The organism is Methanomassiliicoccales archaeon (assembly GCA_036504055.1).
Taxonomy (GTDB): domain Archaea; phylum Thermoplasmatota; class Thermoplasmata; order Methanomassiliicoccales; family UBA472; genus DASXVU01.
This window is the reverse complement of the sequence record DASXVU010000012.1, coordinates 1-57,671: the sequence shown is the minus strand read 5'-3', so window position 1 is coordinate 57,671 and position 57,671 is coordinate 1. Positions and strand designations below refer to the sequence as shown.

The window sequence follows — 57,671 nt, the reverse complement described above, 5'->3', positions numbered from 1 at the left end:
GTGGAGGAAAAGGCCATCAATTATGCCACCTCACGGTTCATCAGGGCGCCGGGAGATAAGACCACTGACGATATCCAGAACGATTACCCAAAGTTGGCCAAGGGCAAGATGGTGGTCATGTACTTCTATGTGGTCGACGAAAACGATAAGTTACTCGGCGTGCTGGACATCAAAGAGCTGCTGGAAGCGCCGGATGAAGCTTTGCTCCAGGATGTGATGATAACGAACGTGATCGCCCTTGGCCCCAACAGCACATTGAAGGAAGCAGCGGAACTGTTCTCCAGGTATGATTTCCGGGCGATACCGGTGGTGGACGAGAACGAGAAGATACTCGGAGTGGTCCCTTACCGCGATGTGATGAGGTTAACTCACCATTTCGTTGAATGAGATCGAGATGGGCTAACCGTAGCTACGTTGGTTGACTGAAAACAGAACTCGCAAACCCCAAAAAATAACACAATATTCAGAAGCTTGTTACGCCAATTCATATATAGGATGGTGGCATGAGGAGAGAACACGAATGGCACAATCGTGCTACGGAGATCAGAGCATGCATATCCCCGATGGCCTCATGTCCCCCGAAGTCCTCATCCTCGGATGGATCGTTGCGGTCCCTGTCATCGCCATCGCGATCTGGAAGCTCAACAAGAACATCGATGAGAGGGCCATTCCGTTCATGGCCATGCTTGCCGCGGGCATATTCGTCGCCCAGATGCTCAACTTCCCGGTGGGCGGCGGGACCACCGGTCATCTGATCGGCGCCACGCTGGCGGTTATATTGCTCGGGCCCTATGCCGCGATCGTTGTGATCACGGCCATTTTGGTGATCCAGTGCTTTGTGTTCGGAGATGGCGGAATAACCGCGCTGGGCCTCAACCTGGCAAACATGGCGGTCATAGCCCCGTTCATCGGCTGGACCACGACCAGGTTCCTATCCGGCAGGATGGACAAGGTCGGCATGCTTTTGGCGGCATGGCTATCGGTGGTCATGGCGGCGCTGGCCTGCGCCCTCGAACTGTCCCTCAGCTACGAACTGTCCAATGGGGCCTATGGTATCTCGGCTGGATTTGCGATACCGGCGATGTTCGGATATCACGTCCTCATCGGGATCGGAGAGGCGGCGATAACCGGCGGCGTAGTGTTGTATCTGGCCAAGGTCTCACCGGGCATTCTGAGGATAAAAGACGGGATCGCGGGAGCGAAGAGCATCCCGGCCAAGGGCTATGTCAAAGCAGCGTTCGGCATCATCCTGGCCTTCGCGGTCGGGCTCATCGGCTTCTTCTCATTCTCGGCTGCCTACGGCGATGGTCTCGAGGTCACCATGGAACGTGCTGGTGTCCACGAGATCGAACCGCTCTTCACATCGATCCTCGGTTACGGTAACGGTTATGGCGGAGTATTGCTCGCCGGCATCATCGGATTTGGGATCATATTGATCTCGATCATGGCATACTGGGCGGTCAAGAGGTCCAGGACCGCAAGATCGATGAAACCCGACCGGGAAAGTGAAGCGTAGGTCGAAAGACCGATCAGCAAGGAAAATATGAGAGGATGACAGAGTGTCCGAACACGATGAACTTGACCGGTTCGCCACCCGTTCCACTCTTTACAGGTTCGATCCAAGGGTAAAACTGGCATCAACCATCTTCCTCGTGGTGGTGACCGCCCTTCTGCAGAACATAACCGCCCTGCTGTTCATCTTGGCATTCGTGCTGATCCTTAGTATCGTCTCTAGGGTCCCGATGCACCACATCGGCGAGAACTTCATTTTGGCGGTTCCCTTCATCATCTTTGCGGCGATCACGGTCTTCTTGACGTCGAATCCCTGGAACGCGTTGGCCATGGCGGTAAGGATATCCGCCTCGGTCCTCGCATTGATCCTGCTGGTATCCACCACACCTTTCTTCGAAATGATGTCGGCATTCCGGTGGTTCAGGATGCCGAAGCTACTGGCGATCCTGATATTGTTCACCTATCGGTTCATCTTCATATTGCGCGATGAATCTGACCGGATGAAGATGGCGAGGAAGGCCCGGGGATTTAGCGGTGGCAAGCACCTGTTCGAGAAGAGAGCATTCCAGACCATCTCCAATACCGTCGGAATGGTGTTCGTTCGCTCCAGCCAAAGAGCCACCGACATCTATGATGCGCTTCTAACACGGGGATATTCCGGGAACGTGAGAACGTTGAGGAAGAGCAAGGTTGGAGCAAAAGACGCGGTATTCGCATCGATGTTCGTACTGGTATGCCTATCGTCGATAATGCTTCAGCATGGGGGATCATTATGGAATCCATAAGGCTGGAAGGTGTTTCCTACAGATATCCAGAATCGGATAACGCGATCGAGAGATTAGATATCGCCATCGGTAAGGGCGAAAGGGTGGCGTTGGTGGGACCTAACGGCGCCGGAAAGAGCACGCTCCTTCACATAATGGCGGGACTGTTCATTCCCACCGAGGGAAAGGCATCCATAGGGGGTGTGGAGCTCACCAAGAGGTCGGCACCGGAGGCAAGGAAGAACGTCGGCCTCCTGTTCCAGGACCCCGATGATCAGATTTTCATGCCCACGGTGTTCGAGGACGTCACCTTCGGCCCGCTGAACATGGGATTGCCAGAGAACGAGGTGGTGGAGAGGACGAGGAATGCCATGCGCCAGGCAGGGGTGGAGGAATACGGAAACCGGGTGCCTCACCGCCTATCGACCGGTGAGAAGAAGAGGGTGGCCATTGCTGGTTTGCTGGCGATGTCTCCCCCGACCCTGTTGCTCGATGAGCCGACGGCCAATCTGGACCCGCAGGGCAAGAGGGACCTGGTGAACGTGCTCGACTCTCTCGACCAGACGATCGTCCTGGCTACTCATGATCTTTCGGTCGCGTTCGAGCTCACCGACCGGGTCATCGTTCTGAAGAGGACGATATTGTTCGATGGCGATTTCCGCAAGCTGATCAAGGACAAGAAGATGCTGGCAGAGGCCAGGCTTGAACTGCCTTCCTTCTCCAGGCTGATGGAGTCGTGGGCAGAAAGGACCGGTAGGTCGTTCGTACCCCCTCTCAACGTTGACGAGGCGTTGGAGGAATTGTTACGCTAGAAGCAATGGGATAGTGAAAGAAGCAGCTCATTGCTTCACCTCGGTCATGCAAAGATGGTATCAGATGGGCAAGGCCGGGTTCGAGATGAAAGTTATTTTATCAGGTAACCTCTTTTTGCCTTCATGGATTACGTAACCAGAATCGGCGTCTCTGTCGAACCTGACCTTTTGACGAGCTTCGATGAGCTCATCGAAAGAAAAGGATATGCCACCCGTTCTGAGGCCATCCGTGATCTGATAAAAGGGATGCTAATAGAAGAGACCCTGAAAGATGACAAGGCCCATACCGTGGGCTCCATCACGCTGGTGTACGATCATACCAAAGGCGGCGTCAACGAAGGGTTGATGGCCGTCCAGCATAAACATCACCATATAATATCATCGTCCATCCACATCCATCTGGATACGGAAAAATGTCTTGAGGTGCTCGTCGTTCATGGTTCCATGAAGGAAGTGACCAAGCTCTCCGAGGCGATCAACAGCATAAAGGGAATAACCCAGGGCAAACCGGTGCTGATGTCGGGTGAACCGGTGGACCACAAGCACGAGCATGAGTGATCCTGGTATTCCGGGAATGCTTCGAAGTGAAGTAAATATGGATGCTGAAAGGACCGGTTCCGTTCCCTTCGTGACATATCCGATCCATTCGCTCAATGACTGGATCGGACCTTGGACCGTTCTCCCTTGACAGAGCTGGCGACGGCCTTTAGAAGATCCTCGAAGGTCGCCTTCTCTGGCATCACGTCCACCCTTACCCCCATGTCCTCCAGGGTCTGCTTCGTCGGTTCGCCGATGGCCGCCACGATCGCGCAATCCAGCATGTCGTCCACCTCTTCATCGGTGTAGTGCTTCCTGGCCTCGTCAATGAACGACTTGGCGGACATGGAGCTTGTGAATGCGAACACGTCGATGTCCCCCCGGACCCCTTTGTAGAAGGCGTCCAGCAGCGGCCGTCCCGCCTTCACCCTGGACAGCTTGTAGACCACTATCTCCTGAACGCTCGCCCCCAGACCGACCAGCCCCTTCTTCAGGACCTCGGAGCCCTGATCGGACCGCAAGATAACGATCTGCCTGCCTTCGATGTGCTCTTTGGCCAGCAGGGTCACCAACCCTTCCGAGGTGAACTTCTCGGGAAGTGTGTCGACCTTGATCCACTCGTTCTCCGCAGCCCTGGCGGTCACCGGACCGATGGCGATCGCCTTTATTTGGCGCAGCCCTCGGCTGAGCTCCTCCACCTGGCCATGTTTTCTTGCCAGTTCGAACGTCGATTTGACGGCGGTGGACGAGGTTAGAACGACGATATCCACATCACCGTTCGCCAGGCCCTGGAGGAAGGCGGCGAACTCCGGCGTGTCGTTCGTCTTGAGGTCGATGGGCGAGGCGAACACGGTGTCGAACCCCATACTTCTGGCCAGATCGACCGACTCTTCCATTCGGTCGGAAGGCCTCAGGATGGCGATGGTGGTCAACGAAGATCCCCCAGGGTCTTGCCGAGGGCGGCCACCTTTCCCACCACGATCACCGCGGGCGAGGATATCCCTCGGGTACGGCATTCCGCCGCGATGTGGGAGATGTCCGAACATGCCGTTCTCTGCTCGGGCGTGCTTCCCTTCTCGATGACGGTGACAGGCATCTCGGGATCCATCCCACCTGAGACCAGCCGCTCCATGTTCTTGGCGAGGTTGGACATGCCCATCATGATCACGATGGTACCCCCGAGCTTAGCCAGGTTGCACCAGTCCAGGACCTCCGAGTCCTTCAGGGCGGATTCATGACCGGTCACTATGGTGACCATCGAGGCCATATCGCGGTGGGTCACCGGGATCCCGGACAGGGCCGGAACGGACAACGATGCGGAAACACCAGGCACCACGTGCACGGCTATTCCGGCCGCCCGAAGTGCCTCCGCCTCTTCCCCGCCCCTGCCGAACAGGAAGGAGTCCCCGCCCTTCAGCCGGACCACCATTTTCCCTTCGGCTGCTTTGTCCACAAGTATCTGGTTGATCTCCTCCTGTTCCGCCTTGTGGAATGAACCCCGCTTGCCCACGTCGATCAGTTCCGCATCCGGACGGGCAGAATCCAGCAGCTTCATGCCGATCAGCGAGTCATAAACCAACACGTCCGCCTCCCCGATGAGTCGCATTCCTTTGACGGTGATCAGTTCCATATCGCCGGGACCGGCACCCACCAGGTAAACCTCACCTTTGATCCTCATTTGACCAACTCCCAGGCATACAAGAGCTCTTTGGACACCGAATCAAGGCCCTCATCCAGTGATCCAATGTCGATCGAGCGGTCCAGACGGAAGGATGTCATTCCATCCGAGTCCATGACGATGGCGCGCAGACGGAGCGAGATGTCGCTCTTTGTCGCCCAGATCCCGATAGGGATCGAGCACCCCCCTCCCAGCGACCTCATCACGTACCGTTCCGCCTCCACGCATGTCCTGGTGTCCGCATCGTCGAAGGCCGCCAGCATCCGTGAGTACGGAGAACCCTCCTTGCACACTATGGCTATCGCCCCCTGCCCGACGGCGGGGATGAACTGCTCCGGGTCCAGGACGTACATCTTGCAGTCGAGGTTCAGCCTCTCTATTCCAGCCCTTGCCAGGACTATGCCATCGAAGGTCCCGTCCCTCATCTTTCCCACTCTGGTCGGCACATTGCCCCGGAGGTCCTTGACCACCAGGTCTGGCCGCAGGTTAAGGAGCAGACAGCGGCGTCTTACGCTGGACGTGCCTATGACAGAACCTGGCGGCATGCGCTCGAGAGGGACGGTCGAGACCAGCACATCCTCCACATTCCCGCGGGGCAGGATGGCGGCTATCTCGGTGCCTTCCGTCGGCACCACGGGCATATCCTTCAGGCTGTTCACCGCGATGTCGATCTCTCCCGAGAGGATCTTATTGTCCAGCTCCTTGACGAAAGCACCGAAGCCGCCCAGGGATGCCAAGGGCTGGTCTCTGACGCGATCGCCGACGGTGGAGACGATCTTCAGTTCCATCATCTCCTCCGGATATCTTTCCCTCATCAGCTTCAGGACCATATCGGACTGGGCCATTGCCAGCCTGCTGCCCCTAGTTCCCAGGATCATCTGGTCACCTCCCCCAGTGCCATGGCGAAAGCGCTTACGGTGTCATCTACATCCGATTCAGTGTGCGCCGTGGAAAGGAAATTCGTCTCATATTGCGAGGGAGGAAGGTATATCCCGTTCTCCAACAGCTTATGGAACACCTTCATGAACAGGACGGAGTCGCTCCTCTTCGCATCCTGATAGTTATTGACCTCGCCGGTCGTGAAGAACACCTGGAACATTGACCCGATGCCCGAGACCCGATACCGGACATGGAACTCGTTCAGTATCGCCTCCAACCCTTGCCTCAACCGCTCGCCGTTGGCATTCAGTGATTCGTGCCCGATCGTGGCGAGCTCTCTGACCGTCTCGATGCCGGCGGTCAAGGACATGGGGTTGCCGCTGAAAGTTCCTGCCTGGTAGACATTGCCCGATGGCGATATCCTGCCCATGATCTCCTTTGAGGCCCCGAAGACCCCTATGGGCATACCGCCCCCGGCGATCTTGCCCAGAGTGGTGATGTCCGGTCGGACGTGATAATGCTCCTGGGCCCCGCCCAAGGCCAATCTGAAGCCGGTTATGACCTCGTCGAAGATCAGCAGCACATCCTCGTCGGTGGCTATCTCCCGCAGATGCCTGAGGTACCCTTCCTTGGGCAGAATCGGCCCGGCGTTACCTATTACCGGCTCCAGGATCATGGCCGCCACCTCGTTCCTGTTCTCCCTGATCGAACGGATCACTGAATCAGGATCATTGTAGGGAACGATCAGGGTGTTCCTGGTCACCTCCTCGGGCACTCCTGCGGAATCTGGTATCGAATGGGTCGTTGCGCCTGAACCGGCCTTCACCAGAACGGCATCGTGCGAACCGTGGAACGCCCCCTCCACCTTGATGATCTTCTTGCGCCCGGAGTAACCGCGCGCCAATCGGATGGCATGCATGGTCGCCTCGGTCCCCGAGTTCACGAACCTCATCATCTCCATGGATGGATAGCAGCGGTTGATCAGGCGGGCAAATTCGATCTCCTTCTCTATCGGCGCACCGTATAGGGTGCCCAGGTCTGCCTGGGACCTGATGGCCTCGACGACCTTCGGGTAGGCATGACCTAGGATCAAAGGACCGTAGGCCATGCAATAATCGAGGTACTCGTTGTCATCCACATCGGTTATCCTGCTCCCTTTGCCAGCTTTGATGTAACAAGGATACGGCTGGAAGGCCCGGACCGGACTGGACACACCACCGGGGATCAGTTCCTTGGCCTGTTCGAACAATGCTTTGGAGTTGCTCCTTTCGTTCATCAGTTACCGCCCCTGATCAGCTTCGCAGCATCCTTGGCAAAATACGTGATCATCATGTCGGCTCCAGCACGTTTTATCGATGTCAGAGATTCAATCATCGCCCGGTCATGGTCTATCCAGCCGTTGCGGGCGGCCGCCTTGATCATCGAATACTCACCTGAGACATTGTAGGCGGCGATAGGGGCATCGAACCTCGCCCTCGCCTCCTTTATTACGTCCAGATATGCCAGGGCAGGCTTTACCATCAGTATGTCCGCGCCCTCCACCAGATCCTCTTCCATCTCCCTCAACGCTTCCCGCGCGTTCCCTGGGTCCATCTGATGCGTCCGTCGGTCCCCGAACTGAGGGGTCGATTGGGCGGCATCCCGGAACGGTCCGTAGAACGCCGAGGCGTATTTTGCGGAATATGACATGATCGGCACGTCCTCGAAACCGGCCTCGTCCAGCGCCCTGCGGATGGCGAACACCTGACCGTCCATCATTCCGCTTGGAGCGACCATGTCGGCTCCGGCCCTGGCCTGGGCGACCGCGGTGCGGCCATACAGTTCGATCGTCTCATCGTTCATCACCTGACCGTCCTTCACAGCCCCGCAGTGACCATGCGATGTATACTCGCAAAGGCAGAGATCGGCTATCACTGCCACATCGGACCCGTTCTTGATCTCCCTGATGGCCCTTTGGACCACGCCGGCGGCGCTCCAGGCCTCACTGCCCCCCTCATCCTTTTTCTTCGGAATGCCGAACAGCAACACCGCCGGTATCCCAAGCTGAGAGACCTGGTTGGCTTCATTGACGACCTGGTCCATCGGAAGGTTGAATACCCCCGGCATGGACTGGATCTCCTTCGGTTTGGTACTGTTCTCGTCCACGAAGATGGGGCTTATCAGGTCCTTCGTCGACAGCCTGGTCTCACGGACCATCTCCCGAACCGTGGCATTCATCCGCAATCTTCTCGGTCTGCACTCCGGAAACACCTACATCACCCTCTATCTTGAACAATTCCATCGTCGTGTCCAGCAGGCGGTCGTCCCCATTCCTGGTGGCGCATTTGATCACTTCTGTCGGATCGGCCAGGAAGCGGTTCATCAGCGACCTGGCGAAATCATCGATGACCTCATGAGCATCCTCCCCCGAAGCCAATCTGTTCGATGCCTTGATCACTTCTCTCTCGCGTATCTCGTTGAACTTACGGTATAGTCGGCTCAGCATCAGCCCGGCCCTCATCTCCTCCAGCGATCTGTCCAGTAGGTCCAGTTCCTCGGAGATTATCCTTTCGGCGCTGCGCATTTCGCTTTTCCTGCGCATGACGTTCTCCTGTGCCACGTCCCTTAGGCCATCGATATCGTACAGTTGGACATCCGGAACCTCTTGAATGTCCAGAGAGACGTTGCGCGGGAACGAAACGTCGATCACCAGCATTGGACCTTTTTGTTCCCTCAACGACATGGCCGATTCGAGATGGCGCTTCTCCAGGACCATGTGAGAGGCCGAGGTGGCCACCAGAACCACGTCCGATTGGGCCAGGAAATGATTGAGAGCGTCGAAACGTATCGCTTTTCCATTCAGCGCCCAGGCCAGCTCGACCGCCCTCGAATAGGTGCGATTGGAAACGAAGACCGTCTCCGGACCCTTCCCTATCAGATGTTTGGCGATCAGCGTGGCCATCTCTCCCGCCCCGATCACCAGGACGTTCTTGTTCTTCAGGCTGCCCAGCTTTGACTCGGCCATCTCGACCGCGGCGGACCCGATGGAGACGCATCCTTTGTTGACGCCGGTCTCCGTCCTCACCTTCTTCCCGACACTTATGCTCTTTCGGAACACCAGTGAGAGCACCGGGCCGAGGCATTTTTCATGAAGTGCCCGGTCAAAGGACTCCTTCACCTGCATCTGGATCTGGTCCTCGCCGATTATCATAGACTCCAGACCGCTCGATACTCGCAGGAGATGCCGGACGGAGTCCATATTTGTCAGGAACTGGACCAGGTTCTCATGGTTGTTGAACGGTATGAATCCGTTGATGTACTCCTCCACCTTCTTTCTGGTGGTCCCATACTCCTCGGTGACGGTATAGATCTCCACCCGGTTGCAAGTCTTGAGCAGGGCGCACTCCTTGACCCCTTCCAAGGCCATTATGTCGTGCAGCATCTCGACCGGTTCCTGGCCGCCGATGGCCTCCATCTGATCAAGACCGGCGCTCTTGTGGGTGATATGGGCACTAAATATGGTCTGCACGTTCCGCCTCCAGCTTTCTGAACGCTATGATCTTAGCCTGGTCCGGGTCATGACCTAGCGCTTCCCATATGGATTCATCTCCCAGGACGTTCCAGAGGAATCTTTCCCTTTCCAGCTGGCCTGGAATGAGGCACCTGGCCTTCTTTCTCAGTTCCTCCTGAAGATCGATCATCAGGGACATCTCCGCGCCGAGGTTCGCCTCGACCTCTCTCCTGAGGTAGCGGGACATCGCGGGGCTCCTGCCCATGGTGGATATCGCTACCAGGAAGTTGCGCCGCTCTACAACGGAAGGGATGAGGAACGACGATATCCCGTCCGCTCGATTGCAGAACTTGCCAGACCCAATTGCTCTGGCCTCTAGCCTGTCATTCAGCTCGCGGTCACCTGTGGCAATGATGACAAAATCGGAAACGTCGATCAATGCTTCCTGCTCGGTACCGATCTCTGATTCTATCCTCTTGACTTCCTTTTCGACCGATCCGAACCCTGGAACGAAGGTCCTACTTACTACGGTGACATCGGCCTCACGGGCAAAGAACAGAGCCTTGCGTAACCCGACCTCCCCGCCCCCGAACACGATGACACGCTTCCCGCGTGCGTCTAACATTAACGGTAACACCGGCGTTCGTCTCCCTAATTCCTGACGTTTCCGATAATCGGACCTATCCAGAAAAGGACATACAGAAGAGGCTTATTTGAAGCATTCTATAATCTTATTCCCTAACATCTGGACAGGGCTAAACCCTTGCAGTCAATGACCCAGAGTGGAACTAATTGGATGATACATCCAATAATGTTTTATAGGAGTTGGATGTATTATCCAACTCAGGGTCAAATGACGCTTCCGGGAGGACCTACGCAGGACGAAGTTCTCGCAGTCTCGCTATTCAAGTCGGGATTGCGCAGAGAGGATATTTTCGCAGATCTAGGCTGCGGGACGGGAAAAGTGAGCATCGAGGCGGCCAAGATATGCGCAAAGGTCGATGCGGTCGATATCCGGGCCGAGGCGATTGCGTATGCCAGACTTGAGTCTGAAAAGGCCGGTTCAAAGAACATCGATTTCCACCATTGCACTGCCGCGGAGTACCTGAGGAACGACCCGCAGATCGATGTGGCATTCCTTGGAGGTTCCAAAGGGCTGAAGGAGACCTTGGAGGAGCTTGACCGACTGAAGGTCAGGACCGTGGTGGTCAATGCGGTCCTAACCAGAACGCTGGAGGACGCGGTGTCGACAATGAATAGACTTGGAACCTTCAAAGAGGCCCTCCAGGTCAATGTTGCCAGATCATATCAACTGGCGGGATCGATGATGTTCAAACCGATCGATCCGGTCTTTATCATAGTAGGGTGCAGGGAAAGGTAGGGGATTCAAATGCTGATCGGACTAGGGTTAGGGCCAGGGGACAAAGAGCTGCTCACTCTGAAAGCAGTGAGGCTTCTCAAATCAGCGGACAAAGTGTTCGTTCCGGGAAAAATAGCCTATGAACTGGTAAGGGACCACGTGGAACCGGAAGTCCTCGACTTTCCGATGACCGGGGATGAGGACCTCATAAGGAAGAGGCTAGAGGCCCAGGGCGAACGGATAGCACCATTCGCCAAGAAAGGGATGGTTATCTTCGGAATGATCGGAGATCCGAGTTTCTATTCCACGTTCTCAAGGCTGTGCCACATCATGTATGCCAAATATCCAGAGATACAGTTCGAGGTGGAGCCAGGGATCAGCTCCATCACCGCGTTCGCCTCTCGTGTGGCGGGGCTGTCGATCAACGGTGGATTCGTGGTCTCTGACGGATCAGAGCCTGAGAGTATGGTGTTGCTAAAAGTAAGGCATCCTCGGGATAAGATGCTCGAGCTGAAGGAACAAGGCTACCGAGAGTTCCACTTGGCGGAAAGGATCTACATGTCAGGAGAGAAGATCTACACAGAAGAGGAAATGCCCGAGCACAGCGACTATTTCTCGATAATGTTCGCGAGGCGATGAATATGGCGATCGTTCAATTCGTGGGCGCAGGGCCAGGGGATCCGGATTTGATCACCGTAAAGGGGATGGACCTGGTCATGCGGGCAGACGTACTGATCTATGCAGGTTCCCTTGTCAATCCGGTCATTGTCGACCGATCACCGGCCGAGATAAAATTGGACAGCTGGGGCATGAGCCTGGAGGAGACGACCAGAGCGATAGTAGATGGCCTGTCCAAGGGCAAACGCGTGGTCAGGCTGCATAGCGGCGACCCCTCGATCTTCGGATCGATAGTGGAGCAGATCTTCGACCTCAAGGCCATGGGCATCGATGTTGAGATCGTTCCCGGGGTTTCTTCGATGTTCGCTGCTGCCGCCGCTCTAAAGACCCAGTTGACGCTAAAAGGAGTGTCTGACACCCTCATCGTGACCAGGCCGGCCGGAGCCACACTGGAGTCCGACAAGATCGCGGAACTGTCTGGTCGAGGGGAATCGCTGGTCATCTTCCTTGGCACCGATAAGATGGAGGACATCATGGATAAGGTGACGTGTCCCAAGGACACGCCCGCGGCCGTCGTCTATCATGCTTCCTGGCCCGACCAGAAAGTGGTCAAAGGCACCGTGGGTGATATCTGTTCCAAGGCCAGAGAGGCAGGGATCGAGAAGACGGCCCTGATCCTCATCGGCGGGATAGTCGATCCTGAACAGCGCTACAAGAACTCGGTGCTATATTCATGAGCGAGGCGCAAGTCATCGGTTTTGCCGGAGATGAGGACGCCGCACTCGTCGCCGAGCATCTGGGGGCTGAACTGGTCCTCTATGACGATAGGGCATTTGAGAACGCGTTCCGGGAAGGCAAGCACATAGTCGCGGTCATGGCGATGGGGATCGTCGTGCGCAAGATCGCACCGTTGCTCCGGGACAAATGGACCGACCCCGCGGTCGTCGTGGTTCCGTCCGGTCTTCGTTATGCCATACCTTTGGTCGGAGGGCACCATGGGGCCAATGAGCTGGCGAAAAGGCTAGCCGGGATCGGGGCCGAACCGGTAATAACGACGGCCACCGAGGCGAACGGAAAGGCATCGGTCGAGATGATCATGGAAGAACATGGCTTGACAATAATGAACCCAAAATCGACCGTAGCGGTGAACAGGGGTTTCCTGGAAGGGGATGTGCCGGTCCATGCGATAGAAGGGCCTGCGGTGGTCATAGCCGGGCCGAAGGTCTCGATCCTTTTCAGAAAGGGAAGCCACATCGTTGGGCTGGGATGCAACACCGGAACGACCAAGGAAGAGATCGTGGACCTGGTGAACAGAACGTTGAAGGATGTGGGCATTGGGGCCGACGACGTCCTGGCGTACTCCACCACGGTCAAGAAGAGAAGAGAGAAGGGACTGATCGAAGCGGTCTATGAGCTAGGCGGAGATCTGGTCTTCGTCGATGACGAGACAATCAATTCGAACCAGGGAGTAACGCCTTCCAAGGCCGGCCTCATCGGCCTGGTGGGCGTGGCTGAGCCGTCGGCGTTGGCTCTTTCGAAACATCATGAATTGGTAATGGAGAGGAGGGCAGAGGGGAATGTCACAATCGCGATCGCAAAGTGAGACTGGAAAACTGTTCATCGTCGGGACCGGCCCGGGAAGCATCGATATGCTGACAGAGCGGGCTTTGGCGGCCATCCGGGAATCGGAATACGTCATTGGGAACCGGATGTACATCGACCTGCTGGAAGGCACATTGGAAGGCAAAAAGGTCATCATGAGCTCGATGGGCAAGGAGGTCGAAAGGGCCAGGAAGGCGGTCGACCTGGCAAAAGAGCATAAGGTGGCCATGGTGAGCGGGGGAGACGCTGGCGTCTATGGTATGGCAAGCATCGTGCTGGAAGTGATGGAGCGGAACAGCATAGAGGTGGAGTACGAGGTCATCGCCGGGGTAACGGCAGCCACCGCCGCCGCCTCGCGGTTAGGTTCTCCGTTGTCCAGTGATTTCATGGTCATCAGCCTGAGCGACCTTCTAACGCCCTGGGCGTTGATCGAGAAAAGGATCGGTCTGGCACTGGAAATGAATGTACCTGTGGTGCTGTACAATCCGAAGAGCAAGACGCGGAAGGCGCATTTCAAGGAAACGGTCGAGAAGATGCTGACGAAGCTGCCGAAGAGCACGCCTGTGGGGATCGTGAAGAACGCCTACCGTCAGGGAGAGACGACCAAGATCACCGACCTGGGAGCGCTGGCAGAGGACGATTCGTTCGTCGACATGCATTCCACGGTCATCATAGGGAATTCGGAAAGCAGGACATGGAGGGAGGGGGACGATGTCAGAGGGATCATCACACCGAGAGGCTACGACAGAAAGTACGTATATTGACCTAGGAGCGGACACGAAGGAAGGATTCTCCATATCATCCCGAAGCCGCGCCCTTGCCCGAACTGCGCTGGGGTCGGCCACCGAAGAGGATCGAATCAAGCAACGATGCTCCATAGCGGTGGGCGATTTCGAGATGGCCAAGCTCCTGCGCTTCGAAGGCGACCCGATAGATTCCGGGCTGAAGGCCTTGGCCGAAGGAGCGCCGATCTTGGTCGATATAAGGATGGTCCAGGTGGGCATCCAGAAGAAAGGTCATCGCTCCCAGGTGAAATGTTTCCTAGATTACGGACAGGAAATATCGAGGGAAACGGGAATCACCCGTACCTCCGCCGGGATCGGGGCGTTGAAGGACGAGGTGGACGGAGCCATCATCGTCATTGGCAATGCGCCCTCATCGTTGCTGGTCCTGTGCGACATGATCAAACAGGGAAAAAGGCCAGCGCTGGTCATCGGCTGTGCGGTGGGATTCGTGAACGCGGCCGAATCGAAGGCCTTGCTGCGCACGGTCCCTGTCCCGTCCATATCCGTCGAGGGAACGAGGGGAGGGACCCCGGTGGCGGTGGCAGCCCTGAACGAGATCATCACCATCTTCAGCGAGAGGGAGCATGCCCAGTGATCCGGTCACCGGCTTCGAGTATCCGCAGGCGTGGACGGACAGATGCCAGGACCAGGAAGGCCTCCGGCAGGTCGCGGAAGGACTGGCGGTCCTGACTTCCTCCGGTAGAGTGCTCCGGCGGGGATTTACCACCGGAACCACCGCCTCGGCCGCCTGCAAAGCGGCGATCCTTTCCTTAGGTCGGGAGGTCCACTCGGTCCAGATCGACCTCTCCTGCGGTCTCCGGGTGAACGTTCCTTGCGCTGGCATGTGGGGCATAGGAACTTGCAGCAAGTATTCCGGGGACTATCTCACCGATGCCACGTCGGGAGCCGAGTTCGTCTGCCTGGCCAAATCAGGGGACGAGGGGCTCAGGATCAAATACGGTAAGGGTGTGGGACGGTTGACCAGGGCGTTCAATGGCATGTCAGAAGGGGACGCTGCGGTCAGCAGGAATGCGTCGATCAGCATCGAAAGGGCGGCCGCCGATGCGCTGAAGGACCTGGGTCTGGAGGGGGCGGACCTCGATCTGACGATAAGGAACGGGGCAGAGAGGGCCAAAAGGACCATGAATGAAAAGGTCGGCATAGTCGGGGGGATCTCGATCCTCGGCTCCACCGGTCTTGTCGAACCGTGGGACGACCACGTGGAGACATCGGTCATGGAAAGGATCAGGCAGGGCGGGCCTGTGGTACTGACCACCGGAAGGACCGGATTGAGGTATTCACGCCTCCTTTTCCCGGAAAGGGAATCCGTTCTGGTAGGGGTGAACATGGGCCAAGCGATCAAGGAAGCGAATGGTAACGTGGTCCTCTGCGGAATGCCCGGATTGATACTCAAGTTCCTTGACCCTGATATCCTGGAAGGAACTGGATGTGTAACAGTGGACGAAATGATGATGGACGAACGGTGGAAGGAACGGATGGAGTCTGCGCTTCATAGCGCCAAGACCGTCAGGGAGGACCTGCGTGTGGTCCTGGTCGGCCGGGACGGGAAGATCCTGGGGGACAGCGGATGATCGTCGTGGGCGTGGGCTGCGGCCCGGGAATGCTCACAAAAGAGGCTGTGAAGGCGATAGAGGCGGCGACCATGATCTTCGGATCGGAAAGATCGATTCTCCTTGCCAAGCCGCACATCGGGAAGGAATGCCGGATAGAGGTGATCAGGGACTACGGTAATCTTGAAAGGCTTCCCAAGGACTCGGTGGTGCTTTCCACCGGGGACCCGATGCTGGCCGGCCTGGGCCATCTGGGCGATGAGGTCATCCCAGGGGTATCATCCATGCAGCTGGCCTTCGCCAGGCTGAAGCTTCCCCTGGAGAAGGGACTGGTCATCTCGGTCCATAGCAAAGGAAAGGAGGATGTCACCAAAGAGGTGGCAGAAGAGATCACCAAAGGCCGGGCCGTGTTCCTTCTGGCCGATCCAATGTTCGATATCACCAGGTTCGCTTCCGGACTCACGGCTCAAGGCGTATCCTGCAAGATCATAGTATGCGAGAACCTGGGCTATGAGAACGAATCGATCGGGTTCGGGGACAACCTGAGGCCGCCGGCGATCTCCTCAGAACTATTCTCGCTCATCGTGACGCAGGTGCAAAGATGAGGCCGGACATCGCGAGGCAGAGATGATTTGTTATTCCCTAATATCACATACACTTTCACTTAGTGTTCCATAATAGGGAATATCCATCATTATATCCACAACAGTGCATCTCTCACTAACTTACCGTAAATTATGGGGTAATTTACTGAATAATGAGGTGGAAGGAATGAAAACCGGAGTACTTATCGTCGGACACGGAAGCAAACTGCAGTACAACAAGGACCTAGTCGTTGAGATGGCAAACATCCTGGACAAGAAGCGGGAGTTCGGCCCGGTCACAGCCGGGTTCATGCAGATCAACACGCCGGACATCATGGACGGTATCAAGGTCTTGGTGGCAAAGGGAGTGGACACGATCTATGTTCAGCCCTGCTTCCTGGCAAGCGGGATCCATCTGACCGAGGACATACCTGGGGTCCTGGGATTGGGTAAGGACGAAAAAGGCGGAAAGATGACGGTGGAAGGAAAGGAAATAACCTTCCGATATTGCGGACCGATCGGGGCGGACCCGAGGATAGCCGATATACTCTCCGATCGCATCAGGGAGCGGGCCAAGAAGGGCTGAAAGTGAAGGTCCTTATACTGGACCTGACCCACGGGGGTGGGGTCCTGGCAGAGACCTATGCCGAGAATGGTCATGAGGTCACCGCTATCGACATATACCGCAACTGCCCGCCGGGAATCAGATCCAGATTGAGTTCGCTCAAGGTGAGGGTCTTGGAAGAGACCCCGGACGAGACGTTCGATCTGGCAGTGTCCCCGGTCCACTGTCCGGACCTGTTCTTCCGCGGGGCATCCTATGAACGGAGGCTCACCCACCACCAAGCGGTCGGGGAACTTGCCCGTTTCGGCTATCCGATCATCGAGGTCACGGGAGCAGTGGCGAAGACCTCATCATGCCATATCCTGGCACATATCCTCCATTCCATGGGAAAAAGGGTGTTGCTTTTGACATCTCGCGGTCTGGTATCCATGGGCGATACCATTGAGATTCTGGAGGAGAAGGCGTCCATTGCCCCGGCCACCATCCTGAGGCTATCGAAAATGAAAGGGGAATGGGACTACGGGATATTCGAGTGCAGCCTGGGAGGGACTGGGCTGGCTGACATAGGCACGGTGACCAATCTCAGCGGGGAATATCCGATCGCCGCAGGTACCCGTTCTTCCAATGCCGGCAAGATGCAGATGATCCGCTCTGCAAAGCATCGGATCGTCATTGCCGCGGAGGACAAACCTATCATCGAGGGAGAGATGCCAAGGGAAGCTGAGGTGACAACCTTCGGCGCTGGCGGTGATGTTCGGGTGAACATCGAAGGGGGATTACGGATCGGAGAGAGGACCCCGGCCATTTTGACGGTTAACGGACATGACCTTCATTTCACACTCTCCAGCAAGTTCCTTGCGCCAAGTTATCTCACCGGATTGAATGCGGCCGCCGCGCTGGCATTTGCTGCTGGAGCGGAACCGAAGTTCATAGCCGAAGCGCTATCCAGTTTCGAAGGTGTGCCAGGAAGAGGGGAGGTGCATAAGGAAGGTGAGGCCGATGTCATCAGGGAACGCAATCCGGGCGTCTCGGCCAGATCGATCGAATGGAACATCAGAATGCTTGAAGAATATTATGGCGTGAAGGAACTGTCCCTGGTGGTCGATCCAGTGACCGTCAAGGTGTGCGAAAAGATGGACCTGGACGAGATCGCTGATGTGGTTAGTCGCTCGCATTGTCTAACGGCGGCCTATGTCATCGACAGGGGCACGTCCAAGGATATCCCCGGGACGATGATCAGAGTCATGGATAAAAATGAGATCCCCAGATCTCAAGGGGTCATGCTCTGGTGTATCAAAGAGGGTTATACATGAACCGGGTCCTCCATCCGCGCCCGAACCCCATCATAGCGGCCATGTACACCCTCAGGGACCTGGACGTTGACCTGATCATACTTCACGGACCGGCGGGATGCGGTTTCATGGCATCCCGTAGGCTGGAGGAGGCGGGCGTCAAGGTCATGACCACTGGAATGCAGGAGAACGACCTCATTTTCGGAGCGGAGGAGAACCTGATCGATGTCCTAAGGACGGTGGACAGGGATTTCACCCCCAAGACAATCGGTATCATAGGGACCTGTGCCAGCATGATCATAGGGGAGAACCTGGACAGTGCGGTCAGGAAGGCGGGCATCAGGGCCATGGTCCTTCCGGTAGACGTCCACGGCTGCTCCGGAGCCAACACCAACGGGGCCATCAGGGTGTTGGAGGTGGCGGCCAGCAAAGGTCTCATACCGGTCCATGAATGCGAACGGCAGAAGGCCATGCTCACCAAGGCGACCGCCATCGAAAAGGACCGGGGGATCACCAGCAGGACCTATCTGGAACCGTCGAACGGGGCTACCAAGCTGGCAGTGGCGCTGAAGATAACCAAGGCTTTGAGGGAAGGACAGACCATAGCGGTGACGCTCAATGCCAAGAAGGAGACGGCGTATGGGTTTGCTGATATCTTTCGCGCTGTCGAGATGGCCAAGAGGAAATTGGGGGGAAGGACGGTCTGCATTGCGAACTTGGACAGAACCGTGGGACTCCCGAGGATCAGAAGGTACAGCGAAGACATCCTGAGAGACCTTGGAGGATCTGGCATCACCGACATCCAGATCACCGGTGGCCTGGACGAATATCCGATAGCGGGAGAAAAGGCTGCAGATATGCTCGATGCGGTCGATGCTGAGGTGCGCATAATCGCCGGATTGCCGCATTCATTACCGAGGTTGAGACGGGACGACGTCCTGGTCACGGACCAACCGAGGGAGTTGAGGAACTACCTCGACAAGGGGTTCCAGAACTCGGTGGGCGAGATCTCCACCCATGCCGATGTCATGAGCACACATTCGATCATCGATTCCGAGCTTGGCAACACCATCCGAGAGGTCGTGGAGAAGGATTACCGATGAGACAGATCGCCATCTACGGAAAGGGAGGCATAGGCAAATCCACTATATCTGCGAACCTGGCTGCCGGTTTCGCGGAAAGGGGATTGAACACCTGGTATGTCGGATGCGATCCGAAGGCGGACGGTTCGATGACCCTCCTTGGCGGCAGGAAGATCCCCACTTTCCTGGAACAAAAGAAGGAAGGCGGAAAGGATGAGGACTATTCCGTAGCGGATGGATTCAAAGGCGTCAAATGCGTCGAGATAGGAGGGCCGCTGGCCGGAGTCGGATGCGCCGGCAGGGGGATCATCGTGGCGGTCCACGCCCTTTACAAGGAGTTCTTCGACGACCGGATCGACATCATCATCTATGACGTCCCCGGGGACGTCGTCTGCGGTGGTTTCGCCGCACCCCTGAGGGAAGGGTTCGCCAACGAGGTGTTCATCGTGACCTCGGGAGAGTACCTTTCGCTGTACGCCGCGAACAACATATGTCGGGGACTGAACAACCTGGGTGTCGACCTGGGAGGCATGGTGTGCAACTCGCGGGAAGTGGACGATGAGGAATCGTCGGTCTCCGAATTCGCCGAAAGGATAGGCAGTAAGCTGGTCGGCTTCGTTCCGCGGGATAGGGTCGTGCGCGATTGCGAGAACCTGGGCAGGACCGTCATCGAGGGCGCCCCGGACAGCGAGCAGGCGAAGAGGTTCAGGAGGCTCGGCGAGCGCATACTGGAGAACAAGAAAAAGAACATACCGTCACCGATGGCCCCTGAGGATATCAGGGAATTGCTCAGAAAGAGAACAGGATCGACATGAGAAGGCTGGTCATTGCCGGAGCGGGGAGCGGTGTGGGGAAGACCACGATCGCGACCGGCATCATATCCAGACTATCCAAGCGCTATTCGGTCCAGGCGTTCAAGGTCGGGCCCGATTTCATCGACCCGATGTTCCATACCCTCGCTTCCGGACGACCCTCGAGGAACCTGGATTCGTTCTTCATGGACAAAGCCACCATAGGCAATCTGTTCGGGTGGTCGACCCAGGATGCCGATATCGCGATCATCGAGGGGGTCCGTGGTCTGTATGACGGGCTGTCCGCGACCGGAGACACCGGAAGCACCGCAGAGATCGCGAAGCTCCTTGACGCATCGGTCATTCTGGTGGTCAACGCCCGCAGCCTGGCAAAGAGTGCTGCAGCAGTTGTAATGGGATTTAAGATGCTTGACCCGGAGGTCCGGATAGAGGGCGTCATTCTGAACCAGGTGAGCGGGGAAAGACACCGGCAGAAGGCTACCGAGGCCGTGGAATCGCTGACCGATACCAAGGTGGTCGGCACCATCGAACGGGACAGCAATAGACTGGCGGAACGCCATCTCGGCTTGGTAACCCCCGACGACATCGATGCCTCCAAGGCCATCGCCGACGTGGAAGGGCTGGTCAGGGACATCGATATGGACCCAATTCTGGAGATCTCGGAAAAGGGGAGGTGGCTAGATCTACCAATTGATGCACCTTTCCCAGAAGCGGAGAACAGAGGCGTGAGAATAGGGGTGCCGCGCGACAGCGCCTACTCCTTCTACTACCAGGAGAACCTGGAATCCCTCCAAGCGGCAGGTGCGGAACTGGTAATGTTCAGCCCTTTGAAGGGAGACACCTTACCGGACGCGGACGGCTATTATCTTGGGGGCGGATACCCGGAGATGCACTTGGAAACCCTTTCCGCGAACCGTGACTTCCTGGACGGTATTGAGGCAAAGTCTTCAGAAGGGTGTACGATCTATGGAGAGTGCGGAGGGATGATGACCCTGTGCCGTTCGATATCTAACGGGGCGGCGAAGGGTAGGATGGCCGGAGTCTTTGATCACGATGCGGTACTTACCGAACAAAGGCAGGGCCTGTCATATGTCATCAGCGAAGGAACCGGGGAAAACTTCCTATTCCCGGGCAGGACCGTTAAAGGTCATGAGTTCCATTACTCGAAACTCGTCCCCCAGCCAGATGGTCCCTACGCGTTCGATGTTACAAGAGGCACTGGCGTTGACGGAAGGCATGATGGACTGGTCAAGAGAAGGACCATTGGCACCTATATGCATCAGCACGCGCTCGCCAACAAGGAATGGGGACTTCGGATCGTCGAGAGCTGCCTAGAGCGGGTCTGATCCGGATTTCCTCGGGATCGTGCCCAGAATCGTTATCTCATAGGCGTTCACACGCTTTTCGAACCTGACATCGGCATTGATGTTGAACACCCTGGCAAGGTTTTCCGGAGTGAGCACCTCCCCCACTGATCCGGCCGCTGCTATCTTCCCTTCGTCCAATGCTATAAGCTTATCACAATACCTTGCAGCGAGGTTCAGGTCGTGGGAGACGATTATGACCAGAAGTCCCTTGTCTTTGGCCAGTGAACGGATAAGCTCCATCAGCTCGAACTGGTGGTTGATGTCCAGATGGAGCGTCGGCTCGTCCAGGAGCAACGCCCTCGGCTGCTGCGCCAATGCCCGGGCGATGATCACTCTCTGCCGTTCTCCGCCGCTGATCTCATCGATCGGCCTTGAGGCCAGATAGGTTACGCTGGTGGCCTCCATCGCATCCATGGCGATCCTCAGGTCGCCTTTGGACTCGTTAGCGAACCTTTCCAAGGAAGGGAACCGCCCCATCAGGACCATGTCCAGCACTGTGAAGGGGAAGGTGATGACGGTGTTCTGCGCTACCACGCCGACCTCTTTGGCGATGTCCTTGCGCGACATTGAAAGCGTATCCTTGCCGTCGAACTTGACGATACCGGCACCGGGATGGAGCGCCAGGTTGATGCATTTCAACATTGTCGTCTTGCCGCAACCGTTGTGACCGATGATGCCGATGACCTCACCGCCATGGGCATCGAACGAAACCCCGTCCAGCACCGGAACGCTCGTGTAGTTGAAGGTGACCCCTTCCACCATGATCTTCAGATCACCACCCCCATATGTCGCGTTTGCGCGCACGTAGCAGCCAGAGGAAGAACGGCGCACCGATTATGGCTGTGATTATCCCTACCGGCAGCTCGGAAGGCGAAATGATTGTCCTGGCAATGGTGTCCATTCCGATCATGAACGCCGCCCCTCCAATGATGGAGGCGGGCATCAGTATGCGATTGTCCGGCCCCAGTATGATGCGCAAGGTGTGTGGAATGATCAGACCCACAAAACCGATGATGCCGCTTACCGATACAGCTGCCGCAGTGACCAGCGACGAGAGAACCAGTATCATGAGGCGGGAGCGCTTGACGTTCACGCCAAGATTGGTGGCGTGCTCCTCGCCGACCATCATGAGGTTGAGCTCCTTGCTGTAGAACATCAGGGCCGCTGAGCCTAGTACCACCAATGGCAGGGTGACAAACACCTGAGACCAGTTGCTGTCCGCCAGACCGCCCATCATCCAGTAGACGACGGAGCTGAGATTGTCGCCGGAGAAGAACTTCATCAGCGAGACCAGGGCGGTAAATAGGGAACCGACGGCGATCCCTGCCAGAAGCAGAGTGGTCACCGGGACGCCCATCTTGGTGGCGGATATCCCATAGACGATGAACAGCGTGATGAAACAGAAGATGAAGGCCATCGCCGGAATGGCGAATGAGCCGCTGACGACGGAAAATCCTAGAACTATCGCCAGTGAGGCACCGAATGCCGCTCCGGAGGAAAGACCGAGAATGTAAGGCGAGGCCATCGGGTTTCGGAAGATCCCCTGCATGGCCGTTCCTGCCACTGCCAGCGATCCTCCGACGAGTGAGGCGATGACGATCCTCGGCATACGGATCTCCAGAACGATCGAGTTGATCGGGTCTTTGATCTTCTGGCCAGTTATTGTCTTGATCAGATCATTGGAGAATATCGCGCCAAATACCCGGTCCGGCGCGATGTTGATCGATCCGATACATATCGCCATGATGGCGACACCGAAGAGCGCGAGGGTCAGGAACACCATGGTGAGCCACCAACGGTGCAGCTTCTTTGAATGCATCTCCTCGATGCCCTTCTGGTCCATGGTCATGCGCAACCTGCAAACGCGTACTCATTCATAAAGTGTGGCGAAAAAGGGAGTGGGGCGGTAGGACGACACCGTGGAAAAAGGAGGCAAGGAAAGCTCCACGATGCGGCCTTGATCGCGCCCATCCGTTCAATCATTCTTAAGCGGGGAATAGCTCCGGGTGGAACCAGGAGGCGAACTCCTCGACCGCCAGGACGATCCTTGGCGAGGCAGTGAGCCATGCACCGTCTACCCGCATTATCTTGTCGTTGACCACTGCGCTGATCGTTCCATATCCGCTGGTGCTCTTCACATCGTCATTGGTCTTGGTGTTCTGAGTTTCCAGGACGATGAATTTCGGATCTTGCCCGACGACATACTCAGCATTCAGCTTGGTATACCTGGCGGAGGTGTTTGCGTTGATGTTATATCCTCCGGAAAGACGGATGACGTCGTCGGTCATGGTGCCCGGACCGGGGGATTTACCGCCGGAGCTGAGCAGCTCCATGTAGACGTTGGGCCTGCTGGTGGTGTTGGCGACCTTCTGCTGCACCTCAGTTATCCTGGTCTGCATATCGGTGACGACCAAGTTCGCCTCACCAGTCTTGCCGGTCACATTGCCAAGCAGATTGATCATCTTCTCGACGTCGGCCACCGACTGGGGGTCGAAAGCAAGGACGGTCAAGTTCATTTCGGTCAGGGTCTTCAACGTCGTGGTGTAGGACTTCCACATTATGACCAGGTCGGGCTGCAACATGGTCACGCTCTCTTTGTTGATGGTATAGCCACTTCCGATATTGGTCTTGTTAGCAACCTCCGCTGGGTACTTGCTTGTGCTGTCAACGCCAGCGATCTGGTCCTGGGCGCCTATCGCATACAGGCACTCGGTGAAGGCCGTTCCCAGCGATAGTATGTGCTGCGGGTATTTCGGCACCGTCACATTGACCCCCCGGTCATCGACCACACTGACCGTCGTCGACTGGTCCACTGGTTTCGTATCGTTCTTGTTGTTGTTCATCGAGAGTATTACGACCGCGCCGAGACCGGCCACCAACAGGACCGCGATAACGGTCAGTGCCATCAATTTCCTTGAAGTTGCCATTTATGAATCCCCTGAGATTCTGTCCGAGACCGTCGATTACCTCCCTAATTATAAATGATTTGCGTCCGCCATAGGGAATAATTAGGGAGATGTCTAACTATATGTTTTGATGCTGGATATCATAATCGCGTGACAATTGTTTAATATCATTTATACCCTATACCTTTCCTAATGGACGAGTGGGCGGTCAATTGGCTCAAGGGACAGCGAGAACAGGGCGCTAAGGGGCTTGAGATCAAGAGGATCGGTTCGGCCTACTACGTGTATCGCTCCACCACCATATGGGACAAGGAAGAGAAGAAACGAAAGAAGCGGTCTAAGTATCTGGGACGACTGGATGAGAGGAATGGCCTTCAAGAGAAGGAGAGCATGCTGGTCCCCACAGCTGAGAGGGTGGTCAAACAGTATGGCAACGCCGTCCTGCTCAACCGCTCCATGTCGGACATGATGGAACAGCTTAGATCGGCCTTCCCCGATGATTGGCAGGAACTGTACGCACTTTCCATGGTCAGAGTACTTGGGGATGTTCCCTTGCGCAGAGCACAGAATGCCTGGGACAAGCTGTATAACATCCATTCGATCAAACCGGACTTGACGCCCAAGAGGCTGTCCGAGATGCTTCATCGGGTCGGCCAGGATAAGAAAGCACAGGCCAAGGTGTTCAACGGCATGTGTGTGTCCGGTGACGAGATCGTCTATGGCATGTCGGCCTATTTTACCCGTTCAGAGCAGACCGACCTCATTGACCGCAGTCCGGAAGAGTCCCGGCTCATGCAGAGAATAAACCTCGCCATGATATTCTCGGCCGATACCGGGGCGCCGACCATGGTGCGGATGCTTTCCAATCCCGTCGGGGAGCTTGGACCAATGCGCAAGCTCCTTGGTGAGATCGGGGGCGAAGGGATCACTTTGGTTCTGGAGAGGGACAGCTTCTCGGAGGATCTGGTTTCCCTACTCATGCAGCAAAGGACCTCCTTTGTCCTGCCGGTCAACCGGGACAGCGACCTCTATGACCTGGACATCCCGCTGGTCCGGCACTTCTTCCACGACAAGCATCTCATCAAGTGCGGAAAAAGGCAGCACAAGGGCATGTGGCTGTACCTATACCAGGATGCCCAGCTCAAGATGGAGGAGGAGATGACCCTCTATCGCATGCTGGATGAGAACCGGCTTGCAGAGAGGAATTTCATGGACCGGAGCCACATCGCGGGATGCATCATGTTGGCCTCGGACAAGGAAGTGACCGAGGAGGACATATATCGACTGTACCGCAGAAGGGACGCCATCGACCGGCTTTTCGCGGACCACCGCAGGACCATGGGTCAGGACCGGGAGTTCCTGGTGGACCGCGAGACCATGGACGGCCATATGTTCACGGCATTCCTTTCGATCAGGGCATACACCAGGATAGAGGCGATGCTTTCCGAGGGATCCATGTCCGGTGTAACGCCATCGGAGGCTCTGGACGAGCTGTCACGCACCTATTGGATCCAATATGAGGGCGGAGGTCAGATGGCCAACGTTCCCCGCACCGCCAAGGACCTGGGCAAGAGCCTGGGCTTCGAGGTCTTCTCCAAATAGTCAGGCCGCGATTAAGATTTTAACTAGGCAGGACCATCGTGACCGACTGGAGATGCTCTGAATGAACGTGCTTGTTCTCGACCTGACCCATGGAGGCGATATCATCGCCCTCACCTATCGGTCGCGTGGCGAGGAGGTGACCGCGGTTGACATCTACGGCACCGCGGAACAGTACATGGTCGACCACCTACGGAACGAAGGCATAGCGGTCGCGAGAACGACGCCCTCGAAGAAGTACGATCTGGCTGTCCTTCCGGTCCATTGCCCCGACCATTATCTGGGGCGGGCGAAATTTGAGCAAAGGATCACATTCCATAGAGCGGTGGGAGAACTGGCTCACTTCGGTTTTCCGACCGTCGAGGTCACCGGAACGAAGGCCAAGACATCCGCCTGCCACGCCATCTCGCACATGTTGCGAAAGAAAGGCGAAAAGGTCCTGTTGCTGACCTCGCGCGGCCTGTTCTCCGTTGGGGAGACGGTGCAGCTTCTGGAAAGGGATGCCATGATCTCACCGGCGACGTTGTTGAGACTGTCGTTCATGGAGGGGGACTGGACCAGGGGAGTGTTCGAGTGCAACCTGGGCGGGACGGGGCTGGCCGAAATAGGGGTGGTGACCACGGCGTCGGGGGACAATTACCCAATTGCTGCCGGTACCCGCCGGGCGGTGGACGGAATAATCCAGATGGTAAAGGCGACCAAGGGCACGCTGGTGTTGCGGCATCCAGAGATCAATATGTGGAAGGTCTTCATCCCCAAGGGAACCCAGGTGGTGGAGTTCGGGGAGTTCGGGGACATCAACGTCTCGTTCGATAAGGGCATGAAGTTCGGCAACAGGCCCAAGTGCTGGCTCAACGTTAAGAAAGGAGATTTCCCATTTACTATGCCAGCGACCTACCTGGCACCTTCATACACCACGGCGGTATCGGCAGCGGCGGGAGTGGCGACGGCGGTCGGGCTGTCCCCAAAGAAGATTACAGAGATGCTTGCCGATTTCGAAGGCATTCCTGGACGGGGTGAGCTCACCCGGGCGGGAGAGGGTTGGTTGATCCGCGACCGGAACCCCTCGGTGACCCCGATATCCATTGACTGGACCATCAGGATCGTCGAAGAGCATTACGCCAACAAGGACCTCGGAGTGGTCGTTGAGCGTTCCGGTACCGAAAAGCGATCATCGCTTGACCTGGAGACCATCGACAAGAACCTCTCCTCCCATAGTTCCGTGAAAGGAAGGTACCTGCTCGAGACCAAACCCAGCTCGGAAGAGCCCCCTGCCAGTTACGAGATCATTGGCGACCAGAACACGGCGATACGGGCGCATAAGGTCACTTACTGGTGTGCGAACGCAAGATCTGAATGAACCTAATGGCAGAGGTCGGTTCAGATCGGTGATTTGCTCGGGCTGGACGCAAGCAGACATAAGATGAAAGAAAACGATGCGCCAGTCAGGCTCGAACGGTCATATCTCACCTTTTTACCACTGGTCCCGCTTTTTCATTGCCTCATCTTTTTCATTACCGCGAGCTAGAATGCCACGGATATCTATGGGACACATCAATTTCAAGAATTGCCTTGCCGGACTGATCGTGACCCTGGTCGTTCTATCCGTTTCCATGCCATTTTCAGTGGGGATACTCTCGACCATGGGCAAGATCGCCCCCTTGGACATGGGACATATGGGTGACAGCAACAGCAATGACTGGATGCAGAACAGGAGCTACAGTTCGGATTCACGGAACTGGAGCGATTCGGTTGACGGGATGTGCTACGAGCACAATCTGTCCAGGAGCACCAGTCAGATGGACCGGGAGGTGAACGACATGATGAACGAGAGCATGAACAAGGACATGTTCGGTCAGCTCTCCGCCAATGGGTCCCACCTGGAGGGCGGATTTGTCAGATGTGACTTCAACCAGACCGACGGAAGTTATGAAAATTATACCGTCGTCCATTCCGGCCTATCCACCAAGGTGTTTGACTCCGTGGACTGTATGGGTTTGGTCCCGAACAGCATCACCAAGGTAGGTTCGGTCATGAAGGTGACCGGTACCTCCGTGGACATCACCATGCACAACAACCCTACGGCCATGATGAAATACGTCCTTAACGGGACGAACCAGATGGTGCATTTCATATGCAACGACTCATGGAGCGTCGGTTACGACAACCGTTCCGGATATCATGACGGCATGGTGACCATGACCAAAGGGAACCTGACCGGGATGATAATCGTGGACAAAGGAACGCTCAAGATCGAGAAGATCAACAACAAGACCATGGCCATGGCCACCAAGGGACAGGTGTCCTTCCTGACCGGCAACCCCGATTTGGCCAATGCCGTTGATGATAACAAGATCATGCAGTCGATCGCCTCCGGAAAGATCGCTGGCCAGCTTTCCATGGTCATGAGGAACGGCAGCGTGATGACAGAGGAGCAGGAGTACGAGGATGCCACGATGCGGGTCAGCTCGAACAGCGCTGGTCATGTGGAGATCGAGGTCAATTCGTCCTCTTCGAACGCCAAGGTCATGGAGTTCGTGGTGGACACACAGAGCCTGAACACGACATCCGACAAGATCGTGGCACTGCTCAACGGGGCCAAGATAGCCAGGATGTCATTGGACCAGGTACTGGCCATGAACGGTACAGGCAACGCCGATGCGAAGTTCGTGGTGATCGACCAGGTTAAGAACTGGAAGGTCTTGGTCTACATCCCGCACTTCTCAACCCAGGTGGTGGGGTTGGAGGTTGACACTTCTTCCGCGGCCGGCACGAGCCAGAGCCCGGGTTCCAGCGGGAGCACTGACCTGCTGTTGATAACAGCCATTGCGGCGATCGTCGTCATCGCCATCGTTGTCGTCCTGGCAGTGTTCATGCTGAGGAGGAGTAAGAAATAACGAATGGGGTCCGCCCCTTTTTCCCTTTCTTTTTTCCCTCATTTTTCCGATATTCCCGGTTTCTCCAGCACCACCTCGAAGAGCTTCTTGGTGAACGGCGGAGAGGGGTCTTCGAACTCCTTGATCAAGAGTACGTCATATCCGGTCGCCAGTCTCCTCACCTTGTCCTCGCTGAAGAAGTGCACCACAAAGCCCAGAGGATTTTGCCACATGTCCTCGCCGAAATGTTTGCCCTTGCCGAATTGCGGATCGTTCACATTGCGGACCGAGTACACGTTCAGGCCACCCGGCCTCAGGACCCTCAGGACCTCGGTGAAGATGTATGAAAGCTCCTTCTCCGGGAACTGCATGGTGAAGAACATATGGGAAAAGCATCCGTCAAAAGTGCCATCCTCGAATGGGAGCCCTTCCCTGGCATCCCCGACCTTCAGGACGATCGATCTTCCTACCTTCATCGAGACCGCCTTCTCTTTCACCTGACACAGACCGGTCTCGGAATAGTCCATTGCGGTCACCTCCATCCCGTTCTGCGCCAGATAGAGCGTGTCTCGGCCCTGCCCACATCCAAGTTCCAGGATCTTCATTGCCCTATGCTCTCGGAAAACGATCAGAGAGTCCATCCCTAGCTGGCTGGGTTCCATTCCGAAGAAATTTTGGTTCGAGGAATAGGTGCTGTCCCATCTCGACATCTGATCGTCGGTGACATCTGGTTTCATCTGAAGGCCTAGGGATTTCAAGGGGCTCAGGCCACTTAAAGGTTCGTAGAATGATGTCCAGCGTATAATGTCTGATGGTCGATGCCGAGCGGATTGGAGGTCCACCAACATTAAATAATGTCGAGCAGAATGAACGTCCCATGCCTATCGGAGACCCCATGGGGGGAGAGACCCAATTCGATAACCGAGGCATCCTCCTCGGGGTATCGACCGTGGCGATACCCGTCAGGGATTTGGCTGGCGCGGTATCATTCTATGAAGATACGCTGGGCCTCACGGTGCGTCGGGACGACCGCTCCGAGAACTGGGTCGAGCTGGGTCCGTTCGGTGACCTGGGCAGGATAGCGCTCTATGTCCCGGACAAGGAAGGGCGGAGACCCGGAGGTCCGACCGGTATCGTCCTTGCGACAGAAAGCATCTATGATCTCCATCGCAAACTGACGGACCGGGGCGTGCGTTTTGCCGTCAAACCGGAAAGGCGGAACATCGGGGGCTTGATCGCAATATTCCTGGACCAGGACGGTAACCAGATAGCGGTGGTGGAGGACACAGCTCCTACCATATCGCAAACAGAGACATCAACGGAAAAGGCTGAAACCGAAAGGCTCAGACCGAAACGGCCGGTCACCGAGTACTGACCTGTCCCTGATGACCCAGGAACCGGACCATGCTATTGGCGACGTTGCTTGCCTGTTCCAGGCACGATTCGACGTCCATGGGCGATTCCGCGCATCCCACCGTAAGGACCGGGGCGGTCCCTTCCGCCAGGTCATCGACGAACAGCAGGCCCTCGTCGTCCAAGGACATTCCCAGCAGCCCTGCAAGCCGTAGCGTCTCCTGGGACAGGCGGATGCCGACGTTCAGGACGACGGTGTCTGCCGGAACCTCATAGAGCTCATTCAAGAGGGTGTTCTCTCCACAGACCAACAGCTTACCGTCCTTCTCCCTCACCAAAGCAGGTTGCCCACGAACAAACCTGACCCCACGGCGGCGCGCCTCCTTGTATGCCGCTTCCTGCCCCCTTCCACAGGTCCTAACGTCGATATAGAAGACATGGACCTGGACCTTGGGGTCGAGGGTTTTTAACCGGATCGACTCCTTGACCGAGTTCATGCAGCAATAGTTCGAACAATAGGGCACGCCCCTTTTCTCAACCCGGGAACCGACGCATTGGACGAAGGCGACACTGGATACGGCAGGCCTTCCTTCCACCTCCCATTTGGAGAGCAAGGGATCGAACTCCAGGGAAGTCATGACCCCTTTCAGCCTTCCAGCCCCATACTCTGGGATGGCACTGACATCCACAGGCTCCATTCCGGTCGCGAGCAGCACTCCCCTTACCTCAAGCTCCAGCATAAGGTCGATGGAATCGGCGACTATGACTGTGACCAGATCCCCTTCCCTGGAAACGCTGCCGACATGATGGCCCAGCATAACCTTGATGCCGTTCTCATTACCGACCTCCTCGATCAAATGACGGACCCTTTCCGAGGGGGAACGTCCACGAACCACCATGTGAGTGAACGTTCTGGAAAGGCCTCCAAGCTCCATCTCCTTCTCCACCAAGGCAACCTTTAACCCCGAACGGGCTGAATCCAGAGCGGCCTTCATTCCAGCAACCCCGCCGCCGATAACCAGGAGATCAAATCGTTCGACCATCACACCACCTGGTCCCGGTACGGAGGTCATGCGTCATAAGGGTTACCAGAAGGTTCGATTTAACTATAGTTAACAGGGTAAACGGTAAATAACTAGCACTCGGTCAGACACCCAGGTCGAGCCAAATGCTGGAAATTGAGAACCTGAGCGTCGAGGTCGGCGGCAAAGAAGTGCTGCATGACCTGAACATTAGCGTCATGGACGGTTACACGAACGTCTTGTTCGGACCGAACGGTTCGGGCAAATCAACGTTGCTGATGACCATCATGGGATTCAGCGGCTATAAGGTCACTCAGGGCTCGATCAAGCTCAACGGAGAGGACATAACCGGACTGTCGGTCTCAGAAAGGGCACAGAAGGGTATAGGCATGATGATGCAGCGCCCGCCGAACCTGGTAGGGGTCCGCCTCAGGGACCTGGTCAAGGTCACGGGGCGCGGCCGTTCCGACCCAGACAAGCTGGCGGTGGACTTGGACATGCAACCCTTCCTGGCCCGGGATGTGAACGTCGGGTTCTCGGGCGGCGAGATCAAGCGTTCGGAACTTCTGCAGCTGGAGGCTCAGAACCCCTGCCTGTTCCTGCTGGATGAGCCGGAATCGGGCGTGGACATCGTTTCCATCCAGAAGGTAGGCTCCAAGGTCAATGAGCTGTTGCATGGAAAGATGGGATGCGCCGGGAAGCGAGACATGAGCGGAAGGGCGGCACTCATCATCACCCACACCGGGGCGATCCTGGACTACATCGAGGCGGACCGCGGGTTCGTGCTCTGCAAGGGCACGGTGGCATGTTCCGGAAACCCGAGGGAACTGCTCTCGGAGATCAGACGCATGGGTTATGATGAATGCATACGCTGCAAGCTGAACCTGAAGAAGCCCAACGTGGAGATGGCAAGGGAGGCTTGAACATGGCCACTGAGACACTGAAGAAGAAAGCGGAAGAGGCCAAAGGAAAGAAGGCGACGTTCGGATCGGACATAGAATTGGACAAGTTCAAGGAGGCCAGGCGTGACATGCCCATGGCTGAGTCTCTCGAGTCCCTGAGCGAATCCGACCGCCGGACATTGCTGAACGCAGGCGTCATGCCCAGCGGGGAGGGGCGCTCGGGTTCGTTCGTACTCATGGACAATACCGTGGTCCATGAATCCATCCAGGGGACCGGGGTGGAGGTCTCATCGGTCCAGCAGGCGTTGAAGAACCACGACTGGCTCAAGGACTACAGCTGGAAGGCGGTGGCGGTCGACGCGGACAAGTACACCGCCAGAACATACCTGGAAGAGGCAGACGGTTATTTCATACGGGCTTTGGCCGGGCACAAGGTCCAGCTGCCGGTGCAGACCTGCCTGATGGTAAAGAGCAAGGATGCGGCCCAAACCGTCCACAACATAATCATCATCGAGGAAGGGGCAGAACTGGAGGTCCTCACCGGATGTTCCACCAGCCATGGCGTGGAAAGGGCGCTGCATCTGGGAATCTCCGAATTCTACATCAAGAAAGGGGCCAAGCTGACCTTCACCATGATCCATAACTGGTCAGAGACGATGGGCGTCCGTCCAAGGACGGTGGTGCTGCAGGAGGAGAACTCGACCTATATCTCCAACTATGTCGCGCTAAGGCCGGTCGGGACCATCCAGGCCTATCCCACAACGCGCATGGACGGGGCGGGATCGGTGGCAAGGTTCAGTACCGTCGCCATCGGACATCCGGGCAGCGAATTGGACCTGGGCGGAAGAGCGCTAATGAATGCGCCCAACACCAGATGCGAGATCGTTTCCAGGACCGTATCGACCGGAGGCAAGATAATCTCGAGGGGACAGCTGATCGGAAAGGCCCCCGGCATCAAGGCGCACCTGGAATGCAAGGGACTGATACTTAACAAAGGCATCCAGATCGCGATTCCAGAGCTCGAGGCGTACGTCCCTGACGTGGAGATGACCCACGAGGCGGCCGTCGGTAAGATCGCCCAGGACCAGGTCGAGTACCTCATGTCCCGCGGCCTATCCGAGGATGAGGCGGTGGGAATGATCGTAAGAGGATTCCTGGACGTCAGCATCATGGGTCTGCCGGAGCAGCTCAAGGCGGAGATCGATGCCACTATGCAGCAGGCGGACCTAGGCAAGATGTAAGGACGGAGGACGATCCTCCCCTTTCACTCTTTTTTTACGATTTGCGTACGCTAGTTGACGTGAAACGGGGCTCAAGATGCTCGGAACCCGATAGTCTTTCAAAAGCTTTATTTTGCACACCATTATTACGGTACGGGGGTTAAGTTTGGTGGGGGATACATACGAATTGGACATGGACAGCGCGATTCTGGACGCAATCAGTCGCCTGAGCAAGCAGGACAAGACAGCTGTGGCCCATTTTATTATCGATCCGGTAGTGCTGTTCATACTGGGAGCGACATCGAGAAGAAGTTTGACGGTGAGCGAAATGGCGCCGTCGATCAATCTGCCAATTGCGACATGCTATAAGCTGGTCTATCAGATGGAGTCGTTCGGGCTGATGTCCAAGGTAGGGGTCTCGCGAACGTCTGGGAGGGGTAAGGCATCGACCTATACCTCGATCCTCAAGTCATTGAACCTGGAGCTAAAGAACGGAGTCATCCTGATGACCGTCACCTGGAAGAACAACCAGCGTGAGTCCTTCAGGCGTGAGCTGAACACCGAGCCGACCAACACTGCATTCTCCTTGTTGGTCAATCCATTGGACCTGACGATCGGTGAGGAATACATAGAACCTCGTTTCCGCGGTTACATGAACCCGGTCAAGAACGTCGGGGCCACGGAGTAAAGCGTCACCGGCCCGTCCTTTTTAGGGATGGCCGATTTTTTTACCATTCAATCAACCATCGATATTCTTAGAAATGGCAATCGGTAGGTACCCATTGGTCTATATAGAAATCAAAAGAAGAGAAAGCGATTGCCCTTCCAGCATCCAGGGATAAACAATATTTCATTCCCTTATCATCTCGTTCAATTCTCGATTCGAACGGAATCGGATCCGAACAGAGTCGTGCCGATTCCGCATGTTAAGGATATGATGACCCGAAAAGAGCATCTTTAGCTCTCTTTCCATTTCCCTCAGTAAGTGGTCTCGGTGTGGAATTTGAACTCCATGTAGACGTAGGAGATCAGACACATGGACAGGCTGACGATGAGCATGTCGTAGGCGATCTCCACCGGCGAGGAATGGAAGAGCATCAACAGGACGACCTCGACCAGCGTGAATGAAAGGATCACCGCGATGTACTGGTGTCTGTTCGTCGCCAGCCCGTAGTTCATGAAGAGGCTCGCCAGTCCGAAGAACAACATGGAGATGCCCAGGACCTGCAATGACTGTTCGGCGATGGAGAAGCTATCTACAGAAACGCTCGAGAGCAGTCGGAGGATGATGTCTGGCAAAAGGATGAAGGCTAATGCCGCCAACCCGGAGAGCACGATGTTCCAGAATATGGACCGCCTCATGATCTTCACCGTGTCCTCCTTCCGCGTGTGGGCGTGCGTTATCTTCGGGAACATGACCGTGCCGATGGCACCAGGCAGGAACAGGATGATCTTGGCCAACGTCGAAACGGTCGAGTAGATACCGGCCTGACCTTTGTCCAGATAGTGATTGGCCAGGAAGATGTCGACATTCGTCAACACGCCATAGCACATTACAGCCACCAGCACGGGGAATAGGTAGACCATTATTGAGTGAGACTCTTCCTTGGTGATCGGGGCACCTGGCTGGGAAAGATGGTCCCTTACCCCGATCAAAAGAATCGTCATGCCGAATGCCATCCCGACCATCACCCCTCCTATCGCGCCGGCCACACCGTATCCTACAACGACCAGGACGATGCCGAAAAATAGCTTGCCTATCGGCCAGACGAGCGTGTGGAGGGAGATCAGATTGAACCGTTGCAGCCCCTGACCTAGACCGAACCCTACCTGCGTCATCATGGAGATGATCAGGCCAGTTAGAATGATCATCAGCGGCAGGTCCGAAGTGAGAGCCAGATAGCTGACCAGCCACGGGCTCGTGACATAAAGGATGGCCACCATGACCAAACTGACCGCGAGTGATATCCAGATCGAACGGCGGAAGAGCCAAGAGATCTGCGCCGAGCGTCCCTCGGCGATGAACTTGGACGAGTACCTCGTAAGCATCGTTGCCACGGTCTGGTTCGGCATCGTCACGATATAGAACAGGGAGAGAACGGCGGCCAGCTCGGCGTATTCTTCCACCGTCAGGGACTTCAGCATGAACACCTGGTACAGGTAATTGCCGATACCACCGATGACCGTGACCGCGAACAATATCATCGTCGATTTGGCGAATCCGCTACCAGAAGGCTTCCAGGACAATGCTCGGTCTATGTCTGTAACGATTTTATAAGTTTGTTCTTTCCCGGGATGTGATTCTATTGGGGCGCATGGTTGCTGGCAAAAGACCTGACAAAATCCTAAATACATATGTCCTGATAGTTGCAAGGAACCCTGAGTCCTTATCCTGAAAGTAGCTGGCACCCATGAAGATCGTCCTGTTGATCAGAACCTATCCGGATGAGGTCCGGAACGGATTCGACGCCTATGCCATCGGTTTAATCGAAAGATTCAGGAAGGATGGGATCGACTTCGATGTGCTGGCACCTAAGGACCCGCGATTCGTGGACGACCCGCGGATCTCGCCTATCCTGTACGATCTGCTATATCCGATATCGAACATCTTCCGAAGACGTTCCAAAACCACGATCTTTCATGCCATATCCGAATCGCAGGCATTGATCTTTCCATTCATCAGAGGAAAGAAGATCGTCACCATACACCATATCGAGAAGTTCGAGCTGAACAGAGGAAGTGTCCTGAAGGTCAATACGATCTACAATCTCTTTTGGCGCTGCTGCACGGATATCGCGGTGAGCTATTCCGACAGGATCATTTGCATCTCGGAGCAAACAAAGAAGGAACTGGTAGACCGCTACGGAACTGAAGATGACAAGATAGTCGTCGTCCCCCAGGCCATATCCGATCGGTTCGCGGAAAACGGATCACTGCGGCAGAATAGACTAATAGGATATATCGGTCCATTCACCGCCAGGAAGAACCTACCGGCCCTATTCCAAGTCCTAAGAACCATCCATGAGAGCCCGGGCTTCGATGATGTGAAAATGAAGATCTGCGGGGTCGGGCCCGTGGCTCCGATCACTGATCTCATGTCTGCAAACCCAGACCTGACTGGACAAATTATCTTCAAGGGTGAGGTGCCTGATCGCCAGATCGTCGAGGAATATAATGAACTGACGGCAATGCTCTATCCATCGCTACATGAGGGATTTGGCCTAGGGATCCTCGAGGCACAGAGATGTGGCGTTCCCGTCTTCATCCTCCAGAATGCCATGATACCGGAGGAGGTGGTACGATTCGCCATCAAATGCGCTTCGCCTCAGGATATGGCCACGAAGGTCATGGACTATCTTAGGGGCGACCTGCATTACGATAAGAAAAAGGCGATGGAATACGCCAGCACTTTCTCGGAGCAATCGAGGGCAAAGAAGACGATCGCCGTGTATTCAGGACTCCGAACGAACGGCGACCAAACGGCTAGTTCTTGATCATATTAATGGCCGTTGAGTTGAAAGCATTTTGTCGAGGCCTCATCGAACACCTGCACGACCCTGACCGATCTTCCCATTCGATCCAATCTCCATATATGCCCAGCTTGCGACAGTGGTCCCGCCGAAGGCCACAAGCATGTCCAGGGCGATGGTGACCAGGGAATCATGGAACATCACTATCAGTGCGACCTGCAATGCCGTGAAGAAGACCATGATGGCCAAGTAAACCCGTGAATCGATCGCTAGACCATAGTTCATGAACAGATTCGCGATGCCCAGAAGGGCCATGGCCAGTCCAAGGATGCCCAATCCAGCCGCGGCACCGATGTATTTGTCCCCTCCATACAGCAGCCGAAGGATCTCGTTCGGGAACAGGAAGTAGGATGCGACCACGACGCCGGTCACCGCCAGTGCGATCAGGACGGATAGGCGCATCATGCCCACCGTACCGGATCTCTTGGCATGGGCGGCGGCCAATTTCGGGTAGATCACGATGTTGATCGATGATGGAAGGAACAGTATGATCTTGCCGAGCAGAGAGCACACCGCATACAGCCCGGCCGTGTTCTGGTCGAGGTATTGCCTTGCTAATATGATGTCCACGTTCACCATGATGGTCAGACAGGTGACCGCCACTATCACATGCAGGAGCGACCCACGCATCTTAGTCAGCTCTGGATGGGGTATCGGCAGCGGCTCGAACCTGAAGAGGTCCCGGATAGAATACAAAGCCGCGGTCAAAGCCAGGATCAGACCGATGAGCACTCCCCCGAGCGCGCCCATGATACCGTACCCGACGAAGACCAGGACGATGCCGATCCCGAGCTTTGTGATCGGCCCGGTAATGCCGTAGAGCGCATTGAGCCGGAACCGTTCCAGCCCCTGGCTGGTGCCATATCCGACCGGCGATATCAACGAGATGATCACACCGGCCATGAGCAAGAAAACCGGGAACGTCGACGACAGGTAGATGAAACTTGATATCTCAGGCAGAAGGAGAAACATACCAACCGCGATAGCGACCCCGGTCATCGTCCCATAGAGGATCGTCTTTCGGATCAGCCAGGCGATCTCATTCTTCCTGCCTTGGACATTAAGGCGTGAGGTCTGTTTCACCAGGAAGGTGCTCATGACCTGCGCCGGCGCTATCGCCAGGTAGAACATGGACAGAAGAGCCGAAAGTTCGGAGAAGTTGGCCGGCGTCATCGTTCCGCTCATGAAGTATTGGAAGAGATAATCGCATCCTCCGCCGATCAGTGTGGCCACTGCCATCATCAGGGCCGGCCTGGCCATTTCACCGAATACCTCTGGACGTTGCAACGGTCGGGATACCGAATTGGATATTATTAATCAACGGACAAAGGGAGGCAGCCTAAACATATTCAGACACAGGATAGTATATGATCATGAACAGCTCCAGGGAATTACATGGTCCCGCAGCCAGGGACATACGTCCATCGAATCGGGAATACTGATTTATCCCGGGCCATCGCTCCGTATCTTTCGGTGAGCGTGTGAAGGTAACGAAACGATCCGGTCAAATCGAAGAGTTCGATCGTTCCAAGACCAAGGTTGCGGTATTGAGGGCCGGTGCCTCGTCCGATGAGGCCGAGGACATCATCGACCGGTTGTTGCCCAGGCTCTACGATGGCATCACTACGGAGGAGGTCTATCGCCATATCCGGACCATGCTTAACGCCCGCACCGCGGCCCGGTTTGGGCTGAAGAAGGCCATCCTTGCCCTGGGGCCGGACGGGCGCAACTTCGAGACATTGATATTCAGGCTCTTCCAGGCGATGGGCTACGAGGCAAGGGTGCGGGAAACGATCCAGGGCAGGTGCGTGACCCACGAGATCGATGTCATGATGGAGAAGGACCATCAGCGTTTCATGGTGGAATGCAAGTTCCATAACTCTCTGTCACTGAAATGCAGCATCCAGACCGCATTATACACCTACGGCAGGTTCCTGGACGTTGACGGTTCCAGTGATCTGCAGTGCCCCTTCCTGGTCACAAACACGAGATTCTCCAGCGATGTGGTGAAGTATGCAGACTGCGTCTGCATGAAACTGATCGGATGGAGACAACCGGAAAAGGGAGGCCTGGAAGAGCTAATCGAACGGTATCATCTCTTCCCAGTAACCATGCTTGACCTGAAGAGATCGGAGATCAGGACGCTACTGGAGAAGGACATGGTCCTTGTCCGGGATATTCTAGACAAACGGGAGGATGTCGTAAGATCGTTGGGTCGTGATTCAGCACAGAGGGCGATCGAGGCAGCGGAGGAACTCGGGCTCTGAGGACAAATGAAAAGGACCGGATCGGATACCGCGCCATCAGGTCACTGAGCGTTGCCGGTCCGTGAATGGAACCCGTCAATGGCCTCGCCGTAGATGTCGAGGTATCGATCCGACACCTGTTGCCAGGAGATCAGTTTGTCGCTGAGGGGGCCGACCTTTATGTCCCCTTGCAGTGCCTTCTCTATGAGCGCTGCGACCTCTTTCGCGTCCGGGGGATATTCCACCCCCAGACATCCCGGTTCGGATGTGAACTCGGTGAGGGCTGACGTCTTGGCCACAATGCAGGGCGTCCCGGACTTCAACGCCTCCGCTATTACCAGACCGTAGGCCTCCAGGGTTGACAGGAGGATCAGGACACCGGCCCTGTGGTACTCCGCATTCAGCTGTTCTTCGCTTATGCCCTCCAACCACACGATCTGTCCAGTCAGTCCGGTCTCTTCGGCCATCCTGAGAAGCGATTCCTTCTCCGGTCCGGTTCCGACGACCCTTAACTGAACGGTCTTTCCCTGACCTTTGAGCAGGGACATCGCCGACAGTATGTGATCCACTCCCTTGTATTTCACCAGCCTTCCCACGTAGAGTATCGAACCCTCCCTAGGCACGTCCACTTTCCGGTAATCCCGGCCACCGTTGGGCACTATGACGATGCTGCTGTCCGGCAGGTGGAAATCGTTCTGGACCAGCTCCTTCTCGAAGTTCGAAACGCAGATATTCTTTTCGGACCAACGGTAGATGTTGGCCCCATAGATGCGATAGACCCGGAAAAGGAGATCGCGTTTCCTGTTCTGTCCGTGTCCGTGATAATGCGTGGTGAACACGAACGGAAGCCCCTGCTCACGGCAGTAGAAAGCAGCCATCAATGCCTGTGGCGAATGGAAGTTATGAATGTTCACGATATCGAATTGGTCCGGTGTGGCGTTCGAGATCAGCCAATCCCTTATCCCGAGGTGGATACCGGTGCAGGCGAGACCCTGCCTATGGAAACGTATGACATGCACGCCGTTTATGATCTCGTCAGAGTCCTTGGAATGGTCCATGCATACCACGGTGCATTGGTGTCCTGCGAGAACGTGACGTTCAGCCAGCGTGCGGACCAGGGTCTCCACTCCGCCGATGACTGGATGATAATACTTGGTGACCACTAGGATACGCATCTTACTCCTCAATCGGTGTCCTGCCTTATGGAAATACTGACATGTCCAAGTATCTATGGTTTGATGACGGCAAATTGGATGGTCTCAACCGGTCTTGGTCAGGACGGGACCGATTTTCACTTGCATCCGTGGACCGTCCCTTTAGCCTTTTCCAAGGCCATTGTCGATTCGTGTCCCGGATCCTATGCCGACCGTTAACGCGAGAAGAATTCGTGCAATGAAGCGCTGACATACGCGATCATTTCCTCGGTCAGTCCGGGATAGACCCCCAACCATAGCGTCTGGTTCATTATCTTGTCGGTGTTGGAAAGAGCGCCGATCTTGCGGTGGACGATATCTTTGAAGTACGGTTGTTTTGTCAGGTTGCCCCCGAACAGCAGCCTGGTCCCGATCTTTTTTCGATCGAGGAATTCCAGGAGCCGGTTCCTCTCCGCGAACCCTTCTTTTACAGATATCGGGAAACCGAACCAGGCCGGCTCACTCTTCTGTGTCGGCTCCGGCAGAAGAAGCGATCCCTCGAGATCGGCAAGCAACGAACGCAACCTCGTGAAGTTCTCCTTTCGTCTGAGGATGAAACCGGGTAACTTCTCCATCTGGGACAGCCCCACCGCAGCCTGCATATCCGATATCTTCAGGTTGTAGCCCACCTCGGAATAGACATACTTGTGGTCATAGCCCTGAGGAAGGTTCTCGAATTTGAAGCCGTAACGGTTCCTGCAGGTGTTGTCATGTCCGGGGGGGCAATGACAATCGCGACCCCAATCCCGGAATGATTCTATGGCCTTGGCCAGAACATCGTCGTCTGTGGCCACTGCACCGCCCTCCCCCATGGTAATGTGGTGAGCTGGATAGAAGCTGAACGTGCCGATGTCGCCGAACGTTCCGACCGGACTGGCATCGTACTTGGAACCGAGGGCATCGCAACAATCTTCCACCAGCCATAGATCATGCTCCTCGGCAAAAGCGACGATCTTGTCGATCTCGAATGGATTTCCCAGGGTGTGGGCGAAGATCATTGCCTTGGTCTTTTCGGTTACCGCTCCCTCTAGGAGGTCCGGGTCAACGTTGTATGTTGGCAAACCTACGTCGACGAACACCGGGACGAGACCGTTCTGGATGATGGGATTGAGCGTTGTGGGAAAACCCGCCGCCACCGTGATGACCTCGTCCCCCTTCCTCAACCGGTCATTCCCTAGCTTCTTGGATGTAAGGGCCGTGACCGCCAGGAGGTTGGCCGAGGAACCGGAGTTGGTTGTCAGGGCATGCTCGCTCCTGATGAAGTCCTTGAATTTGCTCTCGAACAGATCGTTGAACCTGCCGGTGGTCAACCAGAAATCCAGAGAGGATGCCACCAGGAATTGCCCGTCGACCCCATCGAAAACCTTGCCTGACACCGGCACAGGTGTCTTCCCCGGTACGAACTCCGCCTTGGCATGGGCCAAGGAGAAATACTCATCCACCAGTTTCAGGATGGAATCTCGGAGCTCGGCTGCCCGGGGATCACGGTCCAATTTGCGGTTGTTCAGAACTTCATTGTGGTCAGTCAGGCCATCACCCCATGCCCTTCGAATGCAAATCCACCTTCTCCATATATTCTGAGATCTGGTCTTCCGTCCTTGCGGACATGTCCTCTTCAGCGTAGTAAGCTTTGTACCACTCGACGCTTAACGCTACCGCCTCCGCTACATCCAGTATGCCCTGCCACCCGAGAAGGCTATAGGACTTCGTGCTGTCCAGGCGCAGGAAATGGGCCTCATGTCGGTCCAATGGATTTGATGTGTCTATCCATTTCCCTGATCCCCATTCCTTTATTATCATCTCTGTCAGGGAAGCTACGTCGACGTTGCTGGATGCCGGGCCGAAGTTCCATGCCGAATCGAAATCGCCTGGCGAGTTCGCCAGCGACCGGCCTAGGCACAGATAGCCGTACAAGGGCTCCATTACATGCTGCCAAGGGCGTACCGCCGATGGACTTCTGACCACGATGGGCTTGGAGGCCTTTAGGCTCCTCATGCTGTCCGGAACGATCCGGTCGAGGGCCCAGTCCCCTCCGCCGATGACATTACCGGCCCGGGCACTGGCCACGCCGCATCCGATGCCTTCCTTGGCGGCTTTGGCGAAGAACGCGGAACGGTATGAGCCGATGACGATCTCCGCCGCCCCTTTGCTGGCGCTGTACGGGTCATGGCCCCCCATGGGGTCGTTTTCCCTATACGAATAGACCCACTCGTTATTCTGGTAGCATTTATCACTGGTTATCATCACACAGGCTTTGGTTCCGGGACATTCCCTCAAGGCCTCCAAGACGTTGACCGTTCCCATTACGTTGGTTTCGAAGGTCTCGACCGGCCTCTCATATGAAAGCCGGACCAAGGGTTGGGCGGCAAGGTGGAAGACCAGGTCCGGTTCGAACTTCTTCATAGACCGTTTCAGGCCCGAAAGGTCGCGGATGTCCCCGATCTCGCTTTCTATCTGCTCCTCGATGTGGGCAGAAACGAAGAAACTCGGTTCAGTACCGGGGGACTGTGAAAACCCATGGACCGTGGCTCCCAGCTTGTTCAGCCAGGAAGCGAGCCATCCACCCTTGAACCCGGTATGGCCAGTTAGGAAGATACGTTTGCCCCTGTAAAATGAAAGATCCTGCGATGCCAACTGAGATCACCAAGATTTCCACGGTGCCTGACCGGAGGCCCACTGGTTCTCAAGATACATCTTATCCCTCAGGGTATCCATGGCATACCAGAAACCGTCATATTTGTATGCGGCCAGTTTTTGACCTTTGGCCAGACCTTCCAGGGGATCCCGCTCCCATATCGTGGAATCACCCTTGATGAAATCGAAGACCTCCGGTTCTAGAACGAAGAAACCACCGTTGATGTAGCTCCCATCCCCTTTAGGCTTCTCCACAAAGGATTCGACTATGTCCTTTTGGCCTATGTCAAGTTGGCCCCACTTTCCGGTAGGTTTGACCGCCGTGAGCGTTGCCTTGACCTTCTTTGATTTGTGGAACTTGACCAGTGATTTGAGGTTGAGATCACTGACCCCGTCCCCATAGGTCATCATGAAGGTGTCTTCACCAACGTACTCCTGCACCCTTTTTAATCTTCCACCGGTCATGGTCTCCGTCCCCGTATCGACCATGGTCACCTTCCAGGGCTCGGCGTGGGCGCTGTGGACCTCGATCTTGTTGTTCTTCAGGTCCACGGTCACATCGGACATATGGATGAAATAATTGGCAAAATACTCCTTGATCATGTAACCTTTGTATCCTAAGCAGATCACAAAATCATTGAAACCGTAGAACGAGTAATGCTTCATGATATGCCAAATTATCGGCATACCCCCAATCTCGACCATCGGTTTGGGGCGGTCGACCGTCTCCTCGCTCAATCTAGTGCCAAAGCCTCCAGCCAGGATGACTACCTTCATGTGGTACCCTTGGATTCCACATTATTGTTAGATAGTATATGAATTTACTCGTTATTTTCAATAATATTATATTATTCCGGCATTTTTTATCTCTATCGGTTTATAAACCATATACCATCTCTTCAGGACCCTATGCCCTTGATCAAACGCATTCAGAAATGATCTGCTACCATTATTTATCTCGGGCAGAACTCAGCGATTTAACGATTCTCCGTTATCATGGCTATTAATAGTTACCTGGCAATTCGGGTATGCAATGGCCATGCAAACAATTTCTGAGGGAAGATCATGAAGGTGTTCGTCACCGGAGGCCGTGGATTCATCGGGAGGAATCTGGTTGAGAAGCTCCCCACTGACATGGAGATATGTGCTCCGACCAGTAAAGAGTTGGACCTACTGGATCAGGCAGCGGTGGAGGGATACATCAATTCCCATGATTTCGACATTGTGATCCATACCGCCACCTGGAATTCAACCGCCAACTCCAAGAAAGACACCCACCTGGTGCTAGAGAAAAACCTGTTGATGTTCTTTAATCTGACCAGACTGAGCGACAGATTCGGGAAGATGATCTACTTGGGGTCGGGAGCAGAGTACGACAGGCGTTACTATCTGCCCTCCATGAAGGAGGAATATTTCGATCGGCACATCCCAGTAGATCAATATGGGTTATCCAAATATATAATGGCCAAGACTATTGATTCGTTGGACAACATCATAGATTTGCGGGTCTTCGGTTGTTTTGGACCCTACGAGGATTGGGAGATACGCTTCATCTCGAACGCGATGTGCAAGGCGCTATTCGGTTTACCGATCAGCATAAGGAAGAATGTTTTCTTCGACTACATATGGGTGGACGATCTGGTTCGCATGATCGGAGAGGCCAGCAGGAACAAGATGAAACACCGTCACTATAACGCTTGCACCGGAAGAACGGTGGACCTCATCACTTTGGCGAGGATGGTGAGGGAGATATCAGGAACGAACCTAGATATCGATGTCCAACAGGAGGGTCAGCAATTGGAGTACAGCGGCGATAACTCCCGGATAATGCAGGAATTGAAGGACTTCCATTTCACCCCTCTGAACGATTCGATCGGATCGCTGTTCAGATTCTACGCACAGAATCTCGGAATGATCGACCGGAACCTGCTGCTCGTCGACAAACATTGAACGAGTCATGAGGTCACTGATAATCGTTATGTTAATCGTTCATCCAGGACTGAGTCAGAGATATCGAATGAATACCGCTAGAATAATATAACCGTTCTCAATCATTACCGTAGAAAATAAGATGTGATGTCATGAAAATCCGTGTAGCTGACTATATCACTCATCGTCTGTATGATGCCGGAGGAGATTGTGTCTTCCTGATAACCGGAGGCATGATCATGCATCTGACGGATGCCCTCCTGCAACACGGAAAACAGAGATATGTATGTTGTCACCATGAACAGGCAGCGGTTATGGCGGCAGACGCATATGGGCGCTCCACGGGAAAATTGGGAGTGGCCTATGTCACCGCCGGACCTGGAGCTTTGAACACCCTGACCGGAGTGGTGGGAGCGTATGTGGATTCGGCACCGTGCATAATTGTTTCCGGCCAATCCAAGGTCTCTCAGGCCAAGGTCACAGGGCCCAGACAGTTCGCACTTCAAGGTTTCAACACCCTTCCGATATTCAAGAACGTCACCAAATATGCGGTCATGCTTGATGACCTCTCCAGGGTCAAGTATGAGGTGGAGAAATGCATCTTCCTCGCGAAGGAGGCCAGGGTCGGACCGGTCTGGATAGAATGTCCGATCGATATTCAGGGAGCAAGCTTTGATCCTGACGATCAAGAAGGATATGTGCCTCCATTATCGGTACGAGACGGACCGAGCCTTGATGAACAGGTCAAATTGGTCGCCGAGGATATCAAGAACAGCAAAAGGCCATGCCTGTTGGTGGGAGCTGGAATCCGATTGGCGGATGCGCTCGAAGAGTTCCATTCATTTGTCGACCATGTGAAGATACCGGTCATGACATCAAGGTTGGGAATGGACCTCATCGACCACAATGACCCGTGCTTCGTTGGCCGGCCAGGGACATATGGGGATCGCCCCAGCAATTTCACGATCCAGAACTCCGACCTATTTATCAGCGTCGGCTGCAGACTAGCCATAGGTCTGGTCAGTTATGACTATCAGGATTTCGCAAAACATGCGAAGAAGATCGTTGTCGATATCGACGAGGAGGAACTGAAAAAGCCTTCTGTGATTCCAGATGTCGCCATCCTAGCCGATGCCAAAGAATTCTTCGTCAAATTGAACAAGGCTCTTGAAGGTTTCACGTTCCCCTATGTGGAGTGGACCAAGCAGACCCAGGAATGGAAACGGACCTATCCGGTTGACCTGCCTGAATACCTGAACGAGAGGGAGGGGATCAATTCCTATCATTTCTACCGCGTGCTTTCCAAAAAGGCGCCAGGGGATGCTTTGTTCCTTGTCGATACCGGCTCATGCTTCCATGCCTATGCTCAGGCCTTCGAGGTGAAGTACGGGCAAAGACATCTGATAACCGGAGGCCTTTCAACGATGGGCTATATGCCTGGGTCGATCGGGATGGCCTCGGCTTTCCCAAGCCGGGATATTTATTGCATATCGGGTGATGGATCCCTCCAGATGAACATCCAGGAATTGCAGACCATAGTCCACAATAAACTTCCTATTAAATTGATTGTACTTAATAATAACGGATATCTGCTGATCCGGCTCACGCAGAACAACTTCCAGGGAGGTCGGCACATCGGAACGGATAAGGACAACGGGGTGAGTTTCCCTGACCTTTCAAAGCTGGCAGAAGCCTACGGAATGAAGTATATGCGGATCGAAAGCACTGAAGGTCTCGAATCGTCCATAATGCCAATATTCACCGAGGAGGGACCCATGATCTGTGAAGTGATGAACCCGCCAAACCAGATCCTAATCCCAAGGATCGCTTCGAAGAAAATGGATGATGGAAGCATGAAGTCGATGCCGTATGATGACATGTTCCCGTTCCTCCCCAGGGAAGAGTATCTGGCCTGCAACGTTCGCAGCGGATGCAAGTAAAGGCAGTAACATTGCAGGTGCAGCAGAATGATCACCAATAAGGTCAAGGTAGCGATCCTGGGTAGCGGCAACATCGGAACGGACCTGCTGGTCAAGACGATGAGATCCCCCTACATCGAGTGTTCACTATTCATCGGACGCCATCTCGGAACCCCAGGCATGAACAAGGCAAATAGCCTGGGTGTAAAGGTGTCCGATCTGAGCATCGACGCGATCGAAAGAAACCCGGACATCTGCGATCTGGTCTTTGACGCGACCTCGGCCTTGGACCACAGCAAACATTGGCCGATCCTGAAGAAGCTTGACAAGAAGGTCATCGACATGACCCCTTCAGGCATCGGTGAGATGTGCGTTCCGGCAATCAATCTGGAGGAGTGTCTCGATTATGATAACATCAACATGATCACCTGCGGAGGGCAGGCATCGATACCTCTGGCAAACGTGGTTGGAAGAACCCAGGAGGATGTCGAGTATATTGAGGTGGTCTCGAGCATCGCCTCAAGAAGTGCCGGTCCGGCCACAAGACAGAACCTGGACGAATACGTGGACACCACCGAAAGAGGATTGAGGAAGTTCTCTCATTGCGAGAATGTCAAGGCCATACTGATCCTGAACCCAGCCAACCCATCGATCGATATGCAAACGACTGTCTTCGCAAAGGTGAAACGGCCTAACATGGAACTTCTGAAGCAGGAGGTCGATGCCATGGTAAAGAGGATACAGAACTATGTTCCAGGATACAGTCTGCTGGTCGCGCCGACAATCGAGGCGAACCGGGTGGTGGTCATGGTAAGGGTCAGGGGAATGGGAGACTACCTTCCGAAATATGCGGGGAACATGGACATAATCAACTGTGCTGGGATTTCCATGGCAGAACGCTTCGCCAAACAAATCATAATGAACAAATAAAGGTGTGGCCTATTAAGGATGGTCCATGTCAAGAATCACCGTACATGATGTGACGCTAAGGGATGGTAACCATGCGGTAGCCCACCAACTGTCGGTGGAGCAAATAATGTCATACGCCAAGGCCGCTAACGCGGCTGGGGTTCCCATAGTGGAGGTCGGACACGGGAACGGCCTGGGGGCATCATCTCTGCAGGTTGGATTAAGCGCGATTGATGACGAGAGGATGCTGACAGCGGCGAAATCATGCCTGACCACGTCGAAACTTGCCATTCACGACATGCCCGGATTTGCCACCATCAAGAGGGACCTAGGGAAATCACTGGAGTTGGGTGTGGATGTGGTACGGGTTGCGTCACACTGCACCGAGGCCGACATCACCCAAAGGCACATTAGTTTCGTTAGGGAAAAGGGGAAAGAGGCCATCGGAGCCCTGATGATGAGCCATATGGCCTCCCCTGATGTTCTGGTGGTGGAAGCGCAGAAGATGGAGTCCTATGGAGCTGAAGGGGTTGTCATCTATGATTCCGCCGGCGCCTATCTTCCTGCGCAGGTGAAGGAGCGGATCGCTCTCCTGGTGGGAAAATTGAACATTCCTGTGGGATTCCATGCCCACAATAACCTGGGCATGGGAATCGCGAACGCGATGGCGGCGGTCGAGGCCGGTGCCACCATCATCGACGGGGCCGCGCGAGGTTTCGGGGCCGGTGCCGGCAATGCCCAGATCGAGGTGGCGGTGGCAGTGCTGGAAAAATCAGGATATTCCACCGGCATCGATCTCTATAAATTGCTGGATGCCGCCGATGTGGCTGAGAAGGACCTGATGAAGGAGATACCGAGGATCAGGTCCTTGAGCGTCGTCAGTGGAATGGCCGGTGTCTTTTCAGGGTTCTCTAAGCCGGTGGAGAGGATCTCCAAGGAGTATCAAGTTGACCCCCGTGACGTCTTCTTTGAACTAGGCAGGAGGCAAGTGGTCGGAGGCCAGGAAGATATTATCATCGAGGTGGCGGCGGAACTTGCGTCCAAGGGAAGGGGAGCCCGATGAATACCTCTCAGCGTAACATGATCGTTCAAGACCTGGAGGCAGTCACGTCTTCTGGAACGGATCTGCTGGACCCATTGAGGAACGAAACCCTGCTCATAACCGGGGGAACCGGTTTCGTCGGGACCTGGCTGTCCGAGCTGGTCATCCATCTCAACGATCAGCATGATTTCAGGACAAAACTGGAGCTATTGGCCACCAACACTGGTAGTTTCAGAAAGAACGTTCCGCACATCGCGAACCGCGACGATGTGCATCTGATCGAGAGGGACATAAGGAACCTGACCGACATCCCGTCGGACGTCACCTACATCATCCACGCCGCGGCCACCCCCGACAGGAGAGCCCATGCATCGGATCCCCTCAGGACCGTCCAGACAATTGTGGACGGGACCGATTCGCTTCTTGAATATGCTTCAAGGCTATCGGACGCTAGGAAGATCCTGAACCTGAGCTCGGGATTGATCTACGGAACCCAACCCTGGGAAACGACAGGAATATCGGAGAGCATGATGGGGGGTATCGATTGCGGAGCCTTTGGCTCGGCCTATGCGGAATCGAAGAGAATGGCGGAGGTCATCTGTTCCATCTACCGGAATCAGCATCGGCTGCCGATCGTAACCGCCCGTCCGTTTGCCTTCATCGGCCCGTACCAGTCTTTGGACAGACCGTGGGCGATCAACAATTTCATCAGGGACGGTCTGCTTGGCGGACCCATCCGGATCCTGGGGGACGGGAGGACCGTCAGAAGCTACATGTACCCCTCAGATATGGCCTGGTGGCTCCTGAACATCTTGGTCAGGGGAGAGGTAGGCCAGAGCTACAACGTTGGCAGCCCCGATCCGATATCCTTACAGGACCTGGCCCTGAAGATCGCATCCAATTTTCCGCTGCCGCCGAAGATAATCAGCGGTTTGTCCAGAGGCTCGGAGGAGCAGGCTTCGAAGTTCGTACCCAATGTCGACCTGGTCCGGAGGAAGATGCAACTCGGGATCAGTGTTGACCTAGATACTGCCATCAACCGGACAATAAGGTGGAACCAGATCCATTGAGAGATGGTAGCCATGTGCTCCACGAACTTCAACATTTGGACCATGGATATATTAATGAATTGTTTTTTTTATATATAATATTATATATATTATAAGTGGTAACAACACTAACTAATGAATCCACGTTCGACATCAGAAAACAATAAATCCAATCATTGTGTTTTGACGCGCATTATAGAGGCATTAGATGAGTTCATCTTTTCAGAAAGAGACCTTCGAAAAGGTCGATGTCAAAAATAGAAAGGAGCGATCGGACATAGTAATTGAGAACATAATCCAAGGGTTCGTAAAGAAGAGCTCAGTTCATCAGTTTAAAATGCTAGATGTTGGTTGCGGTGGCGGCCAGCTCCTGGAAAACTTCTGCAGGAAGGACAATATCGAAGTGCATGGTATCGATATCTCGCAAGAAGCCTTAAGAGTCTCCAAAAATAAAGGCTATTGCTCCGTCGAGTGCGACCTCGAAGCTGATAATATGCCTTATCCAGACTCATTTTTCGATGTCGTCGTAATGAATGATCTGATAGAGCATATAATAAATCCTGATCGAATGTTGAGGGAGGCAAGAAGGGTCATAAAACCGGAGGGGAGCATCATCGTTTGCACACCAAATGTTTCCCATCCAGTATCATGGGCCATGCAGATAGTTCTAGACCTGCCACCGATGCAATCTGCGAGGTACAAATCGGTACACGTGCGCGATTTCACCCTTCGAATCTTGAATAAGACCCTGGAACTCAATGGACTATCCGTGTCTAAAGCACAGGGGACTTTCATCTACCCAATTGAGAATAGGATCAGCTATTACATAGCGACAAGGATTCCCAGATTGTCCGAAAGGCTTATTGTGATCTCGAAGAAAGGGGAGAATCCCAAGAACGAGGTCAAGGACATCTATTTTGACGTCCAGGAACTCTTGAAAGCGGGTTGAGAAACCGGTTCATAAGAGAATGACACCAAGCGACCGACCCCTGGTCGCTAGCCCTTCTCTTGATCGCGGACCGTTTGATGAAGTAATGCCATGCACTTTTTCCCATTGCGTAAAATTCTTCGCTGGATAGCTATTTTTATAAGACTATTAAAATAACTATTAAGGTTGACTTTCAGGCTAAAGATCCATGCGCTTGATGCTAAGCCATAAGCGAAAATCATTGTTGTCTCATAAAAGGAGCCAGAATTGCATGCAAAACGGTATCTTTATCTGTTGACAAAGTTTAAAAGAAAAGATGGTCTTGCAAGGCCAAGTGGACGAGTTCTAACTTGATGACCGTGAAAATGAGTTCGGTGAGTAGAGACCATGGTTGATGGTTCATTAAGGCTGATGTGGAAAAGAGCAACGTCGTTCCTCCTTCCATTCAAAGGAATTGTAATCATCGCGTTGATAGGACTGGCAATCCGCTTTCTCATAGCCCCTTTCACTTCATGGACATACGATATGTATCCATATTATTCCGCCATGGTAGATTCTCTGTCAGGCTTGGGCGTTTATGGGCATGTCATGTACTCATATCCCCCGCTCTTTATGGTCATCACTTATCCATTCACTCTTCTGTTATCGTTGTTCCAGGACCCATCAACCTTCGTCATGTTTCAACCTTCCATGGTGGGAGTGGCGCAGAGCACGAAAATGCTGGTGCCCTATGTAACTAGCCCATCATTCAATCTGGCGATCAAAACACCTATGATCATCGGGGACCTGTTGGCCGGCCTTTTTATCTATGCTATCGTTCGGGACCTGTCCAACCAAGTATGGGCAAAAAGGGCGTTCATCCTGTGGTTCCTGAACCCTTTGGTCATACTGACGGGCTCCATTATGGGCCAGTTCGATGTGCTTCCAGCCTTGATGACCCTTATTGCCATTTATTTTGCCATTAAAGAAAAATATCTCTTTGTCGGTCTTGCACTGGGCTTGGGTACCCTCCTAAAGATATATCCAGCGTTCCTATTCTTTTTCTATATAACGATGATCGTTCTCCTAAACAGGGAGAAAACGATACCTTGGATCACCAGAAGAGGAAGGAGGCAATTACTTGAGCTAGTAGCTGGAGGAGCGATTTGCCTGCTGACCATTCTCCCTTTTTTCATCACATCAGGAAGATTCACGGAGGTCATCCTAAGAAGGACGGACTACCAGCAATTTGGGGGATTCAGTATTTGGTCGATATGGAACGTTGTCATTCCGGGGACAAGCCCGGACACGACCTTTCCAGATCTTCACTTAACCACCCTGATCTACGTAGCGATTCTAGTAGCGTCCGTCCTCTGGGCTTTTTGGGTGGTAAGGGAGAAGGAGAGGAACGGACCAGATTTCAAGAAGCGGATGATAAAAGGCCACATCCTTTTCGTGGCGACCATTTTGGTCTTGCAGCCGCTTACCAACCCACAACACTTGATATGGCTCCTTCCACTCTTGCTGCTGTTCATACCCGGGGATCGCCGCATGGAGTTGAGATTCATGGTTCTTTCGATCATTGGAGCCCTATTCTTATTCTCTCTGCAGTCATTCTATGCCCTACTCTATCCCCTGGCCAGTTATATCGGTTTGGTGGATATTGCTACTTTGAACCAGAACATCTTCCTTTACTACAATTCTACGAACCCGTTGAGCCACAACTATGTTCTGGGGATCGTTGTTTTCTCAGCCATGTTCTGTCTCTACACCATTTTCCTTCCGCCAAAATTTGATCCGATGACCTATCTGTTGAGAAAAAGAACGACGGAGGAAAGCCCATGAGGATCATATCGATTATTGCTGTGGCCATTGTTTCGGCACTGATCCTCACATCCACGGTGATGCAACCCTGGAACAACCCGGATCAGATCACTTTACAGGTAATCCGGGGATATGGGGCCAATAACGATTCGGTTCTTGTTAATTATTCTATCACATCCTCCCAATACTCCGATCCCATCAACATCGTCCTTATTCCTTTGGACAGGTATGAATCCAAACCGATCTTCATATTCGCCGATCGTGGTGAATATTCGGTGCAAGACTATGCCCGGGTCTTGGGTCTGTATGATCATCTCAGTGCCGAGATGGCAAATCTAGGTTCAAATCAATCAGTGACTGTGGTCGACCGCTCTGGAGTGGTTGATGTGTTGAGAGGGGACCCGTCTGTGCTTATAATTGTCAATTCAACTGAAGATTGGTCGGACCAAAGCGGCGCGATGCTGTCCTGGGTCGATAAAGGGGGGGTGATCTTTGGCCTGGGAATGGGGGCGCTCCCTTTCATCTCCACCGAAAATGGCGGCAATGATTCTAGAGCGCCATATGACATCAGATATGAGACTCTTGAATATGAAGGGGGGAATGGGGTCTTGGCAAGCGCATCTGCCGCCGGCTTGGATATGAGATATTTGTCGCCCAAGTTTGGAATGAGAGCAGGTGATGTAGAGCAATACGGCCATTCAATTGGCTATTTATACTCTCGGGAATCTGAGTTGACGTCGGCCGCGCTAATACATCGCGGCAATGGCAGTATAGTCCTTTTCAGCGACATTATGGAACAACCGTTCACAACTTCCATGGAGGATGCTGTGGCAGGGGATGTGGCAAAAATGCTTGTCAGTGGATTGCCGTGGGAGTCTGGACCGTTGCATTCGATTCAGGTCAATGGAAGCCAGAATCATATCACTGGCAGCTTCATAGTCAATGTGTCCCCGTCCAGCCTTATGAGCTGCTTCGCATTCTCTTTGGCTGATCATCAGCACCGGAATCGGCTGCTTATCCTTTGACTTGATATCCTGCTTGACCACGTCCAGCAATAGGCTTGTCTTTCAGATCTAGGTGATACGACCTCTGCAAAGGACAAATATGACGATGATTATAATGAACCGAGGCGAAGATTGTCCATCGTTGATCTGGCAGTTCTCATACTGGTGGCAACGCTATTTTTCATGAGATATCTGATGAATGTAGATCCGCGATTCCCCATACTCATCTCCATCGTTTTCTTATTGGCATCGGCGGTGTTCTATTCCTGGGACCCGCTCCCCTGGGCCACCCTTGCCTTCTACAGTTTCATAACTGGTCTCTTGATCATCGTGATAGATAGGTTAAGGTCGAGATCGGTGGACGGAGAGGATTCGCAAGGATCGACGGGGCCTTTCTTCGGCAGGCTAGATAAGGTCAGAAAACTATGGAAAGGAAGAAAGGAAATCGAGCCGTGAGAGGCGTTTCGGACGTTCATTTGACATTTTTAATTAGTATGAGCGATGAAAATCATGGAGACAAAGCCAGCTTTATCGATGGAATAAAAGAGCAAACCTTTAACTATAGTCCTATTTATGCAATGGACTATAGGAAGAATGGTCATCAGGTGAGAAGTTTTGGGAGTTTTCCATAGCATAATCACTGATGTAAGAATGCATATCGGTCAGCTTCGAATTGATCGGCGCTTCTGGTTGGTTGTTGCAGTCTTCTTCATCATTTCCATCGCATGCAATTTTTCCTATCTGCAGGCCGGATTCTCGGGCAATCTGAAAGTGTTCATGATACCGGAGAACCAGGCCACAACTGCCGCACATTACCTTTCGCCCCAAGGCAGCCTTGGTGACTACGCCTGGAACGATTACTATTCCGGAGGGTCATTCGGTCTGGACCCTCTTTCATTCCGTACCACGTTTTCGGTGATTGGTCAGGTATTGAACCTGCAGACGGTTGGAATAATTGCGTTAGAGAAATTTTCGTTCCAATTTCTAGCGTTCATGGGAGCTTTCGTCCTTATCCGTTATTATCTCAGAAAGCGCATGGATGACTCGGCCACCATCAACGTCGCGGCATTCATGGGAGCTCTCATCTACGGCCTCAATCCCTCATTCATGTTGGGAGACAGCTTTTGGGTCGGAATCCAAATGTCGCTTACCACTCTTCCTTGGATCATTTGGACGTTCTCCAAGACCGCGCTGGATGATAAATGGATATATCTGCCCGTATGCGCCGTGACAATGGCGGTCAATGTGGATGAACATTTCATCTGGGCAGGTTTTCCGATCATTCTATTCTTGTACATGTTCTATTGTTATTCCGCCAGAGAGGGAAAATTGAAGAAGAAGGTCCTGACCCCGACCATTGCGTTCTTCTCTGTCATGTTCCTGTTCGTTTCACTTATGGCATATCGGCTCATATTCAGACTAACCGCGACGTCGTCTCAGGCCGCGGCGTTCTCAACGTCTGGATTGAGCAGTCCCTGGGGTCATGCCACAATATTCAACATGTTGACCGCGAGCTCCCATATGGACCTCGCTTCATATTATGTGGTAAGCAGCAACCCCTTCTCGCTTCTCAATTACCTTCTCCCGGCCACGATCTTAATCACTGCCTTCGCTTTCTTTGCTCTTTATCGGTACTCCAGATACAACGAGGTGCTGTTCTACTCTTTCATCATAATCCTTTTCAGCGTGTTCTTCTATGTGGACAGCCCGTTCAAAGCAGTCCATGAATACCTCTTCTTCAACACGCCGATTGGGCTGGCTTTCCGGACATGGAGAGTCTCTGACGCGCTGATCGCTCTATCCTTGTCGGTCCTTTGCAGTTTCGCGTTCTTATCAATCATTCGATATGTGAAAGGGCGAAAGACACGAATATTTGGAAAGAAAAGAAGTGTGGCAGCGACCGCCTTCTTCATAGTATTCATACTACTGATTTCTGCATATTCATGGCCATTATTGTTCACAAATCCGATCTCGAACTTTGGTCCGGTCGATGTTCCAGTTGAGTTCCAGAATGCTGGTCACTATTTGGATTCCTTAGGTGATGACTTCCGTGCAGTTTACCTGCCTGGCTATGGATCGAGTAGGCCGGTATGGAGCCCCGCAATCGGTTCTCAGGACATATGGACCTTCTCATCGTCGATACCGACGATATTATTCGGAACCAATTGGAATCATTATGGATATTATGCCATAGATCCATACTACAGCGCTTCAGTGTTCCATAATCAGGATGTGGAATCCCTGGCAGCTTACCTGGGATGGGCCAACATCGGATATCTTGTGGTCCATGATGACACACCTGCTCTAGCAGGATTCGTCCAACCCATGCTTTCAAAACTTGAGAACTCCTCGACGTTCCTAGAGGTGTTTCACCAAGGGATGGTATACATCTTTAAGAACCTCTGGGCGGACTATAGGATTTCCACTAACCAGGACCTGGTGCTAGCCGATGGCGGATATCGATTGATGAACCAGTTCATGAAAAGCACTGGATATTCGAAAGACTTTTCTTACGATTTCATTGGACAGGACGTGAGTTTGGAAGCGATCAACGCAGCTCCAATAATAATTTCCGACAAGAACGATAGCCAGATGATGGAAAGTCTGACATATATGGAAGCTCTGGTCACCGCCGGTAAGAGCATGACCACCGTTTATCCCTACGATCAGGTGCTCAATTTCAATCCCACCACTCAATGGTCCAGAGGTAGTTACTGGGACCCGCACCAGAATGTCTGGCACCCGTATGTCAATTGGCCGCAGTACTCATTCGACTTTGACTTCAACCGAGGGGTGGTTTACACCATTGGCTCCTCCGACGAGGTCAATCTTGAGATTACCCCTGCTCACAGCGGCAATTCATACCTGGTCCTAAGATATTTTGCCAATGAGCAGGGAGGGCAGATGCAGGTGTCTGCAAATGGAATCAACCAGACCATTAACACATACGACGGTTACGACGGATTCCTGTTGGCGAAGATCCCGATCGTCACCGTCGATCAGGAAACGGTCAAGGTTACGGTCAAGAACCTGGCAGGTTTCAATGGCATTTCGGCCATATCGATCGTCTCGTCAGAGAGCTATGACTCCGCTAGAATGGAAGCCATTAATCTGCTGACGTCCAAAACGGTGTACAAGATAGGTGTCAATGCCCTCAACAATCCATCATTCGATTATGGATATGGGGGTTGGCAGGTCAACTATAGTGTAAATGGTTCAGAGCCGGTCACATTGCCCATATCCGTCTATTCGAATCAGGATAATTACATGGATGGGGTCTATTCGCTCCTGTTTCAACAAGACATAACTATGGCAGGTGTGGAGGACTATCAGGTGATATCGGACAGGTTCGCGATCGATCAGAACAAGACCTATTCCGTGACCGCGGATTGCCTGCCCTATGGCCGGATCGTACCCGTGGTGCAGGTCAGCTATCTTGACAGTGATAACAATCTGATATCGCAATCCAATATGAGCATCGATCAGAGAACCATATGGAACCTGTGGAGATCGAATCAGACGAACCTTGAGGTCCCTGCCAACGCAGCATATGCACGAGTGGACATCATCATTGAGATGAGCAATAACGACTCGGATACATGGAAATGCTTGCTGGATGGGGTGAGGGTCATCGAGAGCGACAAGGTCAACCTCAGGACCGTAAACCTGACCTATAAGAATTCAGAAATATCCTTCATCCGGATCAGCCCGGTGGAGTACCATATCACCATGACCAACATGACTGGTCAAGCTGTCGTCGCATTCAGGGAGAGCTATGACCCGAATTGGGTCCTTACCATGGACGATGGGACCGGTTCGGTGCAAGGGCACTTTGTGAACGACGGGATATTGAATGGATACGTGGTCCATGGGAACGGCACCGTTTCCCTTACCCTCTACTATACCGGACAGAATAACATGCAGATCGGATACTGGCTCAGTTATGCAGGGATGGGGGTTGCTCTTTCCATAATCGTAGGATGCTTTATCTGGAGCTGGCGCAAGAAACGATAGTTGGATCACACGTATAGGCGAGACAGGATAAATGTCTCCGTGGAAACGGCGAGATTCTTGTCTAGTGCCTTTGATTGCATATGCCAGAGATAGGATTATGATGTGGTACCCGATAAGGGGACTTGAAATGAGGCACTACAAATGAGTGGTAATGGCAAACCGCTACTTTCCATCTGCATCCCCACTTTCAACCGGTCTAAGCTCCTCAAGATCAACCTTTTATCGATCCTGAATCAGATGGCAGGTTATGAGAACGAGATTGAGGTCATCGTCTCTGATAACT

At 54.2% G+C, this 57,671-nt stretch carries 55 protein-coding genes (1 of these 55 running past the window's edge); 37 read left to right on the top strand and 18 right to left on the bottom strand.

Annotation, left to right across the window (positions count from 1 at the left end; genetic code table 11):
* The 5 genes from VGK23_03440 to nikR all read left to right on the top strand — a co-directional run.
* Positions 1-387: the 3' portion of a CBS domain-containing protein gene (locus tag VGK23_03440; protein ID HEY3419583.1), read on the top strand. The gene continues 885 nt to the left of window position 1, outside the view; the window shows 387 of its 1,272 coding nt (coding positions 886-1,272); its start codon lies beyond the left edge, outside the window; it ends in the stop codon at positions 385-387.
* Between the two features lie 133 nt (positions 388-520).
* Positions 521-1,516: an energy-coupling factor ABC transporter permease gene (locus tag VGK23_03435; GenBank protein HEY3419582.1), complete on the top strand. Its 996-nt coding sequence runs from the start codon at positions 521-523 to the stop codon at positions 1,514-1,516.
* Between the two features lie 43 nt (positions 1,517-1,559).
* Positions 1,560-2,297 (top strand): cobalt ECF transporter T component CbiQ, encoded by a 738-nt coding sequence (cbiQ, locus tag VGK23_03430; GenBank protein HEY3419581.1) that lies wholly within the window; start codon positions 1,560-1,562, stop codon positions 2,295-2,297.
* A complete protein-coding gene (locus VGK23_03425) occupies positions 2,285-3,088 on the top strand; it encodes an ABC transporter ATP-binding protein (protein ID HEY3419580.1) in 804 nt (267 codons plus the stop codon). Before cbiQ ends, VGK23_03425 begins: the two co-directional genes overlap by 13 nt.
* A 123-nt stretch (positions 3,089-3,211) precedes the next feature.
* A complete protein-coding gene (nikR, locus tag VGK23_03420) occupies positions 3,212-3,646 on the top strand; it encodes a nickel-responsive transcriptional regulator NikR (GenBank protein ID HEY3419579.1) in 435 nt (144 codons plus the stop codon).
* A gap of 92 nt (positions 3,647-3,738) precedes the next feature.
* On the opposite strand, the gene VGK23_03415 is transcribed toward nikR, so the two are convergent.
* Genes VGK23_03415 through VGK23_03385 form a run of 7 tightly spaced genes read right to left on the bottom strand, consistent with a single transcriptional unit; the run spans position 3,739 to position 10,297 of the window.
* Positions 3,739-4,557, bottom strand: a complete 819-nt coding sequence (locus VGK23_03415) for a uroporphyrinogen-III synthase (protein HEY3419578.1) — start codon at positions 4,555-4,557, stop codon at positions 3,739-3,741.
* Positions 4,554-5,303 carry a uroporphyrinogen-III C-methyltransferase gene (gene cobA / locus VGK23_03410; GenBank protein ID HEY3419577.1) on the bottom strand — a complete coding sequence of 250 codons (750 nt, stop codon included), beginning with the start codon at positions 5,301-5,303 and terminating at the stop codon, positions 4,554-4,556. The genes VGK23_03415 and cobA overlap by 4 nt, the downstream gene beginning before the upstream one ends.
* Positions 5,300-6,181: a hydroxymethylbilane synthase gene (hemC, locus tag VGK23_03405; GenBank protein HEY3419576.1), complete on the bottom strand. Its 882-nt coding sequence runs from the start codon at positions 6,179-6,181 to the stop codon at positions 5,300-5,302. The genes cobA and hemC overlap by 4 nt, the downstream gene beginning before the upstream one ends.
* On the bottom strand, positions 6,178-7,458 hold the full coding sequence (gene hemL, locus VGK23_03400) for a glutamate-1-semialdehyde 2,1-aminomutase (GenBank protein ID HEY3419575.1): 1,281 nt from the start codon (positions 7,456-7,458) through the stop codon (positions 6,178-6,180). Before hemL ends, hemC begins: the two co-directional genes overlap by 4 nt.
* Positions 7,458-8,399 carry a porphobilinogen synthase gene (gene hemB / locus VGK23_03395; GenBank protein HEY3419574.1) on the bottom strand — a complete coding sequence of 314 codons (942 nt, stop codon included), beginning with the start codon at positions 8,397-8,399 and terminating at the stop codon, positions 7,458-7,460. The genes hemL and hemB overlap by 1 nt, the downstream gene beginning before the upstream one ends.
* Positions 8,368-9,690 carry a glutamyl-tRNA reductase gene (gene hemA / locus VGK23_03390; protein ID HEY3419573.1) on the bottom strand — a complete coding sequence of 441 codons (1,323 nt, stop codon included), beginning with the start codon at positions 9,688-9,690 and terminating at the stop codon, positions 8,368-8,370. Before hemA ends, hemB begins: the two co-directional genes overlap by 32 nt.
* The gene (locus VGK23_03385) at positions 9,674-10,297 is read right to left on the bottom strand and encodes a bifunctional precorrin-2 dehydrogenase/sirohydrochlorin ferrochelatase (GenBank protein HEY3419572.1); all 624 of its coding nucleotides are present in this window, start codon (positions 10,295-10,297) and stop codon (positions 9,674-9,676) included. The genes hemA and VGK23_03385 overlap by 17 nt, the downstream gene beginning before the upstream one ends.
* 204 nt (positions 10,298-10,501) lie before the next feature.
* Here VGK23_03385 and VGK23_03380 point away from each other — a divergent pair, with 204 nt between their 5' ends.
* The 13 genes from VGK23_03380 (at position 10,502) to VGK23_03320 (ending at position 21,289) form a co-directional block, all read left to right on the top strand.
* Positions 10,502-11,053: a methyltransferase domain-containing protein gene (locus VGK23_03380; protein HEY3419571.1), complete on the top strand. Its 552-nt coding sequence runs from the start codon at positions 10,502-10,504 to the stop codon at positions 11,051-11,053.
* Between the two features lie 9 nt (positions 11,054-11,062).
* Positions 11,063-11,671, top strand: a complete 609-nt coding sequence (locus VGK23_03375; GenBank protein HEY3419570.1) for a cobalt-factor II C(20)-methyltransferase — start codon at positions 11,063-11,065, stop codon at positions 11,669-11,671.
* Positions 11,672-11,673: 2 nt separating this feature from the next.
* On the top strand, positions 11,674-12,387 hold the full coding sequence (locus VGK23_03370) for a cobalt-precorrin-4/precorrin-4 C(11)-methyltransferase (protein ID HEY3419569.1): 714 nt from the start codon (positions 11,674-11,676) through the stop codon (positions 12,385-12,387).
* Positions 12,384-13,253 carry a cobalt-precorrin 5A hydrolase gene (gene cbiG, locus VGK23_03365; protein HEY3419568.1) on the top strand — a complete coding sequence of 290 codons (870 nt, stop codon included), beginning with the start codon at positions 12,384-12,386 and terminating at the stop codon, positions 13,251-13,253. Before VGK23_03370 ends, cbiG begins: the two co-directional genes overlap by 4 nt.
* Positions 13,228-14,016 carry a precorrin-3B C(17)-methyltransferase gene (cobJ, locus tag VGK23_03360; GenBank protein HEY3419567.1) on the top strand — a complete coding sequence of 263 codons (789 nt, stop codon included), beginning with the start codon at positions 13,228-13,230 and terminating at the stop codon, positions 14,014-14,016. Before cbiG ends, cobJ begins: the two co-directional genes overlap by 26 nt.
* The gene (locus VGK23_03355) at positions 13,964-14,632 is read left to right on the top strand and encodes a precorrin-8X methylmutase (GenBank protein HEY3419566.1); all 669 of its coding nucleotides are present in this window, start codon (positions 13,964-13,966) and stop codon (positions 14,630-14,632) included. The genes cobJ and VGK23_03355 overlap by 53 nt, the downstream gene beginning before the upstream one ends.
* A complete protein-coding gene (locus VGK23_03350; protein ID HEY3419565.1) occupies positions 14,622-15,629 on the top strand; it encodes a cobalt-precorrin-5B (C(1))-methyltransferase in 1,008 nt (335 codons plus the stop codon). Before VGK23_03355 ends, VGK23_03350 begins: the two co-directional genes overlap by 11 nt.
* The gene (locus VGK23_03345; protein ID HEY3419564.1) at positions 15,626-16,213 is read left to right on the top strand and encodes a cobalt-precorrin-7 (C(5))-methyltransferase; all 588 of its coding nucleotides are present in this window, start codon (positions 15,626-15,628) and stop codon (positions 16,211-16,213) included. The genes VGK23_03350 and VGK23_03345 overlap by 4 nt, the downstream gene beginning before the upstream one ends.
* A gap of 166 nt (positions 16,214-16,379) precedes the next feature.
* Positions 16,380-16,778: a sirohydrochlorin nickelochelatase gene (cfbA, locus tag VGK23_03340; GenBank protein ID HEY3419563.1), complete on the top strand. Its 399-nt coding sequence runs from the start codon at positions 16,380-16,382 to the stop codon at positions 16,776-16,778.
* 2 nt (positions 16,779-16,780) lie between these two features.
* The gene (cfbE, locus tag VGK23_03335) at positions 16,781-18,070 is read left to right on the top strand and encodes a coenzyme F430 synthase (protein ID HEY3419562.1); all 1,290 of its coding nucleotides are present in this window, start codon (positions 16,781-16,783) and stop codon (positions 18,068-18,070) included.
* A complete protein-coding gene (cfbD, locus tag VGK23_03330; GenBank protein HEY3419561.1) occupies positions 18,067-19,152 on the top strand; it encodes a Ni-sirohydrochlorin a,c-diamide reductive cyclase catalytic subunit in 1,086 nt (361 codons plus the stop codon). Before cfbE ends, cfbD begins: the two co-directional genes overlap by 4 nt.
* Positions 19,149-19,946: a P-loop NTPase gene (locus VGK23_03325; GenBank protein HEY3419560.1), complete on the top strand. Its 798-nt coding sequence runs from the start codon at positions 19,149-19,151 to the stop codon at positions 19,944-19,946. The genes cfbD and VGK23_03325 overlap by 4 nt, the downstream gene beginning before the upstream one ends.
* A complete protein-coding gene (locus tag VGK23_03320; GenBank protein ID HEY3419559.1) occupies positions 19,943-21,289 on the top strand; it encodes a cobyrinate a,c-diamide synthase in 1,347 nt (448 codons plus the stop codon). Before VGK23_03325 ends, VGK23_03320 begins: the two co-directional genes overlap by 4 nt.
* On the opposite strand, the gene VGK23_03315 is transcribed toward VGK23_03320, so the two are convergent.
* From VGK23_03315 to VGK23_03305, 3 genes are all read right to left on the bottom strand, one after another.
* The gene (locus tag VGK23_03315) at positions 21,275-22,114 is read right to left on the bottom strand and encodes an ABC transporter ATP-binding protein (GenBank protein HEY3419558.1); all 840 of its coding nucleotides are present in this window, start codon (positions 22,112-22,114) and stop codon (positions 21,275-21,277) included. The genes VGK23_03320 and VGK23_03315 overlap by 15 nt on opposite strands.
* Complete coding sequence (locus VGK23_03310) at positions 22,083-23,159, bottom strand: iron chelate uptake ABC transporter family permease subunit (GenBank protein ID HEY3419557.1); 1,077 nt, start codon at positions 23,157-23,159, stop codon at positions 22,083-22,085. Before VGK23_03310 ends, VGK23_03315 begins: the two co-directional genes overlap by 32 nt.
* A 136-nt stretch (positions 23,160-23,295) precedes the next feature.
* Complete coding sequence (locus VGK23_03305; GenBank protein HEY3419556.1) at positions 23,296-24,237, bottom strand: ABC transporter substrate-binding protein; 942 nt, start codon at positions 24,235-24,237, stop codon at positions 23,296-23,298.
* A 171-nt stretch (positions 24,238-24,408) separates the two neighbouring features.
* On the opposite strand from VGK23_03305, the gene VGK23_03300 reads away from it, so the two are divergent.
* The 3 genes from VGK23_03300 (at position 24,409) to VGK23_03290 (ending at position 28,712) form a co-directional block, all read left to right on the top strand.
* The gene (locus VGK23_03300) at positions 24,409-25,818 is read left to right on the top strand and encodes a hypothetical protein (GenBank protein HEY3419555.1); all 1,410 of its coding nucleotides are present in this window, start codon (positions 24,409-24,411) and stop codon (positions 25,816-25,818) included.
* A 61-nt stretch (positions 25,819-25,879) separates the two neighbouring features.
* Complete coding sequence (locus tag VGK23_03295; GenBank protein HEY3419554.1) at positions 25,880-27,175, top strand: hypothetical protein; 1,296 nt, start codon at positions 25,880-25,882, stop codon at positions 27,173-27,175.
* A gap of 184 nt (positions 27,176-27,359) precedes the next feature.
* Positions 27,360-28,712 (top strand): hypothetical protein, encoded by a 1,353-nt coding sequence (locus VGK23_03290; GenBank protein HEY3419553.1) that lies wholly within the window; start codon positions 27,360-27,362, stop codon positions 28,710-28,712.
* Positions 28,713-28,750: 38 nt separating this feature from the next.
* On the opposite strand, the gene VGK23_03285 is transcribed toward VGK23_03290, so the two are convergent.
* On the bottom strand, positions 28,751-29,449 hold the full coding sequence (locus VGK23_03285) for a class I SAM-dependent methyltransferase (GenBank protein HEY3419552.1): 699 nt from the start codon (positions 29,447-29,449) through the stop codon (positions 28,751-28,753).
* A gap of 119 nt (positions 29,450-29,568) precedes the next feature.
* Here VGK23_03285 and VGK23_03280 point away from each other — a divergent pair, with 119 nt between their 5' ends.
* A complete protein-coding gene (locus tag VGK23_03280) occupies positions 29,569-30,066 on the top strand; it encodes a VOC family protein (GenBank protein HEY3419551.1) in 498 nt (165 codons plus the stop codon).
* On the opposite strand, the gene VGK23_03275 is transcribed toward VGK23_03280, so the two are convergent.
* Complete coding sequence (locus VGK23_03275) at positions 30,053-31,087, bottom strand: FAD-dependent oxidoreductase (protein ID HEY3419550.1); 1,035 nt, start codon at positions 31,085-31,087, stop codon at positions 30,053-30,055. The genes VGK23_03280 and VGK23_03275 overlap by 14 nt on opposite strands.
* Positions 31,088-31,212: 125 nt before the next feature.
* On the opposite strand from VGK23_03275, the gene VGK23_03270 reads away from it, so the two are divergent.
* The 3 genes from VGK23_03270 (at position 31,213) to VGK23_03260 (ending at position 33,876) form a co-directional block, all read left to right on the top strand.
* Positions 31,213-31,989, top strand: a complete 777-nt coding sequence (locus VGK23_03270) for an ABC transporter ATP-binding protein (protein HEY3419549.1) — start codon at positions 31,213-31,215, stop codon at positions 31,987-31,989.
* Between the two features lie 2 nt (positions 31,990-31,991).
* Positions 31,992-33,209 (top strand): SufD family Fe-S cluster assembly protein, encoded by a 1,218-nt coding sequence (locus tag VGK23_03265; GenBank protein ID HEY3419548.1) that lies wholly within the window; start codon positions 31,992-31,994, stop codon positions 33,207-33,209.
* Positions 33,210-33,357: 148 nt separating this feature from the next.
* Entirely contained in the window at positions 33,358-33,876 is a 519-nt protein-coding gene (locus VGK23_03260) for a hypothetical protein (GenBank protein ID HEY3419547.1), read from the top strand.
* Between the two features lie 290 nt (positions 33,877-34,166).
* Here VGK23_03260 and VGK23_03255 read toward each other — a convergent pair whose 3' ends face one another.
* Entirely contained in the window at positions 34,167-35,435 is a 1,269-nt protein-coding gene (locus VGK23_03255; GenBank protein ID HEY3419546.1) for an oligosaccharide flippase family protein, read from the bottom strand.
* Positions 35,436-35,599: 164 nt separating this feature from the next.
* Here VGK23_03255 and VGK23_03250 point away from each other — a divergent pair, with 164 nt between their 5' ends.
* The gene (locus VGK23_03250) at positions 35,600-36,682 is read left to right on the top strand and encodes a glycosyltransferase family 4 protein (protein ID HEY3419545.1); all 1,083 of its coding nucleotides are present in this window, start codon (positions 35,600-35,602) and stop codon (positions 36,680-36,682) included.
* A gap of 42 nt (positions 36,683-36,724) precedes the next feature.
* On the opposite strand, the gene VGK23_03245 is transcribed toward VGK23_03250, so the two are convergent.
* Complete coding sequence (locus VGK23_03245) at positions 36,725-37,978, bottom strand: hypothetical protein (protein ID HEY3419544.1); 1,254 nt, start codon at positions 37,976-37,978, stop codon at positions 36,725-36,727.
* 221 nt (positions 37,979-38,199) lie between these two features.
* Here VGK23_03245 and VGK23_03240 point away from each other — a divergent pair, with 221 nt between their 5' ends.
* On the top strand, positions 38,200-38,985 hold the full coding sequence (locus tag VGK23_03240) for an ATP cone domain-containing protein (GenBank protein HEY3419543.1): 786 nt from the start codon (positions 38,200-38,202) through the stop codon (positions 38,983-38,985).
* Positions 38,986-39,026: 41 nt separating this feature from the next.
* Here VGK23_03240 and VGK23_03235 read toward each other — a convergent pair whose 3' ends face one another.
* From VGK23_03235 to rfbF, 4 genes are all read right to left on the bottom strand, one after another.
* A complete protein-coding gene (locus VGK23_03235) occupies positions 39,027-40,139 on the bottom strand; it encodes a glycosyltransferase family 4 protein (protein HEY3419542.1) in 1,113 nt (370 codons plus the stop codon).
* Positions 40,140-40,333: 194 nt separating this feature from the next.
* Entirely contained in the window at positions 40,334-41,650 is a 1,317-nt protein-coding gene (gene rfbH / locus VGK23_03230; GenBank protein HEY3419541.1) for a lipopolysaccharide biosynthesis protein RfbH, read from the bottom strand.
* Between the two features lie 40 nt (positions 41,651-41,690).
* Positions 41,691-42,791: a CDP-glucose 4,6-dehydratase gene (gene rfbG / locus VGK23_03225; GenBank protein HEY3419540.1), complete on the bottom strand. Its 1,101-nt coding sequence runs from the start codon at positions 42,789-42,791 to the stop codon at positions 41,691-41,693.
* Between the two features lie 6 nt (positions 42,792-42,797).
* Positions 42,798-43,568 carry a glucose-1-phosphate cytidylyltransferase gene (gene rfbF, locus VGK23_03220; GenBank protein HEY3419539.1) on the bottom strand — a complete coding sequence of 257 codons (771 nt, stop codon included), beginning with the start codon at positions 43,566-43,568 and terminating at the stop codon, positions 42,798-42,800.
* 288 nt (positions 43,569-43,856) lie between these two features.
* Here rfbF and VGK23_03215 point away from each other — a divergent pair, with 288 nt between their 5' ends.
* The 10 genes from VGK23_03215 to VGK23_03170 all read left to right on the top strand — a co-directional run bounded on the left by VGK23_03215 (position 43,857) and on the right by VGK23_03170 (position 57,388).
* Positions 43,857-44,741, top strand: coding sequence for an NAD-dependent epimerase/dehydratase family protein (locus VGK23_03215; GenBank protein HEY3419538.1), 885 nt, complete (start codon positions 43,857-43,859; stop codon positions 44,739-44,741).
* Between the two features lie 131 nt (positions 44,742-44,872).
* On the top strand, positions 44,873-46,660 hold the full coding sequence (locus tag VGK23_03210; GenBank protein ID HEY3419537.1) for a thiamine pyrophosphate-binding protein: 1,788 nt from the start codon (positions 44,873-44,875) through the stop codon (positions 46,658-46,660).
* A 27-nt stretch (positions 46,661-46,687) separates the two neighbouring features.
* Positions 46,688-47,569, top strand: coding sequence for an acetaldehyde dehydrogenase (acetylating) (locus VGK23_03205; protein HEY3419536.1), 882 nt, complete (start codon positions 46,688-46,690; stop codon positions 47,567-47,569).
* 25 nt (positions 47,570-47,594) lie between these two features.
* Positions 47,595-48,611 carry a 4-hydroxy-2-oxovalerate aldolase gene (gene dmpG, locus VGK23_03200; protein HEY3419535.1) on the top strand — a complete coding sequence of 339 codons (1,017 nt, stop codon included), beginning with the start codon at positions 47,595-47,597 and terminating at the stop codon, positions 48,609-48,611.
* Positions 48,608-49,660, top strand: a complete 1,053-nt coding sequence (locus VGK23_03195) for an NAD-dependent epimerase/dehydratase family protein (GenBank protein HEY3419534.1) — start codon at positions 48,608-48,610, stop codon at positions 49,658-49,660. The genes dmpG and VGK23_03195 overlap by 4 nt, the downstream gene beginning before the upstream one ends.
* Before the next feature lie 187 nt (positions 49,661-49,847).
* Positions 49,848-50,588, top strand: a complete 741-nt coding sequence (locus VGK23_03190; protein HEY3419533.1) for a class I SAM-dependent methyltransferase — start codon at positions 49,848-49,850, stop codon at positions 50,586-50,588.
* Between the two features lie 366 nt (positions 50,589-50,954).
* Positions 50,955-52,391: a glycosyltransferase 87 family protein gene (locus tag VGK23_03185; GenBank protein ID HEY3419532.1), complete on the top strand. Its 1,437-nt coding sequence runs from the start codon at positions 50,955-50,957 to the stop codon at positions 52,389-52,391.
* Positions 52,388-53,395, top strand: a complete 1,008-nt coding sequence (locus tag VGK23_03180; GenBank protein HEY3419531.1) for a hypothetical protein — start codon at positions 52,388-52,390, stop codon at positions 53,393-53,395. The genes VGK23_03185 and VGK23_03180 overlap by 4 nt, the downstream gene beginning before the upstream one ends.
* Before the next feature lie 111 nt (positions 53,396-53,506).
* Complete coding sequence (locus tag VGK23_03175) at positions 53,507-53,830, top strand: hypothetical protein (GenBank protein HEY3419530.1); 324 nt, start codon at positions 53,507-53,509, stop codon at positions 53,828-53,830.
* 234 nt (positions 53,831-54,064) lie between these two features.
* Positions 54,065-57,388 carry a hypothetical protein gene (locus VGK23_03170; protein ID HEY3419529.1) on the top strand — a complete coding sequence of 1,108 codons (3,324 nt, stop codon included), beginning with the start codon at positions 54,065-54,067 and terminating at the stop codon, positions 57,386-57,388.
* Positions 57,389-57,671 lie beyond the last annotated feature (283 nt).

Excerpts from the sequence above, each read along its gene's own strand:
- VGK23_03250 (HEY3419545.1), top strand. The coding sequence starts at position 35,600 with ATGAAGATCGTCCTGTTGATCAGAACCTATCCGGATGAGGTCCGGAAC.
- VGK23_03380 (HEY3419571.1), top strand. The coding sequence starts at position 10,502 with ATGTATTATCCAACTCAGGGTCAAATGACGCTTCCGGGAGGACCTACG.
- VGK23_03325 (HEY3419560.1), top strand. The coding sequence starts at position 19,149 with ATGAGACAGATCGCCATCTACGGAAAGGGAGGCATAGGCAAATCCACT.
- VGK23_03305 (HEY3419556.1), bottom strand. The coding sequence starts at position 24,237 with ATGGCAACTTCAAGGAAATTGATGGCACTGACCGTTATCGCGGTCCTG.
- cbiG (HEY3419568.1), top strand. The coding sequence starts at position 12,384 with ATGAGCGAGGCGCAAGTCATCGGTTTTGCCGGAGATGAGGACGCCGCA.
- VGK23_03215 (HEY3419538.1), top strand. The coding sequence starts at position 43,857 with ATGAAGGTGTTCGTCACCGGAGGCCGTGGATTCATCGGGAGGAATCTG.
- cfbD (HEY3419561.1), top strand. The coding sequence starts at position 18,067 with ATGAACCGGGTCCTCCATCCGCGCCCGAACCCCATCATAGCGGCCATG.
- VGK23_03370 (HEY3419569.1), top strand. The coding sequence starts at position 11,674 with ATGGCGATCGTTCAATTCGTGGGCGCAGGGCCAGGGGATCCGGATTTG.
- VGK23_03300 (HEY3419555.1), top strand. The coding sequence starts at position 24,409 with ATGGACGAGTGGGCGGTCAATTGGCTCAAGGGACAGCGAGAACAGGGC.
- rfbF (HEY3419539.1), bottom strand. The coding sequence starts at position 43,568 with ATGAAGGTAGTCATCCTGGCTGGAGGCTTTGGCACTAGATTGAGCGAG.
- VGK23_03385 (HEY3419572.1), bottom strand. The coding sequence starts at position 10,297 with ATGTTAGACGCACGCGGGAAGCGTGTCATCGTGTTCGGGGGCGGGGAG.
- cobJ (HEY3419567.1), top strand. The coding sequence starts at position 13,228 with ATGTCACAATCGCGATCGCAAAGTGAGACTGGAAAACTGTTCATCGTC.
- VGK23_03375 (HEY3419570.1), top strand. The coding sequence starts at position 11,063 with ATGCTGATCGGACTAGGGTTAGGGCCAGGGGACAAAGAGCTGCTCACT.
- cfbA (HEY3419563.1), top strand. The coding sequence starts at position 16,380 with ATGAAAACCGGAGTACTTATCGTCGGACACGGAAGCAAACTGCAGTAC.
- VGK23_03345 (HEY3419564.1), top strand. The coding sequence starts at position 15,626 with ATGATCGTCGTGGGCGTGGGCTGCGGCCCGGGAATGCTCACAAAAGAG.
- VGK23_03180 (HEY3419531.1), top strand. The coding sequence starts at position 52,388 with ATGAGGATCATATCGATTATTGCTGTGGCCATTGTTTCGGCACTGATC.
- VGK23_03190 (HEY3419533.1), top strand. The coding sequence starts at position 49,848 with ATGAGTTCATCTTTTCAGAAAGAGACCTTCGAAAAGGTCGATGTCAAA.
- VGK23_03320 (HEY3419559.1), top strand. The coding sequence starts at position 19,943 with ATGAGAAGGCTGGTCATTGCCGGAGCGGGGAGCGGTGTGGGGAAGACC.
- VGK23_03290 (HEY3419553.1), top strand. The coding sequence starts at position 27,360 with ATGGGACACATCAATTTCAAGAATTGCCTTGCCGGACTGATCGTGACC.
- VGK23_03280 (HEY3419551.1), top strand. The coding sequence starts at position 29,569 with ATGCCTATCGGAGACCCCATGGGGGGAGAGACCCAATTCGATAACCGA.
- VGK23_03295 (HEY3419554.1), top strand. The coding sequence starts at position 25,880 with ATGAACGTGCTTGTTCTCGACCTGACCCATGGAGGCGATATCATCGCC.
- hemL (HEY3419575.1), bottom strand. The coding sequence starts at position 7,458 with ATGAACGAAAGGAGCAACTCCAAAGCATTGTTCGAACAGGCCAAGGAA.
- VGK23_03435 (HEY3419582.1), top strand. The coding sequence starts at position 521 with ATGGCACAATCGTGCTACGGAGATCAGAGCATGCATATCCCCGATGGC.
- hemC (HEY3419576.1), bottom strand. The coding sequence starts at position 6,181 with ATGATCCTGGGAACTAGGGGCAGCAGGCTGGCAATGGCCCAGTCCGAT.
- VGK23_03245 (HEY3419544.1), bottom strand. The coding sequence starts at position 37,978 with ATGGCCAGGCCGGCCCTGATGATGGCAGTGGCCACACTGATCGGCGGA.
- VGK23_03185 (HEY3419532.1), top strand. The coding sequence starts at position 50,955 with ATGGTTGATGGTTCATTAAGGCTGATGTGGAAAAGAGCAACGTCGTTC.
- VGK23_03195 (HEY3419534.1), top strand. The coding sequence starts at position 48,608 with ATGAATACCTCTCAGCGTAACATGATCGTTCAAGACCTGGAGGCAGTC.
- cobA (HEY3419577.1), bottom strand. The coding sequence starts at position 5,303 with ATGAGGATCAAAGGTGAGGTTTACCTGGTGGGTGCCGGTCCCGGCGAT.
- VGK23_03235 (HEY3419542.1), bottom strand. The coding sequence starts at position 40,139 with ATGCGTATCCTAGTGGTCACCAAGTATTATCATCCAGTCATCGGCGGA.
- VGK23_03205 (HEY3419536.1), top strand. The coding sequence starts at position 46,688 with ATGATCACCAATAAGGTCAAGGTAGCGATCCTGGGTAGCGGCAACATC.
- VGK23_03275 (HEY3419550.1), bottom strand. The coding sequence starts at position 31,087 with ATGGTCGAACGATTTGATCTCCTGGTTATCGGCGGCGGGGTTGCTGGA.
- VGK23_03355 (HEY3419566.1), top strand. The coding sequence starts at position 13,964 with ATGTCAGAGGGATCATCACACCGAGAGGCTACGACAGAAAGTACGTAT.
- VGK23_03210 (HEY3419537.1), top strand. The coding sequence starts at position 44,873 with ATGAAAATCCGTGTAGCTGACTATATCACTCATCGTCTGTATGATGCC.
- VGK23_03270 (HEY3419549.1), top strand. The coding sequence starts at position 31,213 with ATGCTGGAAATTGAGAACCTGAGCGTCGAGGTCGGCGGCAAAGAAGTG.
- VGK23_03425 (HEY3419580.1), top strand. The coding sequence starts at position 2,285 with ATGGAATCCATAAGGCTGGAAGGTGTTTCCTACAGATATCCAGAATCG.
- VGK23_03265 (HEY3419548.1), top strand. The coding sequence starts at position 31,992 with ATGGCCACTGAGACACTGAAGAAGAAAGCGGAAGAGGCCAAAGGAAAG.
- hemB (HEY3419574.1), bottom strand. The coding sequence starts at position 8,399 with ATGAATGCCACGGTTCGGGAGATGGTCCGTGAGACCAGGCTGTCGACG.
- VGK23_03310 (HEY3419557.1), bottom strand. The coding sequence starts at position 23,159 with ATGACCATGGACCAGAAGGGCATCGAGGAGATGCATTCAAAGAAGCTG.
- nikR (HEY3419579.1), top strand. The coding sequence starts at position 3,212 with ATGGATTACGTAACCAGAATCGGCGTCTCTGTCGAACCTGACCTTTTG.
- dmpG (HEY3419535.1), top strand. The coding sequence starts at position 47,595 with ATGTCAAGAATCACCGTACATGATGTGACGCTAAGGGATGGTAACCAT.
- VGK23_03350 (HEY3419565.1), top strand. The coding sequence starts at position 14,622 with ATGCCCAGTGATCCGGTCACCGGCTTCGAGTATCCGCAGGCGTGGACG.